This window comes from Algoriphagus sp. SE2 (assembly GCF_039563885.1).
Lineage (GTDB): Bacteria > Bacteroidota > Bacteroidia > Cytophagales > Cyclobacteriaceae > Algoriphagus.
In genome coordinates this window covers 57672-115342 of record NZ_JBCLWJ010000013.1, presented here as the reverse complement: position 1 = coordinate 115342, position 57671 = coordinate 57672, and the positions used below count along the sequence as shown (strand labels likewise).

The 57671-nt window shown below is 36.1% G+C and carries 53 protein-coding genes (2 of these 53 cut by a window edge); 35 read left to right on the top strand and 18 right to left on the bottom strand.

Annotated elements, in window-relative coordinates; all coding sequences use genetic code 11:
* Together xylA and AAGF08_RS15195 are read left to right on the top strand one after the other, a co-directional pair.
* Positions 1–260: the 3' portion of a xylose isomerase gene (xylA, locus tag AAGF08_RS15200; protein WP_343512130.1), read on the top strand. It extends 1054 nt beyond the left edge of the window; the window shows 260 of its 1314 coding nt (coding positions 1055–1314); its start codon lies beyond the left edge, outside the window; its stop codon occupies positions 258–260.
* Between the two features lie 110 nt (positions 261–370).
* Positions 371–2278, top strand: coding sequence for a sialate O-acetylesterase (locus tag AAGF08_RS15195; protein ID WP_343512129.1), 1908 nt, complete (start codon positions 371–373; stop codon positions 2276–2278).
* A gap of 37 nt (positions 2279–2315) precedes the next feature.
* Here the strand turns inward: AAGF08_RS15195 and AAGF08_RS15190 are convergent, their stop codons facing one another.
* Together AAGF08_RS15190 and AAGF08_RS15185 are read right to left on the bottom strand one after the other, a co-directional pair.
* Positions 2316–3389: an alpha/beta fold hydrolase gene (locus AAGF08_RS15190; protein ID WP_343512128.1), complete on the bottom strand. Its 1074-nt coding sequence runs from the start codon at positions 3387–3389 to the stop codon at positions 2316–2318.
* Between the two features lie 5 nt (positions 3390–3394).
* Entirely contained in the window at positions 3395–3958 is a 564-nt protein-coding gene (locus AAGF08_RS15185) for a hypothetical protein (protein ID WP_343512127.1), read from the bottom strand.
* A 176-nt stretch (positions 3959–4134) separates the two neighbouring features.
* Between AAGF08_RS15185 and AAGF08_RS15180 the strand changes: the two genes are divergently transcribed.
* Positions 4135–4665 carry a hypothetical protein gene (locus tag AAGF08_RS15180; RefSeq protein ID WP_343512126.1) on the top strand — a complete coding sequence of 177 codons (531 nt, stop codon included), beginning with the start codon at positions 4135–4137 and terminating at the stop codon, positions 4663–4665.
* A gap of 9 nt (positions 4666–4674) precedes the next feature.
* Here the strand turns inward: AAGF08_RS15180 and AAGF08_RS15175 are convergent, their stop codons facing one another.
* The gene (locus tag AAGF08_RS15175) at positions 4675–4992 is read right to left on the bottom strand and encodes an antibiotic biosynthesis monooxygenase (protein ID WP_343512125.1); all 318 of its coding nucleotides are present in this window, start codon (positions 4990–4992) and stop codon (positions 4675–4677) included.
* 303 nt (positions 4993–5295) lie between these two features.
* Here AAGF08_RS15175 and AAGF08_RS15170 point away from each other — a divergent pair, with 303 nt between their 5' ends.
* Positions 5296–6243, top strand: coding sequence for a DUF4097 family beta strand repeat-containing protein (locus tag AAGF08_RS15170; protein WP_343512124.1), 948 nt, complete (start codon positions 5296–5298; stop codon positions 6241–6243).
* 169 nt (positions 6244–6412) lie between these two features.
* Here AAGF08_RS15170 and AAGF08_RS15165 read toward each other — a convergent pair whose 3' ends face one another.
* The 9 genes from AAGF08_RS15165 to AAGF08_RS15125 all read right to left on the bottom strand — a co-directional run bounded on the left by AAGF08_RS15165 (position 6413) and on the right by AAGF08_RS15125 (position 15556).
* Positions 6413–7255, bottom strand: coding sequence for an alpha/beta hydrolase (locus tag AAGF08_RS15165; protein WP_343512123.1), 843 nt, complete (start codon positions 7253–7255; stop codon positions 6413–6415).
* 9 nt (positions 7256–7264) lie between these two features.
* A complete protein-coding gene (locus AAGF08_RS15160; protein WP_343512122.1) occupies positions 7265–7633 on the bottom strand; it encodes a TIGR04086 family membrane protein in 369 nt (122 codons plus the stop codon).
* Between the two features lie 32 nt (positions 7634–7665).
* The gene (locus tag AAGF08_RS15155; protein ID WP_343512121.1) at positions 7666–8679 is read right to left on the bottom strand and encodes a DUF3500 domain-containing protein; all 1014 of its coding nucleotides are present in this window, start codon (positions 8677–8679) and stop codon (positions 7666–7668) included.
* A 180-nt stretch (positions 8680–8859) separates the two neighbouring features.
* Entirely contained in the window at positions 8860–10089 is a 1230-nt protein-coding gene (locus AAGF08_RS15150; RefSeq protein ID WP_343512120.1) for a C45 family peptidase, read from the bottom strand.
* A gap of 36 nt (positions 10090–10125) precedes the next feature.
* Positions 10126–11250 (bottom strand): VCBS repeat-containing protein, encoded by a 1125-nt coding sequence (locus AAGF08_RS15145; protein ID WP_343512119.1) that lies wholly within the window; start codon positions 11248–11250, stop codon positions 10126–10128.
* Positions 11251–11808: 558 nt separating this feature from the next.
* On the bottom strand, positions 11809–12408 hold the full coding sequence (locus AAGF08_RS15140) for an SGNH/GDSL hydrolase family protein (RefSeq protein WP_343512118.1): 600 nt from the start codon (positions 12406–12408) through the stop codon (positions 11809–11811).
* A 153-nt stretch (positions 12409–12561) separates the two neighbouring features.
* Entirely contained in the window at positions 12562–12858 is a 297-nt protein-coding gene (locus AAGF08_RS15135; protein WP_343512117.1) for a chaperone modulator CbpM, read from the bottom strand.
* Complete coding sequence (locus tag AAGF08_RS15130) at positions 12851–13765, bottom strand: J domain-containing protein (protein ID WP_343512116.1); 915 nt, start codon at positions 13763–13765, stop codon at positions 12851–12853. Before AAGF08_RS15130 ends, AAGF08_RS15135 begins: the two co-directional genes overlap by 8 nt.
* A 324-nt stretch (positions 13766–14089) precedes the next feature.
* Positions 14090–15556 (bottom strand): sulfatase, encoded by a 1467-nt coding sequence (locus AAGF08_RS15125; protein WP_343512115.1) that lies wholly within the window; start codon positions 15554–15556, stop codon positions 14090–14092.
* Positions 15557–15816: 260 nt separating this feature from the next.
* On the opposite strand from AAGF08_RS15125, the gene AAGF08_RS15120 reads away from it, so the two are divergent.
* Positions 15817–16203, top strand: a complete 387-nt coding sequence (locus AAGF08_RS15120) for a cupin domain-containing protein (RefSeq protein ID WP_343512114.1) — start codon at positions 15817–15819, stop codon at positions 16201–16203.
* A 152-nt stretch (positions 16204–16355) separates the two neighbouring features.
* Here the strand turns inward: AAGF08_RS15120 and AAGF08_RS15115 are convergent, their stop codons facing one another.
* Positions 16356–17573 carry a serine hydrolase gene (locus tag AAGF08_RS15115; protein ID WP_343512113.1) on the bottom strand — a complete coding sequence of 406 codons (1218 nt, stop codon included), beginning with the start codon at positions 17571–17573 and terminating at the stop codon, positions 16356–16358.
* Between the two features lie 172 nt (positions 17574–17745).
* Here AAGF08_RS15115 and AAGF08_RS15110 point away from each other — a divergent pair, with 172 nt between their 5' ends.
* The gene (locus tag AAGF08_RS15110; protein ID WP_343512112.1) at positions 17746–18996 is read left to right on the top strand and encodes an NAD(P)/FAD-dependent oxidoreductase; all 1251 of its coding nucleotides are present in this window, start codon (positions 17746–17748) and stop codon (positions 18994–18996) included.
* A gap of 107 nt (positions 18997–19103) precedes the next feature.
* Entirely contained in the window at positions 19104–19439 is a 336-nt protein-coding gene (locus AAGF08_RS15105; protein WP_343512111.1) for a zinc ribbon domain-containing protein YjdM, read from the top strand.
* A gap of 66 nt (positions 19440–19505) precedes the next feature.
* On the opposite strand, the gene AAGF08_RS15100 is transcribed toward AAGF08_RS15105, so the two are convergent.
* Positions 19506–20432, bottom strand: a complete 927-nt coding sequence (locus tag AAGF08_RS15100; protein WP_343512109.1) for a ThuA domain-containing protein — start codon at positions 20430–20432, stop codon at positions 19506–19508.
* 81 nt (positions 20433–20513) lie between these two features.
* On the opposite strand from AAGF08_RS15100, the gene AAGF08_RS15095 reads away from it, so the two are divergent.
* From AAGF08_RS15095 to AAGF08_RS15080, 4 genes are all read left to right on the top strand, one after another.
* Positions 20514–21482 (top strand): PmoA family protein, encoded by a 969-nt coding sequence (locus tag AAGF08_RS15095; RefSeq protein WP_343512108.1) that lies wholly within the window; start codon positions 20514–20516, stop codon positions 21480–21482.
* A gap of 43 nt (positions 21483–21525) precedes the next feature.
* Positions 21526–22896, top strand: coding sequence for a Gfo/Idh/MocA family oxidoreductase (locus AAGF08_RS15090; RefSeq protein ID WP_343512107.1), 1371 nt, complete (start codon positions 21526–21528; stop codon positions 22894–22896).
* Between the two features lie 4 nt (positions 22897–22900).
* The gene (locus tag AAGF08_RS15085; RefSeq protein ID WP_343512106.1) at positions 22901–24253 is read left to right on the top strand and encodes a putative oxidoreductase C-terminal domain-containing protein; all 1353 of its coding nucleotides are present in this window, start codon (positions 22901–22903) and stop codon (positions 24251–24253) included.
* A 219-nt stretch (positions 24254–24472) separates the two neighbouring features.
* The gene (locus tag AAGF08_RS15080; RefSeq protein ID WP_343512105.1) at positions 24473–25420 is read left to right on the top strand and encodes an aldo/keto reductase; all 948 of its coding nucleotides are present in this window, start codon (positions 24473–24475) and stop codon (positions 25418–25420) included.
* Positions 25421–25494: 74 nt separating this feature from the next.
* Here the strand turns inward: AAGF08_RS15080 and AAGF08_RS15075 are convergent, their stop codons facing one another.
* Positions 25495–26115: a phosphoribosylanthranilate isomerase gene (locus AAGF08_RS15075; RefSeq protein ID WP_343512104.1), complete on the bottom strand. Its 621-nt coding sequence runs from the start codon at positions 26113–26115 to the stop codon at positions 25495–25497.
* A gap of 128 nt (positions 26116–26243) precedes the next feature.
* Between AAGF08_RS15075 and AAGF08_RS15070 the strand changes: the two genes are divergently transcribed.
* The 10 genes from AAGF08_RS15070 (at position 26244) to AAGF08_RS15025 (ending at position 40547) form a co-directional block, all read left to right on the top strand.
* Positions 26244–26909: a hypothetical protein gene (locus tag AAGF08_RS15070; protein ID WP_343512103.1), complete on the top strand. Its 666-nt coding sequence runs from the start codon at positions 26244–26246 to the stop codon at positions 26907–26909.
* Complete coding sequence (locus AAGF08_RS15065) at positions 26899–28551, top strand: S8 family serine peptidase (protein ID WP_343512102.1); 1653 nt, start codon at positions 26899–26901, stop codon at positions 28549–28551. The genes AAGF08_RS15070 and AAGF08_RS15065 overlap by 11 nt, the downstream gene beginning before the upstream one ends.
* 29 nt (positions 28552–28580) lie before the next feature.
* The gene (gene rpe / locus AAGF08_RS15060; RefSeq protein WP_343512101.1) at positions 28581–29240 is read left to right on the top strand and encodes a ribulose-phosphate 3-epimerase; all 660 of its coding nucleotides are present in this window, start codon (positions 28581–28583) and stop codon (positions 29238–29240) included.
* Positions 29241–29353: 113 nt separating this feature from the next.
* On the top strand, positions 29354–29863 hold the full coding sequence (locus AAGF08_RS15055) for a hypothetical protein (protein WP_343512100.1): 510 nt from the start codon (positions 29354–29356) through the stop codon (positions 29861–29863).
* An 89-nt stretch (positions 29864–29952) separates the two neighbouring features.
* Positions 29953–30969: a hypothetical protein gene (locus AAGF08_RS15050; protein ID WP_343512099.1), complete on the top strand. Its 1017-nt coding sequence runs from the start codon at positions 29953–29955 to the stop codon at positions 30967–30969.
* A gap of 96 nt (positions 30970–31065) precedes the next feature.
* Positions 31066–33618 (top strand): DNA gyrase subunit A, encoded by a 2553-nt coding sequence (gene gyrA, locus AAGF08_RS15045; RefSeq protein ID WP_343512098.1) that lies wholly within the window; start codon positions 31066–31068, stop codon positions 33616–33618.
* Between the two features lie 26 nt (positions 33619–33644).
* A complete protein-coding gene (locus AAGF08_RS15040; protein ID WP_343512097.1) occupies positions 33645–34859 on the top strand; it encodes a tetratricopeptide repeat protein in 1215 nt (404 codons plus the stop codon).
* A 200-nt stretch (positions 34860–35059) separates the two neighbouring features.
* Positions 35060–36202, top strand: a complete 1143-nt coding sequence (locus tag AAGF08_RS15035) for an acyloxyacyl hydrolase (protein WP_343512096.1) — start codon at positions 35060–35062, stop codon at positions 36200–36202.
* A 75-nt stretch (positions 36203–36277) separates the two neighbouring features.
* Positions 36278–38740, top strand: a complete 2463-nt coding sequence (locus AAGF08_RS15030) for a PIG-L family deacetylase (RefSeq protein ID WP_343512095.1) — start codon at positions 36278–36280, stop codon at positions 38738–38740.
* 103 nt (positions 38741–38843) lie between these two features.
* Complete coding sequence (locus AAGF08_RS15025; protein WP_343512094.1) at positions 38844–40547, top strand: sodium:solute symporter; 1704 nt, start codon at positions 38844–38846, stop codon at positions 40545–40547.
* Between the two features lie 54 nt (positions 40548–40601).
* On the opposite strand, the gene AAGF08_RS15020 is transcribed toward AAGF08_RS15025, so the two are convergent.
* The gene (locus AAGF08_RS15020; RefSeq protein WP_343512093.1) at positions 40602–41456 is read right to left on the bottom strand and encodes a DUF2911 domain-containing protein; all 855 of its coding nucleotides are present in this window, start codon (positions 41454–41456) and stop codon (positions 40602–40604) included.
* Positions 41457–41629: 173 nt separating this feature from the next.
* On the opposite strand from AAGF08_RS15020, the gene AAGF08_RS15015 reads away from it, so the two are divergent.
* On the top strand, positions 41630–42550 hold the full coding sequence (locus AAGF08_RS15015) for a glyoxylate/hydroxypyruvate reductase A (protein WP_343512092.1): 921 nt from the start codon (positions 41630–41632) through the stop codon (positions 42548–42550).
* 11 nt (positions 42551–42561) lie between these two features.
* Positions 42562–43404 (top strand): universal stress protein, encoded by an 843-nt coding sequence (locus AAGF08_RS15010; protein WP_343512091.1) that lies wholly within the window; start codon positions 42562–42564, stop codon positions 43402–43404.
* On the opposite strand, the gene AAGF08_RS15005 is transcribed toward AAGF08_RS15010, so the two are convergent.
* The gene (locus AAGF08_RS15005; RefSeq protein ID WP_343512090.1) at positions 43405–44094 is read right to left on the bottom strand and encodes a tetratricopeptide repeat protein; all 690 of its coding nucleotides are present in this window, start codon (positions 44092–44094) and stop codon (positions 43405–43407) included.
* Between the two features lie 123 nt (positions 44095–44217).
* Between AAGF08_RS15005 and holA the strand changes: the two genes are divergently transcribed.
* The 9 genes from holA to trmB all read left to right on the top strand — a co-directional run bounded on the left by holA (position 44218) and on the right by trmB (position 54972).
* Positions 44218–45240: a DNA polymerase III subunit delta gene (gene holA / locus AAGF08_RS15000; RefSeq protein ID WP_343512089.1), complete on the top strand. Its 1023-nt coding sequence runs from the start codon at positions 44218–44220 to the stop codon at positions 45238–45240.
* Between the two features lie 103 nt (positions 45241–45343).
* Positions 45344–48331: a tetratricopeptide repeat protein gene (locus tag AAGF08_RS14995; RefSeq protein WP_343512088.1), complete on the top strand. Its 2988-nt coding sequence runs from the start codon at positions 45344–45346 to the stop codon at positions 48329–48331.
* A 3-nt stretch (positions 48332–48334) separates the two neighbouring features.
* Complete coding sequence (locus tag AAGF08_RS14990; RefSeq protein ID WP_343512087.1) at positions 48335–50041, top strand: TonB-dependent receptor; 1707 nt, start codon at positions 48335–48337, stop codon at positions 50039–50041.
* Positions 50042–50105: 64 nt separating this feature from the next.
* Entirely contained in the window at positions 50106–50969 is an 864-nt protein-coding gene (locus AAGF08_RS14985; RefSeq protein WP_343512086.1) for a hypothetical protein, read from the top strand.
* 1 nt (position 50970) lies between these two features.
* On the top strand, positions 50971–51663 hold the full coding sequence (locus tag AAGF08_RS14980) for a MotA/TolQ/ExbB proton channel family protein (RefSeq protein ID WP_343512085.1): 693 nt from the start codon (positions 50971–50973) through the stop codon (positions 51661–51663).
* A 1-nt stretch (position 51664) separates the two neighbouring features.
* Complete coding sequence (locus tag AAGF08_RS14975; protein WP_184494214.1) at positions 51665–52054, top strand: biopolymer transporter ExbD; 390 nt, start codon at positions 51665–51667, stop codon at positions 52052–52054.
* Between the two features lie 2 nt (positions 52055–52056).
* Positions 52057–53016: an energy transducer TonB gene (locus tag AAGF08_RS14970; protein WP_343512083.1), complete on the top strand. Its 960-nt coding sequence runs from the start codon at positions 52057–52059 to the stop codon at positions 53014–53016.
* A gap of 3 nt (positions 53017–53019) precedes the next feature.
* Positions 53020–54306 carry a folylpolyglutamate synthase/dihydrofolate synthase family protein gene (locus AAGF08_RS14965; RefSeq protein WP_343512082.1) on the top strand — a complete coding sequence of 429 codons (1287 nt, stop codon included), beginning with the start codon at positions 53020–53022 and terminating at the stop codon, positions 54304–54306.
* Entirely contained in the window at positions 54307–54972 is a 666-nt protein-coding gene (gene trmB, locus AAGF08_RS14960) for a tRNA (guanosine(46)-N7)-methyltransferase TrmB (RefSeq protein WP_343512081.1), read from the top strand. It begins immediately after the preceding gene.
* An 8-nt stretch (positions 54973–54980) separates the two neighbouring features.
* Here the strand turns inward: trmB and AAGF08_RS14955 are convergent, their stop codons facing one another.
* Positions 54981–55748: a glucose 1-dehydrogenase gene (locus AAGF08_RS14955; RefSeq protein WP_343512079.1), complete on the bottom strand. Its 768-nt coding sequence runs from the start codon at positions 55746–55748 to the stop codon at positions 54981–54983.
* Between the two features lie 127 nt (positions 55749–55875).
* On the opposite strand from AAGF08_RS14955, the gene AAGF08_RS14950 reads away from it, so the two are divergent.
* The 3 genes from AAGF08_RS14950 to fabF all read left to right on the top strand — a co-directional run.
* Entirely contained in the window at positions 55876–56838 is a 963-nt protein-coding gene (locus tag AAGF08_RS14950) for a zinc-dependent alcohol dehydrogenase family protein (RefSeq protein ID WP_343512077.1), read from the top strand.
* 77 nt (positions 56839–56915) lie between these two features.
* The gene (locus tag AAGF08_RS14945; RefSeq protein WP_343512076.1) at positions 56916–57338 is read left to right on the top strand and encodes a hypothetical protein; all 423 of its coding nucleotides are present in this window, start codon (positions 56916–56918) and stop codon (positions 57336–57338) included.
* 87 nt (positions 57339–57425) lie between these two features.
* On the top strand, positions 57426–57671 hold the 5' end (the start) of the coding sequence (gene fabF, locus AAGF08_RS14940) for a beta-ketoacyl-ACP synthase II (protein WP_343512075.1). It continues 1008 nt past the right edge of the window; the window shows 246 of its 1254 coding nt (coding positions 1–246); the start codon lies at positions 57426–57428; the stop codon falls past the right edge of the window.

Here is a 57671-nt window from a genome sequence, read left to right as displayed (position 1 = left end):
ATTTGTTCTTGGCACATATCGGAAGTATGGATGCATTTGCAAGAGGTATGCTGATCGCTCAGGATATTTTAGACAAATCCGATTATCTGGAAAGAAGAAAGAATAGATATGCAAGCTATGATTCCGGAAAAGGAAAAGCCTTTGAGGAAGGTTCTTTGACCTTGGAAGACCTACGTAATTATGCTGCCGATAATGGCGAGCCTGCAAAAACCAGCGGAAAGCAAGAATATTTTGAAAATCTATTGAATAGATTTATCTAAAGCTGGTTTAAATAATTTAAAGTCCTGATAAAGTTTTCTTTGTCAGGGCTTTTTTGTTATTGTCCTTTTAATATTTTTCCTCAATTTTCAATTGTATTTTTACAAATACTATGAAACGATACGTTATCCTTTTAATCATCCTGGCAACTTTTGCCTGTGACTCAGATAAGTTTGAATCAGAAGTTACTCTTCCAAAAATTTTTCAAGATGGAATGGTTTTGCAAAGAGATCAGAAAATCCATGTTTGGGGAAAAGGAATTCCCAATAAAAAAGTAAGAGTTTCTGTAGCAGGAATATTAGGAAGTACGGAAGTGGAGCGCGACAGCACTTGGTCCATTATGCTTCCGGAATCGATAGCTGGAGGGCCTTATATTTTAACTGTCAATAATACCCAGATCAATGATGTTTATTTAGGCGATGTTTGGATAGCTGGTGGACAATCCAATATGGAATGGGCAATGAAATCTCAAGTAATAGGTGCGGAAGAGGAGTTTTCTGAAGGTGGATTTCCAGAAATCAGATTTTTTAAGGTTCCTCATTCATACAGTGCAAAACCAAGAGAGGATGTAGTAGGAGGAGAGTGGAAAATTGCAAATAATGAGAATATGCCTGACTTTTCGGCTGTAGCTTGGTTTTTTGCAAAAAGAAATCATTTGGAGAAAGATGTTCCTGTTGGAATCATTGAGTCAAATTGGGGAGGGACCCCAGCGGAGGGATGGACTAAAGCTACTGTCCTAGCAGGAATTAATGCATCCTATTCTAAGGAGGCGAAAGATATCTTGGAAAATTCCGATAAATGGCAAAAGGAGGTTGAGGAGAATGAGAAGCGACAGGAATTAAGAAATAAACTAGTGACAGGCCCGGACTCTTTAACAGCAATTCAAGTTGCTGATTTAGGATATAATGATTCAAAATGGAAAAAAATCAAACTCCCTGAATCTAATCCTTTGGAACATATTGCTTGGTTAAGAAAAGACTTTAAAGCCTCAAACTCTCAAGAAGCAGTTCTTCACCTGACAAACATAAATCAAATGGCTTACCTGTATTTAAATGGAAAGCCAATATATTATAAAGATTGGGGTAAACCCATGATCGATCTAGATATACCTGCTTCTTCATTGATGAGTGGGGATAATGTTTTGACGATTCGAGTTATAAATACCTGGAATAATCAACCAAGCGTAGGGACAAAAGGAGAGATGTATTTAACCCAGGGAAATCAAAAAATCTCTTTAGAAGGCACTTGGAACTACTCTAATGATTTGGTGGAGCCATTGTTGCCTAAAGTAGAAAGGGTCAATTGGAAACCAGGAATGATGTTTAATGCCATGATAAATCCTCTGACCTCTTATCCAATAAAAGGAGCGATTTGGTATCAGGGTGAAAGCAATGCCGGAAGAGCTGAGGAATACCAAGAGCTCTTTTCAGCTATGATCAAAAACTGGAGACAACATTGGGGTATAGGGGATTTTCCTTTTCTTTTTGTTCAGTTGGCTAATTTTATGGAAAGAAAATCTCCTCAGCCAGATAGTGACTGGGCATTTTTAAGAGATGCTCAAACCCAAACCCTTTCAGTCCCGAATACCGGAATGGCTGTAATAATAGATATTGGAGAAGAAGGGGATATTCACCCTAAAAATAAAAAAGATGTAGGAGAGAGACTTTGGCTACAAGCTAGAAAAGTAGCTTTCCAGGAAGATATTTTGGCCTCAGGTCCTGTTTTTGAAAGTGCATTTGCAGAGGATGGAAAAATAACAGTTAAGTTTAAGGCTGTTGGAGAAGGGCTTCAGCTTTCAGATACTGCAAATTCAGTAAAGGGTTTTATTATAGCTGATTCCAACGGCAATTTTCAAGAAATTGAAGGTGAGATTTCCAATAGCAATGAGGTTATTCTTGAAACCTCAATTAAGAACCCCAGTGAAATCAGATATGCTTGGGCTGATAATCCAGAAGTTAATTTGATCAATAGTATAAATCTTCCTGCTGAACCTTTTAAGTATTCTTTAGATAGCGAATAAAAAAAAATAGCCTCTAAATCTCAGAGGCTATTTTGATTTAATTCTCATTTATTCTATCAAGTTCCCTGTCCAATTCATTCAATTCATTCACTTTTTGCTGAAAGTCAGCTCGAGAAGGTACTTTTGCAACATTCTCCAAAAAATCTATCGTCTTAAAAAGAACTCCTTCCCAATCTTTGGAAGTTACAGAACTTCCAATGACGTGGTCACCCGCTTCTGGGAATGCTTCCTTTCTTTTTAGGATTTCAGGTGTACCTAATTCTTCATACATTTTCAACATCTCCGGGACAGAAACTACAAAATCTTGTTCTTGTTCGTCTTTATAATAGTAACCGAGGAATAAAGGTTGCTTGATTTTGGAGAAAGTTTCATTATTCATCATGCTATACATAAGAACAGCAAGACTTTTATATGAATTGAAATGATAGTCTTCAGACCAATATTTTGCTTTATCTCCGGTCCGCTCTTGGTGGATTACTTTGTTTTCCATGGCAGTCCATTGAAAAATTTTCCCCATCCAAGGAATAAATAAAGCAGATAACTTTTCATTATAGTCCCTAATGGCAGGCGAGTAAACTACCACTGCTTTAATTTCAGGTTGTTGACTTGCTAGTAATAAAGTCAATGCCCCACCCATAGAAGTTCCAACAACAATAACTGAATCTCCTAGGCTTTTACCGATTTGATAAGCTTCACCAGCTGCGTCCGCAAGTGCCTGAGCAGATAAATATTCCATACCATTGGCTCTTTTGATTCCATGATCTGGAAGCCTAGTAACGAATAAGTTGGCACCAAAATGTGCTGCAAGAAACCTATGAACGGGATCACCTTCCATAGGACTGGCTCCAAACCCATGAATATATACGATAGAATAGGGGGTTTTTCGCTTATTAGTACTGTCTGCCCATACTATATAAGCTTCATTTCCTGGTTTTAATCCTAACACAGTATCCTCTCTCTCAGCAAGGTAATTCTCTATTTCCTGCATCCTTGTTGGGATATCAGGGAATTCTATTACTAAGTTTTCTTTTTCTACTTTTGGACCTAGCATATAAACGATTACCGAAACAATCGCAATAGCGAAAATCCAAAGGAATAATTTTCGTAACATTTGGTTTAATTAATTTTAAGATGTGGAGAGGTAGAATCTACTGTGATTTTACTGCCATCTTTTAAGAATAAAAATGTTCTTGTTTTAAGTTGTTCGTAATTATCTGGTACAATAGTAAGATTTGCTCCCAAATAAATGGATATGTTATCAAACTCTCTATATCTGTTTAAGGTTGTCTCAGGATTGACTTGAAGCAGATATGAGATATCAGTTCCAACAGGCAAACCATGAAATGGAGCGAGCAGCGTAACGGCTATGTTTGAAATATTTTTAAAGCTGTAAGCTTCTATGCAGGATAGGGCATATAGTTGACCAGGTAGATCACCCACATAGCTTTCTGAATTTAACTCAGGAACAATTTCAAAATTCACAGAAAAATCTTTTATAGCGACAGTATCTTGATCTGTAGAATACCCAGTACCCTGAAAAGGACTATAAGTCACTTTTAAATCGATAGCATTTGATTTTTTAGGATTAGGGCATGATCCAAATGGATCAGAATCTAGTTGATCCACACAAGACCCTAGAACTAATAGAATTAAATAGGAATTAAACGCCAGAATGGTCAACAATAACCTATTTGGAAAACTGAAGTATTTTAATCTGCCCTTTTTCACAACATAAAAATAACAATCTTCGATGAAGTTTTAATTATAACTCCAACACATAAATAATTGAAAGACTTTGTGCAGCATTGTATGAATTCTATTCGTTAAGATATAAATCGTTTACCAACAGACCGACTATGAAAAAATATCTATTTGGATTCCTACTAATGTTTATTGCCGGTAATTTATTCGCACAGGAAAAAGTACCGACAAAGTCAGTTTATTTGGAATTAGGTGGGCCTGGACTTCCTTACAGTTTCAATTATGATTTCAGATTTGATAAGGAAAAAGTTGATTCTTGGGGGATGAGAGTCGGATTTGGAGGATTTGCGGTGGATGGAGAATCTTTTTTTTCTATCCCTTTGATGGCAAATAGATTGATGGGAAAGGGGCCACACTACTTTGAAATAGGAATAGGAGCTACTTTTTTTACTTTTTCTCAACAGGAATATGACTATAGTGGATGTGTCAATTGTGTGACAAGTTCAGATTATAGTTTTATTTTAGATGTTGATGGTTCTCCTAGTATTATGGGCACTATGAATTTTGGCTATAGAAAGGTGCCTATTGATGGAGGCTTTATGTGGAAAATCAATATCAATCCAATTTTTAATAATAATGGCTTCTGGCCTCTATATGCAGGAGTAGGTTTTGGTTACGCATTTTAAGGGTTTGTTTTATAACCGAAAGCCATAATCACGCTCTACTAGACATATTCTCGTTTTGTAAGCTGAATACCACTTTTCTTTACCCATTTTTTGAGCTATCAGGTGATCGGTTTGTTTTTTCCAGTTTTTGATGGAATCAAGATCTTTCCAGTAACTAACTGTAATCCCTATATCCTCACGAGCACTTTCATGGCCTAAATACCCAGGTTGATGACTGGCAAGCTCTTCCATTTCAGAAGCAGTTTTTAAATAATTTTCGTCGATATCAGTCCTTAAGCTACTGAAAATGACTGCATAGTAAGGAGGGTTAGGAGTTTGTGCTATCATTTTTTCAAATTTTGACTAGGGGTAAATTCAATTTGAATTGTCTATAAGGATATAAGGTAAAACTAAACCAAAATCTATTCTATATGACTACAAACCTTGATTTTACTTACTTAATCACTCACTCAAACAGGTCTGGAGACTTACCTCCTCCAATTTTAAAATAATGACATAAAGCAAATTTGATTTGACATAAATCAATAAATCAAACCCTTGATAACCAGCACTGTAAAAAGGTCGTACATTTGTATGCATGCAGTGCTTTAATAAATAAATAACAGATTATAATTTTAAATCCTGCACAAAATGAAATTCAAAAGGAATTTATTAAAAGTATTTACTGTAATCACAGTATTATCTTCGCAAGTCTTATTTAGCTCATGCGAATCAGAATTAGAAATAGTTCAATCCATAAATGAGGAATTTGATGGAATAAATAAAGTTGAAATAGAATCTGGTTTTCTAGATGTAATCTATCAAGGAGATCCTTCTATGACCACTATCCAACTCGATGCTTTATTGGAATCAAACAAATCTGGAAGGTATCAAATTGAATACAAGGAAGACCAAGATAAATTGGTAATTGAACTGGATCAAAAAAATATTGGAGGTTCGGGAAGGAGCAGAGGCCATATTTATTTGAGAGGACCTGTTAAAATGGAATTAGAAGTTGAAGTTGGGTCAGGGAAAGCCACCATTTCTAATGTAGTAGGGAATGTAATGGATTTGACAGCTGGTTCTGGAATACTAATTGCTCAAGATTTAAAAGCCAATTCCATTGATGTTAGTGCTGGATCAGGTGATTTAAGGCTTATTAATTTGGAAGGTAATACAAAAATAGAAATAGGATCTGGACGAGTTGATGTTAAAAACCTCATTGGAAACCTTTCATTGAGTGGTTCTTCTGGTAATTATCACGTAGATAATGTGGAAGGAATTCTTCATGCTAAATTAAACTCAGGAACAATGGATTTGAATAGCATAGAGTTCCTTGGAAAGCTTGAAGTTTCCTCTGGGAGAATAAATGCAATTAATTCCGGTCTAAGTTCTGAATCAAAGTTTAATGCTTCCTCAGGTAATATTAGAATTCAAACATTTTCAATGCTTAATGTATTTAATTACAACCTAAGTGCCGGAAGTGGAAAAGTAATCGTTGGAGATAGTTCTTCGAGTGGAAATTTAACAATAGATAATGGTTCTCCTTATACCGTTTATGGTGTTGTCTCAAGTGGCAATATTGAAATAAGGAATTAGTGAAAAGTTGTTCACAATCACCCAAAGCCCCGAGAATTATCGGGGCTTTTTTCATTTTATGTATTTGTTTAATCTTTTGGAAGTTGAGCTTTCAACCAAGAATTTAAGAAATCATTTAGCTTCCATTAAAAAATAGATATGCTTACCAAAGTCAGATTTTATTTTGGGACTACTCAATATCCACTTCCGGTAGTTCGCTTAAATATCCCAAAGATTGAAGGAATTTATCACTTGCCTCCAGCGTCTTTTTATAGTATTCAAAATTCCGGTAATTGAAAAATCCATGGGGTTGATCTTCATACAGTTCCAGATCACATCTACTACCTACTTTTTCCATTACCATTTTATAATATTCAGCAGTTACTACTGGGATAAGACTATCTTTAGTACCTAACATAAACAGAGTAGGAGGTGCGCCTTCCCTAATATTGTGTAAGGGAGAAAAGCGTGTATAAGCTTCACCAATCCTTTCATACCCATATCCTCCAGGTCCATTGTCTATTACCGGATTAAAGAGAATTAATGCATTTGGAATAGGACTAATATCCATTGGGTCTGTTCCTTCGTCAAATCCTTGACTTAAAGCTGTTGCGGCTGCTAAATGACCTCCAGCAGATCCTCCGGAAGCAATTATTTTATGGGGATCAATATGAAAGTCTTCCGCATTTTTTCTCAGAAATCGAATCGTGGACTTTGCATCTTTCAAAGATTCGAAAGGTGTGGTTCCGTGAATGTTTCTGGTTCTATAATCAACCAAAAAACAGACTAGCCCTCGTTTGGTAAAATAAGCCGCTTGATGCTCAAAATGTGCTCGAGATCCTCCAACCCATCCGCCTCCAAAAAAGAATACCAATGCTGGATATCCTTTGGATTCATCTATATTATCTGGGTAATGTACTTCCAAATAAAGTTTGGTTGTATCGACCTCTTTGTAGAGGATTAATTCTTGCCCAGAAGTAAGTTGGATTGAAAAGACAAACAGTAGAATACTGAAAAGCGATTTAATATTCATTGTTTTTATTTATGGATTCGATTTAGGAACTACTTTTCTTTGGGACAAAAAACCTCCTAGAGCACCACCACCTATTTTGGCAAGATGTTCCACCCAAAATTGGAGACCAGTTGAAATCTCCTCGGAAGGTGCCAAAAGGTTGGAAACGATCAAGTAAAAAACAACTCCTGTAACTCCAACCAAGGCTCCGTGGAGTATTTTATTAGAAAGGGCCTGACTAGCGACCCAATATCCTCCCAATAGCATTAGTAAAGCCAAAGCTATAAAACTGGTAATTAGGCTTTCCTCATACCAACGAATAAAACTAATAAAAATACCATAGGTAATTTCTACACCTAAACCAGTAAGTATAATTCTAAGCCAAAGAATTCTATTCATAAAAGTATATTTGATGAAAAAATATATAAGTATTATTTCTTGTGATGCTCTGAATTCATGTAGTGCTCTTTGATTAAGTCTTTACCAAAATCTCCATCAAAATCTCGCCAAACCGTATGTATATGATTTGCGTTGGTTTGGGTATTATCAAATTCTATCAAAAATGACTTACCCTGAATCCTGTAATAATGCCCTTCTCCGATTATAGTAGCTCCAGCCCATCCAAATCTTATTTCTCCCAACTCTTCTTTTTGGATGTTTGTCATTCTTTCTTTTGCTAAATCCTCTGGTATCGTTTTTATATATTCATCTATTAGCTTTAAGAATGTCTTTTGTTGGTCATTGTTTAATTCATTGAATTTGATGCCTACCGGTGATAAAGGATTCACTTCAATTGAGTTTGCAGTAGCGATTTCAAAAGGAGAAGATTCCCGAAAAATAGCTTTTGACTTTTGATCTTGATTGAGGGAATTGATCAACTGCAAACCTAATTCTTCTTCATTTTCTAACGTTTTTTCTCCTTTCCTGGGACCGGAAGGAATGATAGCTGGATTTGCTCCAAAGAATCTTGGGGCAATAGCTACGGTATCGTTTAGCACAGTAAAATTCAACGATATATGATGTCCTTCGAAAGACCAGGCCCAGAGACTATCCTTTACCGGATTTCCATAAAATGCTATATAATATTTTCCTGGATCCCGCATGATGGTATCTCCTGACAAAGCACGAAGAACATTTTCGAGATCAATAATTCTATTGGCTTTTTGATACCCAGTTTCTGAAAGTGAAGATTGTAGGAGCTCTTGAAAGAGTTCCGTCTGCGAATCATTAAGTTCCGCTAAAGAGATACCTGCTCTTTGGAACATGGTACTTGGCAAATAATGCCATTTTGTTTTTGTCAAATCATCAAAAGGATACATTGCCTTTTCTTTCTGATTCTGACTCAAAGAATCCAAAAAGTTGGTAGCAGAATTATCCTTTAGGAAAGTAAAGGATAGAAAAATAACCGTAAAAATAACTAGCCCAGATAAAATTGATTTTTTCATAGTGACCCATTTGAAGTTGAAAATTGACTTTAATTACTACAAATTAGGATTTATTCTGAAAATAATACGTCAGTTTGCTTTGTAAAAGGATAAAGAAAAATTAGAATCTTAAAATGAGACCTTAAATCAAATTTGAGTTTTCCGTTATAACAATTATACCCGTTTATAGAATCAAACTTTTCACCATTCTAATTCAATATATTCTGTCTCGTGTGGTTTTCCCGGAGCAATGATGAACCTCGGTTTAGCGGATAGTTCATAAATCACACTTGAATAGGTAGTTTTGTTGCTGACTACATCAGAACCTTCATTATCTCTTGAACTCAGTACATCTTTTATATTAGTAATACTGATGCTTTTTGTGTTTTCAGTGAATCTCCTCTGGAAGGATTTAATACGTTGGCATTCATAAAGTCCCTCTTCTGGAGATTTATTATTTGCATTTAAAGCATCTAAGTAATTGGCACTATAATCATTATTGCTCATCGGATGATTTGTATGATAAGTAAAAAGCGAATTCTCAAATGGCCTGAATTCAACCACTTTAGTAGATGAGCATTCCAAGCTGAAGACTTTTTCCGGACCTCCAATGATATAGTTTTGGCCTGATGCATGATTTATTTCTTCTAGGAATGCCAAAGCTTCCTCTTGGGTCTCTTTACTTAAAACCCCTCTAACAATAAATGTGACAGGTAGTCCTGTTTTGGCATAATCCAACTGCATCAAGGTGTTGCAATTGATAGAAAGCGATCTATTGTTCATACCTGTAATACCCAAATGACCAGGAATTGTCAAATACATCAGTTTTTTGTCTGAACCGGGAACTGAAGATTCGATAACTGTTTGAAATCCATGGTAAAATTCAGGAATATCCATATTCTGGGCTGTTATACTGGGCTCTGAATTAGTTTTATTTACTCCAAACGAACTACAACTATGAGCCAGAATATCCTTAGAATTAAACCAGTATTCATCCCCAAGCTGATGCATGAAAATAGTTTCAAAATCAACACCTGAACCTTCTGAAATCCCCTTTAATTCATCCATTAATTCCGGAGTCCATTTTTCAACCGAATTTTTATAATCTGTTTGTGCCAAAAAACTTTTTATAAATTCATCCGGTTCTTGACCTGTACTAGATTTGATGTCTTCCTTAAATAATTTTATAACTTCCTGAATTTCATTTTTTAATAGCTCTCCATGAGCAAATCCTCTCTCATAGGAGGAGCCACTAAGTTTCAGAAATCGTAATTGCCCATTAGCCAGTAATTCTAATTCAGCACTTTTCTCTGCTTTTTTGTTTACTTCTTTGTCATTTTTTGATGAGCAAGAAATAAGAAATGTAAAAAGTATTAAAGTTAAGAAAGGGATACGTTTCATATTCATCCAAATGAACTTTACTGTAATCATAAAATAATTTAACGGTTTGCGGTAAATCTTTTAAAATCAATTGTTTTTTTTCAATTCTCTATTGAAATAAAAGTAATTAATTTCATCTGAGTTACTTTCTATTATATCTAATCTGTTATCATTATTCAAGTCAGAAAGGATAATGTCATATGTTAAAAATTCACCATTTTCAAGACTGATATCCTTCCAGGTTTTACCTTTGTCAAAGTTTAAAAAAACCATGTTCTGCTCGCCAGAATTTGCAACGACGATATCAATCATTCCATTTCCGTCCAAATCGCCTGTATCAAGGGAAAATGAATTAGCTTTTTTGGTATCAAATATGACCTTTCGGTCGAAAGTCAATTTACTATTCCCAAAATAAATGACATTTGGTTCTCCAATATTAGCTGTAATAATATCCAAAAACCCATCTTGATCGATATCTTTCACACTTAAGGATCTTGTTTCATCAGTACCTGTTCCAAAAGGAATTCTTTCTTTGAAATTTAAATTCCCATCATTTAAGTAAACATAATTTTGTTGGCCATCTCTATTTGCCAAAATCAAATCTAAATCTCCGTCTTGATCCATATCAGCAACATCGATATCAATTGTTGAATCATCCGAAGAACCAAAGTTTACAATATTTTCAAATTTCCCATACCCATCATTTAAACAGATCTCATTTACATAACCTCTATTTGTAATTAGAATATCAATATCACCATCCAAATCAATATCTACTGTTTTTAAATTCCGGGTAGGGGAGTTATTATTTCCAAATGACCCTGATTTCTGAAAATTTCCTTTCCCATCATTGATATAAATTTTATTTGGCGCCATATCATTACCTACAGCAACATCCAAATATCCATCGCCATCTAAATCTGCCAACTCAGCAGCATAACTGGTCTCAGAAACATTCTCAAGAAATTTTGAAACAGTGAATATTCCGGATCCATTATTAAAAAATATTTTATTGGTTTGTGGCCAATGCCGACCATCAGCAACTAGAACATCTAAATCACCATCCCCGTCTATATCTCCGGGACTTATTGATGCGGATTTATCTTTGGCCGGACCTAAAATAAGTCTGGAGTTTGTCACAAATTCAATCTCTTGTGCATTCGCCCAAAGTTGAAAGAATAGGGTTAGAGATAAAAAAAATAGCCTTTTCATGAATTTTAGCCTTTAAGAGCAATATAATTTTACGATAAATTAGTATTAAAAAGGTTAATAATGGGTAGTTAGATCAGTCTTTTATTAGGTATTCAAGTTATTAAGACAAAGGATGTGTCTCTTAAGACTCAGTAGGAAAGGTTAGAAAGACAGAAATTAGTTTATTAATGCAAAGTCTTGATTGAGAAAGTATCAGCTTAAGAAGCTTTAATTGCTATTGAACTAAGTTCTATCATTAATCCCCCTCAGAGTAAAAATCATGGATACTTCCTGCAATTCTTGGGCTGGTTTCTGCTGTAATAGTGATAGGATATACAGAGGCTTATTTTTCAGTGAGTCGAACTACTCTTTTTCTTTCTTTTGAAAGATAATCAGTTTTTTTTCCTGCTATTTGATCTTGCAAGAAGGAGAGAAGAATAAAAAACTGAATAAGAAGATTTTGGGTCATTGCTTTGTCGAAAGTGTCAGTTTGGAAAAGAAATTTGATTATTAAATATCAGAAATGAATCGTCTTTTCCAGTTAAGAAATTAGTGTCATGGAAGAATTGAAATTTTAACTCAAAAAAAATCCATAATCGCCGTAGAGATTACTGAATGCCCTTTTTCATTTGGGTGATTGCCCTGAGACATATAATCAGCGACGCAATCACAATTTTTTTGAATTTCTTTAAAAAGACTATAGCTGTCCACAAGTCCTACCTCATATTCTTGAGATAATTTTATTATTTGGTTGCTATGCTGCTCCAACTCGTTGTCTGCTTTTGTCAGATCAATTTTTAGATCAGGTGATGGGGTCAAGAGGATAACTTTAACTCCATCTTTCAAAGCTTGATTTATCATCTTTTTCCAAGCTTTCTTCGATTTTTCAAGACCAATTCTTCTATCATTTAGGGCGTAGTCAATAAATAATACATCGGGTTTATGCGTCAGTACATGACTTTTGAATCGCTCTTCACCGCTAATTGAGTTTTCGCCACCAATTGAGGTGTTAATAATATTGATTACTGCAAAAGGATATTTCTTTTTGAGTTCATTTAATACCTGAAATGGGTAGGATTTTAAGGTGTTTACAATTGGAGTTTTGAAATAACCTGCAGGAACACTATGGCCGTGAAAAACCAAATTTATTGTCCGATTATTGGGCCACTTTTTAGTCATTTCAAACTTTATATCCTTTAGGTACTCAGAAGTTATTGGAGTAGAATGAGGGCGATAAAAATAATTTGAGCTTGATACCAGTAGAAATACAAAAGACAGCAGAAATTTCATAGGAATAATTCAAGTTTTAGAGTTTGTTGAAAAAGCCTTGCCTTAATCACTTTCATAAAGCTTCAATCTATTTTTCAGTATTGAAACTTCCTTTCGCAATTCTCTTTCTTTTTCTAGCAAATTGAAGATGACATCTATCGCCTCTAAATTCAAATCTAAATCATGGTGAAGTCGAATAATCTTTTCTAAATCACTTATTTGATCTTGGTGGATAAACTGGTCTTGCTCTATTTCCTCAATTTGGATCAGCCCCATTTTGCTCAGCTCATTTACAAATGAAATTTCGATCTCGTAATGAGTGCAGATGGTTTTTGTTGATATGAAATGTGCCTCAATCATTTTTTCTCAATTTTTGTAGTTCCTTGAATAATTCCTTTTCCTTTTCTGATAATCCAGTTGGAGTTTTTAGATGGTAGGTAAGAATCAAATCACCAAATTTCCCTTCTTTTTTATACACCGGGAATCCTTTTCCTTTTAACCTGACTTTAGTTTCATTTTTTGTTTCTGGCTGGATTTTAAGCTTGACTTTGCTGTCAAATGTGTCTACGACGATTTCTCCACCTAATATTGCGGTGTATAAATCCAATTCAACATCCTTATATAGGTTATCGCCATCGCGTTTGAAATCGGTATTATTGGCAATAATAAATTTGATATATAGATCTCCATTTGGTCCTCCATTGAGACCAGGGCCACCATTCCCTTTGATTTTTATAAGTTGCTCGTTTTCAACTCCAGCGGGTATTGTCAATCTGATTTTTTTATCGTTGACAGTTAAAACCTGTTTTTGCGTGGTGTAAACATCCCTCAGATTTAAATGCAATTCCGCATTATAGTCTTGTCCTTTGTATTTTGGAGCTTGTCGATTTCTAGATGAAGTTCTGCCACCTCCAAACATTGATTCAAAAAAATCAGAATAATCCTGTCCAGAAAATCCCTCTTGCCCTCCAAAACCACCTTGCCCGCCGCTATATTGGTAGTTTTGTTGTCGTTGACGTTGGGCTTTTTCAAATTCCTCTCCATGTTTCCAATCCTTTCCATACTTATCGTATTTCTTACGATTTTCCGGATTGCTCAATACTTCATTGGCTTCATTGATTTCTTTGAATTTCAATTCAGCTTCTTTGTTGTCTGGGTTTAAATCTGGGTGATATTTTCGGGCTAGCTTTCTATAGGCTGTTTTGATATCCTTTTCTGTAGCAGTTTTTGGTATACCCAAGACTTGATAATAATCGATAAATGCCATTTGTTTGATTTACTTTTTGATAGCCTTAAAATTTCGTCATTTTGATTTGCTTGTATTTGATGTTTTAAATTAATTATTTTTAATCAGTCAATAATTCCATTAAAGGATTTTTCCCTTGTGTCTTCCATCACCAAAATACTAGATAAGTTTTATAATTCCTCAAATGGATATGCTCCATCAATTGGAATGTAAAGTTGATTTGATGTAAGTTTCCATTCGGTTTCAGGTTTAGATATGTGGTTTTACCAGTTAATGATTATTCAGAACATTTTGAGTGGATCCATATTGCTCCAAAATGAATGGTTTCATAAAAATTCATTTTAATTAATTGGAATATGGGTTTTTCCCCCACTCATATCTTCTTTCTTGATCAAATGCGGGGTTTGGAATTGGGAATTTTGCATTTGTGTTTTTTTGCCATTCTTTCAGTTTTTCTTTCATCTCTAAAAACTTTTCAGGAAAACTGTATTTGAGATCAGTCATTTCACTGATATCATAAGTAAGATTGTACAAATCATATTCCCCGGAAACTAAATTTTCTATGATTTTCCAATCCCCTTTTCTCAATGCTGACATAGGTTCCTCATGGTGGTATACAGGATAATGGGTGAAAATCTCCCGCTCCAAATCAAATTCGTTTTTTGTCAAAGCAGGTAACATTGAAAAACCATCAAGGGTCTGACCTTTTGGTCTATTTCCATTTGATAATTCCAGAAAAGTTGGATAGAAATCCACGCTTGAAACAATAGCATCTGATGTAACACCGGCTTTTATTTTGCCAGGCCATTTAATGATCAATGGTACCCGAATGCCACCTTCATAAAGCGTTCCTTTTCCAGCCCTCAAAGGATTGTTTTCTGTTGCGATGAATCTAAGTGGATTTCCTTCTGGATAGATGTCTTTACTTTCCCCACCGAGTAAGGGAATATTATCAAAGCGGTTGTCAACTCCTCCATTGTCCGAATAAAAAATAAATAAAGTATTATCCCCGATCCCGAGATCCTCAATCGTCTTCATAATCCTACCGACACTATTGTCCAAATGCTCAATCATAGCTGCATACACCGCATTGCTGGGATAATCAGGATCCTTTTCCTTGTTTAAGTATTTATTAATTAGATCTTTATCAGCGTCTAGCTGCACATGAACATCATAATGGGAAATAAAGAGAAAAAAAGGCTTCTTCTGATTTTCCTCGATAAAATTTACTCCCATATCGGTAAGTGCAACACTTAACCTTTTGTCTTTATCTCCCTCATATTCAGGTAAAAACTTTGGGTTGTAAAAACCTCCTCCCACATAAGTATGTGCCTTGTCGTATCCTCTATTATTTGGTAAATGCTCCTCCTGGTTTCCTAAATGCCATTTTCCAAAATATCCAGTCTTATATCCTGCAGATTGCATGGATTCTCCAATTGTGGTTATTTGATTGGGAAGGTGCTGAACGTCATGATGCGGTACAACCACCTTTTCATATGGTCTCCAATGTCCAGGAATAAAATCAAAAATTCCCACTCTGGCGGAGTATTGACCCGATTGAATACTGGCCCTAGTTGGAGAACAAACTGGTGCAGCATAGGCATTTCGAAATAGCATTCCCTGAGAGACCAATCGATCAATATTAGGTGTCTCATTGAATCGATTACCATAGGCAGGCAAATCCCTTCCACCCAAATCATCTGCCATAATTAAAACTATGTTAGGTTGATTTTGAGCATAACTAGTGATGGTAGTCCATGACAAAAAAATTGCAATGGGTAGAAGTAAGAATTTCTTTATTTGATGTTTCATGGTTTTGGGCTGGATGTTATCTTAAAAATTACAAGAATCTAATCACATAAACTTTATAAGTTCCATTATAAATTCCAAGGAGTCTAATCAAAAGATATCATCTATTCCTCGTTAAAATGTTGATTATTAGAATATATAGACTACCTTAAAGAGAGTTGGACATTTTTTATATCCTTGAATTTTTCATTTTAGGATTCCTCAAAGCCTTACCTAGTTTTTAACCAGTATATTTTATATCTAATCTATTTAAAGAATTCATTATGAAAATTGCAAAAGAAGATATTCAAGTAAAAATGGAGATCCCGGGAGCCGTCATCCGTCAACAAACTGGTTTTGGAGATGCAACAGGCTATGGGAAAATCAGTGGAGAGTATTTTAGTCTTTCAGCAGGAGTGGACACTACTCCTTTATTCATGGGGTTGGAAGGTAATTTATGTCAATGCCCTCATTGGGGATATGTCCTAAGTGGTCAAATCACCACGACTGATGCCGAAGGAATTGAAGAAGTAGTGAATGCCAAAGATCTTTTTTATTGGCCGTCTGGTCATAACGTAAAAGTTAATGCAGACGCAGAAATAGTCATGTTTAGTCCTCAAAATGAGCATTCACATGTTATCAATCATATGATTGAAATGGTTAAAGGTTAAGCTTTAAGTAATTTTTATTATAAAAATTTCCTCAAAGACTTTTAGAAAACTTTCGTCTTTGAGGGAATCATTTTATTAAGGTTGCTTTGATCCATTCATTTGAATTAAAAAAAGCACTTTTCACCGCCTAATCTCACTTTGATACATTTCCATTACTTATTTAAACTTTCCAGTACTAGTCTTACCAGTTCGTTTTTATCAGCATTAGGAATCCATCTCGCTACGATCACCAAATCATTTTCCTGATCCACATAAATCATATTCGTACCTGCTCCAATGTGGGCAAAGGCAGATGAGGGGGCGGCAGGAATAAACTTTTGGCCATTATTAAGGAAATAATTCATAAAACCATAGCCAGGATTGGCTGGGGTAGGGGTCTTGGATTTTTCTATCCATGAGATTGGGATTAATTGCTTATCATTCCATTTCCCATCATTTAGTGTTAAGTAACCAAATCTTGCCTGATCCCAAGCTGAAAGCATCATTCCTCCGCCCCAATGTGATCCTCCTGAAACGGATTGCATGATTTGACCGTCTATGATTACAAATGAATTCTCATAACCAGTCCATCTCCAGGTGTCACTTGCCCCGATAGGGTCCATAATTTTTGATTTTAAAACAACAGGAAGAGGTTTTCTCCAAACGTTCATCAATGCCAGTGCAAGGACATTCACTCGCGTATCGTTGTACTCATAGACTGATCCAGGAACTGTTTGTGGTCTTATCCTTTTCTCTTGGACACCTTCTCTAGGTCTATCTGCCCAATCAGGCTTCCCCCAAAGGCTTCCTTCCCAATCGGAAGTTTGTCTTAACAAATGATCCCAAGTGATGGTGCGGTTATGCTCTGTATTGAAAAGTTCAAATGTGTCTTCATCTTCAAAATGATCTGCTTTATTTATCATCAATTTGGCCGGTTCGTAAGGGTAGATTGGAGCCATGTATGGATAAACCAAATCCTTTTCAGATTTGATCAATCCTTCTTCAACTGCTAATCCGGCGGTAGTAGATAGAAAACTTTTTGCTACAGAAAAAGTCAAATCTACTCGATTGGGATCTCCCCACTGGCCGACTACATATCCTTTGTAAATTATCAATCCTGTGGCAGCACCTCTAATTTTCATAGGTCCGATAGGGAATCCAAAAGGCTCTCTTCCAAAAGCACTTTCGTAATGGGCTATTTTTAGATTCGGGTTCGCATCGCTTTCATGTTCGATTGCAAAATTTATGGCCTCTTGAATTTTATCTGGATTGAGTCCAAGTTCAGCCGGTGACTTTACTTCCCAATTGCCTTTATCTGGGAAATATTTTTGTGCATATAGGATTGAAAATAGCCCAAAGAAAATAGTAAGGGTGAGAGTTGATTTTTTCATCATTAAACGGTTTTATGCGAGTTTACGCAAATTTTATTTCGCTATATAAACCGTTTGTCAATTCTAATTCTTTAATTTTTTAAAACTCTTTTACTCAAGCTATGTTAAATTCAAAAGCTTTGAGTTTTTTTGCAAAAGGGGAATTTTAAAGCTTTATCAACCCCAACCAAGAATGAAAGATCAGAAAATATATATAATCGGAGCTGGCTTGTCCGGTCTTGTTGCAGCTATAGAATTAGAGAAAGCGGGATTTTCTCCTGTTATTTTAGAAAGTTCAGATAAAGTCGGAGGCAGGATGAAAACTGATAAAGTAGATGGCTATTTACTAGATCATGGTTTTCAAGTGATTTTAACTGCCTACCCAGAAGTTAAACGTTATTTGAATTTGCCTGCTTTAAATCTTAAAACCTTCGATCCTGGAGCAGTAATTTTTGATAAAAATGATTCTTACATCATTTCTGACCCTCTTCGAAATCCTCTTAAGGTAGTAGGCATGGCCTTTTCTCGAGTGGGGACATTTTTGGATAAAGTGAAAATGTTTACCCTGACCCAAGAATTAAAAAAGAAATCCATAGAGGATATTTTTAATGAACCCTCTGTACCTACGCTTCAATATTTGAAAAATTATGGCTTTTCGGAGTTAATCATTTCAAACTTTTTTAAACCTTTTTTCAGAGGCATTTTCCTGGAAAAACATTTGAATACTTCTGCGAGAATGTTCGAATTTGTTTTTAAAATGTTTTCATTAGGACATGCAGCTGTACCTGAGAAAGGGATGCAGGAAATTCCAAATATGCTAAAGCAACAGTTGAGCACAACGCAGATTTACTATAATTCACCTGTTGAAAAAATCGAAGGTCAATCAATAACTTTGAAAAATGGGGAAGTTCTTGAAGCAGATAGAATTTTGGTTTGTACTCAACCAGATCATGTAATGCCACAGATGCAGGGACAGTTTGGGAAACCAAAACAAGTAATCAATTTGTACTTTTCTCTCCAAAAGTCTTTTATGGCCAGACCAATGATTGGTTTATTGCCAGGTGACAACCATATCGTGAATAATATTGTCTTTATGGATGATGTTTCTGAAGCCTATTCAAGTAATGACAGATCGCTGTTATCTGTGTCGGTTTTGGAGAGTGATTTGGAAGAAAAACAATTGGTTAAAGCCGTTCAAGAGGAATTGGAAAAAATTTCTGGAGTTAAAGCTGAATATTTTAAATTTATTAGGGCCTATTACATTAAACATGCATTACCCTTCTTAGATGATATGAAGGCCACGATTCCTATTACTGAATGCAAAATTACTGATCATATTTTTTTAGGAGGGGATTATCTTCTTAATGGTTCTTCCAATGCAGCGATGACTTCAGGAAGGTTAGTGGCAGAGGCTGTTCTGTTGAGTTATACACCAACTCATTAATTGAGATAAAATTTTAGATTCAGGAGATCGAGTTCTATGAAACTGGTAGAAGATGGTTTTTAAGGATTATAGAACTTGAGCCTAAAGAAAACCCCTATTTTTGCAGCATGGAAAATATACCGCCTTGCCCATCCTGCAAATCCCCTTATGCTTATGAGATGGGTGCCAAATTCGTTTGTCCAGAATGTGGATTTGAATGGATTCCTGAAGCCGAAGCGGAGGAAGAAGGATTGATCGTAAAGGATGCAAACGGAAATTTATTGGCAGATGGCGATGCTGTAGTAATCGTTAAAGATCTTCCCGTCAAAGGTGCGCCTAAACCTATTAAGGCTGGGACAAAAGTAAAAAGTATTCGATTAGTGGAAGGAGATCACAATATTGATTGCAAAATCGAGGGCTTTGGTTCCATGGCCTTAAAAAGCGAGTTTGTGAAAAAAGCCTGATTAAATGTGAAATGAGAAATAAGAAGTACGATATTTTATAAATTCGTACTTCTTATTCCAAACTTCTCAATTTCCAATAGGAGTCTCATCTACCTTTACATCTCCTACTAGGTATTGCATTCCGTCCAGATAGAACTGTAACAAGTCTGGATTTTCGAAGCTTTGAGCATTATGAGAAGGGGCACTGTATAGCACGCGTCCTTTTCCATCTTTTCTGATCCAAGCCACATAAGTTACTCCTTCAGTCAATTCCTGACCTTTTTTTTGGCCTTCAATTTCCGAATTATTGAAATATAATAGTGGTTTGAAATCTAATTCATCATAAGCATTTTTATAAAAATAGGGCTCATCTTTATGTACAAAGCCTTCATTAGGAAATGCCTGTACTAAAGGATGATCCGGATCAGCTAGACGAACGTTGATTGGCTGTTGCTTTGGATGATAATCGAATGAGCCCCCGAGGAGTCTGGAAAATTCCATGGAATTGTTTAGTGTTGTATTGCCTCCGTGAATAACGAAAAGTCCACCGCCTTTTTTCACATAGTTTATTACGTTTTTTTCTAGTTCTGCAGCTTTTTTCCAAACAGAAATACTATCCATCTCCCCATTCTCATTAAGTTTGTCGACAAATAAATTTCTATAAGTTGGTTTTGAATTCGTGTTGTTGAAGACAATCATATCGAAATCTTTTAATTTATCTTTTTCCATCATCGCTAAGTCCGTACTTGAGCTTACTTCAAATGCTCCACTTTTCTCACCAAGGATTTTAAACATAGCCTCTGTATGAGGATTAACCCAATGCCAAAAGCCTGTATGAAGAGAAAATACAAGTACTTTCTTTTTGTTTTTAAAAGGGAATGTGGCCTTTTCAGGCGCCAGACTTTCAATCTTAGCTTTCCACTCTGAAGTTAATTCCTCTTCTGGCATGCTTTGGGCCCCCGCCGAACTGATCATGAAAATGAAAACGATTGCGTAGAAAATACTCTTCTTCATATGTAATTGGGATAAATGCAATTAGTCATTAGTTTAGATTTCAATATCTTTAAAAAACTGACCCAATAACCAGATTTTTCTATGATTATCAAAAGAATATTATACGGATTGATTGTGCTATTAATACTGCCTATGGCAGCTTTTGCGCAAAAAGTCACTCTAAAGGAGACAGTGACAGGAATTGATTTTATACTTGGAAATCAACGGGTTTTGACTTATCAAACTGCTATAGAACCTGTGCCGGAAGGGGTTAAATCTGACTATGCAAAATCTGGCTTTATTCATCCATTGACTTCTCCATCCGGACAGGTTTTGACTAGGATTCAACCAAAAGACCATTATCACCATTATGGAATTTGGGGACCTTGGACCAGAGCGACTATTGGTGGAAGAGAGGTTGACTTTTGGAATTTGGCCGATCAAAAAGGAAGGGTTGATTTTGATAAGATTGTTGCGGAAAAGGAAGCTGGAGGAGTTGCTGAATTGACGGTTAGACAAAAACACATCGACTTAAAAGCTCCAGATGATGAAAAACTGGCGATTTCAGAAGATTTGACTATTAAAGTGATGCCAGTAGATAAAGGGCGTTTTTTGGTAGATTATACTTCTAATTTTTCTACCAAATTGAAAGATGGGATTTTGTTGGATGCGTACCGATATGGGGGTGGATTAGGATTTAGAGCAACAGAAGTTTGGGGTTCTGATAACAGCACAGTTCTAACGTCAGAAGGAAAGGATAGAAAAGCTGCAGATGGAACGGAAGCCAAATGGGTTATTGTAAAAGGAGAATCAGATTCTCCCAAAGGTCAAAGTGGTCTGCTGATTATGAGTCACAACACCAACAAAGCTTTCCCTGAACCTCTAAGGGTTTGGCCGGAAGAAAATTACGATAGAAAAGGAAATGTATTTGTGGAATTTACCCCGATTAGGCATGAATCCTGGGAAATTCTTCCAAATAAGCGATATACATTGAAATATAGAATGATCGTATTTGATGGTGATCTTACTGCTGAAGAAGCTGAAAGTTATTGGAGATCATTCGTCAAATAAATTTTAAAAAAATAAATAGACCCAAACGTTAACTCATACAACCGTGAAAAGAAGAACCTTTATAAAAAATGCAGGAATGGCAACTGCAGCATTTGGAATTCCCACTATTGTGCCTGCCTCAGTTTTTGGTAAAAATGCTCCTAGCAATAGGATACAAATAGGGCAAATAGGATGTGGGAGGATTGCAAGAGACCATGATATTCCTGGTACCTGGAGACATGCAAATGCAAGATATATTGCTGTTTCAGATTTGGATTCCAATCGAATGCTAGATGGGAAAAACCTGATTGAAAACTATTACGCTAAAAATGAAAATGAGGCGGCTGGAGAAATAAACCACTATGGTGATTTCAGGGAGATGCTTCTGAATAAGGAAATCGATGCGGTAGTGATCAGTACACCAGATCACTGGCATTCCCAACCTGCAATGATGGCAGCCTTAGCCGGCAAGCACGTTTACCTTCAAAAACCTACTTCTTTGACGATTAGAGAAGGCAGACAATTAGCTGACGTAGTAAAGAAAACTGGAGTAAAACTTCAATTAGGAACCCAGCAGCGTTCTAGTGAACAGTTCAGAATTGCTGCTGAACTGGTAAGAAATGGTCGAATAGGAAAGTTGCATACAGTGAGAATTGGCCTTCCTGGGGATCCTTCAGGACCAGAGGCACCAACTATGCCGGTCCCGAAAAATTTGAATTATGACATGTGGCTTGGGTCAACTCCTGAAGTACCTTACACTGAAATTGGTGTACACCCACAAAAAGGATATGGAAGACCAGGTTGGTTAAGAATCAATCAATTTGGAGCTGGGATGATTACTGGATGGGGGCAGCATCATTTTGATTCTGCAGCATGGGGAATGGATACAGAATTGACCGGCCCTAGATATATTGAGGCAGTTGCTGAATTCCCTCGCTCAGGTCTTTGGAATGTGCACGGTGATTTTATGGTAAAAGCAGAATATGATAATGGCATTCATATGTTTACAAGTGGAGGGTATCCCAATGGAATCCGATATGAAGGCACGGATGGTTGGATTTGGGTTTCAAGAGGTAATTATGTGGCATCATCCAGTGATCCTGTTGCTCAAGGTGAGAGTGCAAAAGCCCTAGATGCCTCAGACCCTGCAATTCTAAAATCTGTAATTGGACCGAATGAAATTCATTTACAAAAAAGTTCTGAACATCATGGTAACTGGCTAGGTGCTATTCAGGGTGAAAATGAATTGCTTTCACCGGTAGAAATTGGCCATCGGGCCTGCTCGGTTTGTTTGGTGAGCCATATCGCAATGCAGCTGGGAAGAAAACTGGAATGGGATCCTATTTCAGAGCGTTTCGTAAATGATGACGAAGCGAATACCTACTTAAGTAGAGAGCAAAGAGCACCTTACGGTACAAATTATGTTAAAATATAAATTCATGTCTAAGCTTAAGTTAATTGCAGTTGTTGTCATTCTCTTACTTTTTCAAAACTGTGACTCTGCTCAGGAAAAAATGGATGAACCGAAAGCAAGAGCACCTTTACAAATAGTAAGTCTTGATCCCGGACATTTTCATGCTGGATTAATTCATAAGAGCATGTATCCAGAAGTTGATTCAACAATTCATGTTTATGCTCCCGAAGGAGAGGAACTTCAGGATTATTTAAAAAGAATTGCTGGGTATAATGAACGAGCAGAGAATCCAACAACTTGGAGTTTAGAAGTTTATACTGGAGATGATTTCTTGCAGGAAATGATCAAAGAAAAAGCAGGGAATGTGATGGTGGTAGCCGGAAAGAACGATAGAAAGATCGACTATATTATTGCGGCTTTAGAAAATGGAATGAACGTTTATGCAGATAAACCATTAGTTATCAATCCTGCCGGTTTTGAAAAATTGAAGAAAGCATTTGACTTGGCAGATGAGAAAGGTTTACTCTTTTATGATATCATGACAGAGCGGTTTGAAATCTCTACGATCCTTCAGAAAGAACTTTCCATGATGCCTGAAGTATTTGGAGTTTTAGAAAAGGGAACCTTGGAAAATCCAGCAATTACAAAAGAATCGGTGCATCATTTTTTCAAATATGTATCGGGAGTTCCTTTAGTTCGTCCCGAGTGGTTTTTTGATACAGAAATTGAAGGTTCTGGTTTGGTTGATGTTACAACTCACCTGGTAGATTTAGTACAGTGGGAGTCCTTTCCAAATGAGGTGCTTGATACAAGTGATGTAGAGATGTTACAAGCAGAATTACTTCCTACTTCCTTAAATTATGATCAGTATCAATTAGTTACAGGAAAAACACCTCCATTTGGGAAAGGAGAGACTTTAGATGTCTTAGCCAATGGTGAAATGAATTATACTTTGAAAGGTATTCATGCTAAGGTCTCTGTGAAATGGGCCTACCAAGCTCCTGAAGGTACTGCAGATACGCATTATAGCATCATGCGGGGCACTAAAGCCAATTTAATAATTCGTCAGGGAGAAGAAGAGAATTATAAACCAGTTTTATATGTAAAACTTCTGGACGGACAAGATGATGAATTAAAAAATGCAATTGATTCAGTTCTTCAAGGTAAATACCCTGGTATAAGTCTTAGCGAATCGAGCAATGGAGAATATAAAATAGAAGTTCCTGACTCATATTCAGTGGGACATGAGGCTCATTTTGCTCAAGTGACTGAGAACTATTTGCAGTTCTTTAAAGACGGGAAAATGCCAGTTTGGGAAGTGCCAAATATGATTGTGAAATATTATACAACAACAAAAGCTTTCGAAAAAGCTCAATAAAAATTAAGACCTCACAAACAGTGAGGTTTTTTTTATGTTAAATAAGTGTGGAAAAAGTCAAGTTATAGGACTTATTTAGCTATTTATTTAGTTTTAAAGAACTTGAGTTTCAAACTAATAAATACTTGCTTAGATGAATAAGCATATTTTCTACCTAAATTTAAGTTTCAACTTATTATTTTAAACTAGAACAGGGAGTTTGTCACTCCCCAAAAAACCATGAAAAATTTAACTTTTGAGAATGGAGATAAATTGCCAATTATAGGTCTGGGAACTTGGAAAAGCGAGCCAGGTATAGTAAAACAGGCAGTTTATTGGGCAATAGAAGTCGGATATCGGCATATTGACTGCGCCGCAATTTATGGAAACGAAAAGGAAGTTGGCGAAGGAATAAGAGAAGCGATTAAGAATGGACTTGTCAAAAGGGAAGAGTTATTTGTGACTTCAAAACTTTGGAATAGCTCCCATAAATATGAAGATGTTAAACCGGCTTTGGAGAAAACACTTTCGGATTTAGGATTAGATTATGTGGATTTGTATTTAGTCCATTGGCCAATTGCCTTTAAACGAGGGATCGGATTTGCCAAAACCCGGGATGAGTTCTACACCTATTTAGATGCTCCTTTGACGCAAACTTGGGAAGGAATGCAAGCCATAAAGAATGAAGGTTTGGCTAAGCATATTGGAGTTTCAAATTTCAATCAAGATAAACTTCGGGAAATAATGGGGATTGGAGGTCAAAAACCTGAAATGAACCAGGTTGAAATGCACCCTTTTTTACCTCAAAAAGGTCTTGTCCAATTCTGTAGGGAAAATGGAATCCTTATGACAGCTTACTCGCCATTAGGTTCACCGGACTCAAGAAATGATTCCCATAAGAATGACCCTGTGCTGCTAAAAAACCCTCTAATTAAGTTGATTGCCAAAAAACATGGAATCAGTCCAGGACAAGTTTTAATAGCTTGGTCTGTAGCTAGAGATATTGCAGTAATACCTAAGTCTGTGAATAGAGAACGGATAAAAGAAAATCTTGAATCAATAAATGTAAATCTAGATCAAAAAGACTTAATTGAATTAAAGGACATAGGAGTTGACTTCAGATTCATTAATGGATCATTTTTCACAGGACCTGAAAGTCCTTACAATCTTTCAGATTTATTTGAATAAAAAAAGCCCGATTAATGGCCTTGCTACCAATTAGAGTAAAACTTTTTGATGCAAATCATGATCGGGCTTTTCTTTTATTCTTCGATTTCTAAAACTTCCAATATATCTGCCAGCTCGTCAAAATCTTTTAAGCCTGGTTTAATCTCTTTTCCCCCTTCAAGAACAATTCCTTTTAACTTTAAAGTATCTATCAGGCCGATCACATTGTCAGCTGACAATCCTGCCCCCAAAATCACTTCACATTTTTCAGTTAACTTTGAAATAACTTCTTTATCACTCTTGGTTAGGGGATCATCATTTGAAGTAATATGAAAAAGTATGCCTTCCTTTTTTAGAATGGTGGCTATATCTGATTCCATGTGCCTAACTTCTGAAAGATCTTTTTTATAAATAGGTTTAAATCCGGCTTCTTTAAGCATTACGAGATCATCAATTCTAGTATGTTCAACCCAATTTATTGATGGGTAACTTTTTAATATTCCCAAAGCGTCTTTAGCTGGTAATGAACTAAATTCGCCAACAAATTCAAGTCCTGAAACCCATCCTGTGATTTCCTGAAATTGAGCGGGTGTTACATATTTTTCGGAATTTTCTTCAACTGCAAACCCAATTAAATCTACATACATGCCAGCACAATATCTGGCATCACTTAGATTTGTAACACCACTTATTTTTACAAATGTTCTTAAAGCCATTTCTTATTTTTTACTGCTGTAAAGGTAAACAGGATGATTGGGCTAGGAAAAGAAAAAGTAATATTGTTAACCAAATAGAAAAATGTAAAATAGGATATAAAGTGTAATTTTAGACTTTACCCCGCACCATGAATCGATTTGTGTTTTTTATTCTTTTGATAATAATTTTCTCTCAGGTGGGTTGTAGCCGAGAAATTGAGGAAGGGTCTAAAGACTTTGGCTTTGATTTTCAGCCTTTGGAAGTGGGAGATTATTGGATTTATTCAGTAGATCAGACCATTTATTTTGGAGAAAATGATTCGGAAGATGATAGCTTTTTTTACAGAGATCGTATTTTCTCTTTTTATATCAACGATGCAGGTGAGCAGGTTTTTATTATTGAAAGAAGTAAGTCTTATGATAAATCAGATTGGTCCCCGGTTGAGAATTACACCATGCTTATTCGAGGTAATTCTCTTATCAGGACTATTCAAAATCAGCCTTCGGTAGTTTTGGTTTTCCCACCAAATGAAGGAGTCAGATGGGATTCAAATATCTATTTTGAATCTCCTGAGGATGAATTTGAAATTAAATATTTTTCAGGTAGTCCAAATTTGATTCAGATAAATCAGGAGGAAGCAGATGATTTGGTTACTTACAGAGATAATCGCTACGAGATTTTCGAACGGGGTGTTGGTTTGATAGAGGATTATGAAGAAGTATTAACTTATTGTGCACGAAACGATTGTTTGGGAAATCAGTTAATAGATGGTGGAACTAAAACACATATGAAAATTACCGATTATGGTAAATAATAAAATTCTGTTTTTGGCAATCATCTTTTTGGGCTCATTCGGGTTTTCAATTGCTCAAGATCGATATGCGGTTTTTTTTAAATATAAACCACAAGAGACTTTCTCTTTCACCCAACCTGATCAATTTCTGACTCAAAAGGCATTAGCGAGAAGAGATAGGGAGGGAGTTTCCATTGACTCCTTGGATTTGCCTGTTTCTCAGAAATATATCGATGGGCTTGCAGATAAGGCAGACTTAATTCTGTATTCAAGTAAATGGATGAACGCATTGTTACTTGTGACGGATGAAGAAGGAGCAAAAGAAATGGAATCATTGTCATATGTGGATAGAGTAGAACTGGTGGCTTTTGATTTCATTCCAAATTCAAATTCCCGATTTGTAAGGAAAATTTTCAAATCAGTAGGAATTAATATTTCAATACCTTCAAATAATAGAAAACTTCAGGCTAATGAAAATCCATATGATTTTCAAAATAATTTATTGAGAATTCCCGAAATGCATGAGGCAGGTTTTACTGGAAAAGGGGTGACAATAGCTGTTTTCGATATTGGATTTCCTGGAACTGATAAAGTAGCTTCATTATCCCATTTATTTATAAATGACAAGATTTTAGCAACCAAAAACTTTGTAAACCCTTGGTCTGAAACCATTTATTCTTTTCACCAGCATGGCACAAATGTTTTATCTCTCATTGCTGCGAATGAAGAAGGGGTTTTGGTTTCCGGTGCACCTGATGCCAATTTTATATTAGCTATAACTGAAGAAGATCCTACAGAATATAAGATTGAGGAATACAATTGGGTAAAAGCTGCAGAGTTTGCAGATAGTTTGGGGGTAGATATTATAAATAGTTCAGTGGGATACTATGATTTTGATGACCCTGCAATGAATTATACTTTGGAGGATCTAGATGGGAAAACTACAGTAATAGCCCGTGGGGCCAATATTGCAGCGCAAAGGGGAATCCTTATAGTTAATAGTATAGGCAATTATGGATCAAAGGAATCTAGTTTAACTTCACCTGCTGACTCAGACTTAGTTTTGGCTGTGGGATCAGTAGATAAAGATTTAGATGTCTCTGATTTCAGTTCAAGGGGGCCTACAGGGGATGGAAGGATTAAACCTGACTTAGCTACCTTTGGAAATGGAGTTGCATTGATCAGATCAAATGGCAATCTTAGTTTTGCAAATGGAACATCTTTTACTGCTCCTCAAATTACTGCATTAGCTGCAGGTTTATGGGAGGCAAAGCCTGAATGGACGCGAGCCGAATTGGTGGAAAATTTAATTCGAAGTGCAAGTCAGAGTGATGAGAAAGATAATTTGATAGGATACGGAATTCCTAATTTCTATGATGCTTATTATGGAGAAATCTTAGCCGTTTCAGAAAATGAGGAAATTATTTGGAAAGTATTTCCTAATCCGATGGTGAAAGATGATTTGAAAATTTATTTTGGCACAGAAATTAAGGCTGAGTTTACATTATTGGATATGAATGGAAAACAAATATATTCCTCAGTCTTGTATAGAAATAGCCCCAAGGATTCTTACCGAACTTCTTTACAAGGATTGAAATCAGGTTTTTACATTGTTCAAATGCAAGATCAAAAGGATCTAAAGCGAACCAAATTATTTAGATAGAAATTAGAATAACGGATTAAACAAATACTATGTCTCCTTTGATTGCCCCCTCTATTTTAGCCGCGGATTTTGCGAATCTTCAGAAAGAGGTTGAAATGTTAAATTCTTCACAGGCAGATTTTATCCATATTGATATTATGGACGGTGTGTTTGTCCCTAACATTTCTTTTGGAATTCCTGTCACTCAAGCGATAAAAAGGCATGCTAAGAAGCCACTTGATGTTCATTTGATGATTGTAGAACCAGATCGCTATTTGGAGGCATTTAGAGATTCAGGTGCAGATATCATATCTGTTCATCATGAAGCTTGCCCTCATTTGCACCGGACATTACAGGTCATTAAATCACTTGGTGCAAAAGCTGGCGTTGCAATTAACCCTCACACAAACGTTGAATTACTAAGAGATGTGATCCAAGATATTGATATGGTTTGTTTGATGTCAGTAAACCCGGGTTTTGGTGGGCAAAAATTCATAGAAAACACGTATGGAAAGATCTCAAGATTAAAAGACCTGATTTTGGCTTATGGAGCAAGTACCAAAATAGAAATTGATGGCGGAGTAAATATCCAAAATGCCTCAAAATTAATTGCGGCTGGTGCAGATGTATTAGTGGCAGGTAGCTTTGTTTTCAATTCTCCCAATCCTATTAATACGATCAATGAATTGAAGTCAATCCGGTTGATATAGGATTTTTGGCAACCGTTTATCCAAAAATATCTTAATTAACCTGAAATGTCTTGATTTTTTGGCTTATGCTTTATTTATTGAGCACATTACGAAAACTAAAATCAGAGAAGATTATGAAAAAAGTATTGTTGTTTGGAGCGTTTTTCGCGTGTTTGGGAATGACAGGTTTTGCGCAGGAAGCAGCGGAAGAAGTTACAGATGAGGAGTTGACAAAATTTGCTCACGTAGAGGTGATGACTTCCGAGTATGTAGACTCAAAAACTGAAGAGTTGAGAGCTATGATCCTCGAAAATGAAATTTTCCAAGGAGGTGCTAGATATAATGAAATCAAAGCAGCTTGGGGAGATGAAGCAAAAATGGCGGAAGCAGAAGTAACTGAGGAGGAAAAAGCAGCTTATCAAGCAGTACAAGATTTTCAGAATTCTCTTCAAGACGTGGTGAAAGATTATAAAACGGAATTAATTATGAATGATTCTATTTTGGGAGCTTCTACCTATAACAAAGTAAATGGAGCCCAGAAATCTGATCCAGCTGTGAAAGAAAGATTAGACGCTTTGATTTCCGAATTGAAAGCAAAGAATGAAAGCGAGAAGGAAGACGGAAATGAAGGGGACGGAAAATAAGATTTTACAAACATTTTAAATTAAGCCTCCTTTGTGGAGGCTTTTTTTTTAATTTCACACCAAGACAGCCAATTATTCGTTAGTTTTCTATGATGTTAAAAAAGTCGTTTCTATCTCTATTATTTACCTGTTTATCTTTTTTTGCTATAGCTCAAGAGGAGGATATTTTTGGAATTTCAGAAAAAGCCAAAAATCCTAAAAGTGAAAGTGGGCTTGGGAATATTACCAGAAATGTTTTAGAGATGTTCAGTTTAGAACTTTCTACAGGAGCGGCTTATAGTCAGTTTTCAAATAGTTTTTACACTCCAAATCCAGAATTATATCCATTGACCCAATTCCAGAATTTTGATAATCCTCTCGATATTTCAGAAGAAAATCCACTGGAATTGAAAAGTAATGATTGGGTTTTTCCGGTTTTTAATGCAGGCCTTAGAATTAATTTATTCAACCTATTGACAATTGGAGGTGGTTACGGTCAAGAATGGGGTGATATGTCTACCATGAGAGGTGGGGATTTTGAATTTCCATTTGAAGGAGGATCCTACCAGGCCAGTAAATTATATGGAACAGTTGGATTGGTACTTTATGATGCAAAGAGAAGACAGTCTTTTCTAAAGTGGAAATACAGAAAATATGCTTCTGCAAATTATTACATGCAATCTGAACTTACACAAAGAGCAAGACAGGTTTATCCTTGGAGATTTATTTTAGAAGGAGAATTTGGGCAATTGAAAATGAAGAATTTTGTTGATGAAAGCCTAAATTCTGATGGTATGTACGAGCCAAAGCTTGCGGTAGGAGATAAACCCTATATGGGGATAGCTTTAAGGATTGAGAGAGATTTTTCAGAATACACAAAAATGTTTGTCAAAGGCGGAGCTGAATTTAGAGATTTTACCTATTCCGCAAATGACTTTTCTGAGGTTCAAAACTTAAAACAAACCCTTTATGGAATGCAGTTGGGATTTGCAATTCGATTCCCAGGTACAAAAAGATGTAAGATTGCAGGCTGTGGAGTAGTGATGAAACATATGCATAATGGCATAGAATATAGAGGAAGTGGTATTTTTAATTATCAGAACAGAAAAGTAGGTCAATGGTATTAACTTTTTAAAGACTTTTTTTCAGTTTATTTTCTCTTTTCAAAACCATTGGGTTTTTACTATCTTGCAGCCTAATAATCGACCCCAGAAAAGCACTATATGGCTCAAGGAGAAAACGAGAACATCATACCAATTAACATTGAAGAGGAAATGCGAGGAGCTTACATCGATTATTCGATGTCAGTTATTGTTTCCAGAGCACTTCCAGACGTCAGAGACGGAATGAAACCAGTTCATAGAAGAATCCTTTACGGGATGCAAGAACTTGGCGTATTACATAACAAACCTTATAAGAAATCTGCGAGAATCGTAGGTGAAGTACTCGGTAAATATCACCCTCATGGTGATTCTGCTGTTTATGACACCATGGTTCGTATGGCTCAGCCTTGGTCTCTTCGCTATCCTTTAGTGGATGGACAAGGAAACTTCGGTTCGATAGATGGAGATAATCCAGCTGCGATGCGTTATACAGAGGCACGTTTGAAGCGCATAGCTGAAGAACTGCTAATTGATATCAATAAGGAGACTGTAGATTATCAATTCAACTTTGACGATTCGTTAAAAGAGCCAGTTGTATTACCGGCTAAAGTGCCAGCATTACTATTGAACGGTGCCTCAGGAATAGCAGTAGGTATGGCGACGAATATGGCGCCCCATAATTTGGGAGAAGTTATTTCCGGGATTATCGCCTATATCGACAATAGAGAAATTACAATTTCTGAATTGATGGAGCATATAATAGCTCCTGACTTCCCGACTGGTGGAATTATCTATGGCTATAATGGAGTTAAAGCTGCTTTCGAAACTGGCCGAGGAAGGATAGTCATGAGAGGTAAGGCTAATGTGGAGACTAAAGATGGAGGAAACAAGGAGATGATTGTCATCACTGAGATTCCTTATATGGTCAACAAAGCCAACATGGTTGAGAAAACAGCTCAGCTGATCAATGAAAAGAAAATAGATGGAATTTCTGCAATCCGAGATGAATCGGATCGATCAGGGATGCGAATCGTTTATGAATTAAAGCGTGATGCAATTCCTTCAGTAATTCTCAACAATTTATATAAGCATACGCAATTACAGACATCTTTCTCAGTGAATAATGTTGCCCTTGTAAAAGGAAGACCTTATACACTAAACCTAAAAGATCTGATTACCCATTATGTCGATCATAGACATGAGGTTATTGTAAGAAGAACAGAGTATGAGTTAAGAGAAGCTGAGAAAAGAGCACATATCCTTCAAGGTTATTTAATCGCTTTAGATCATTTGGATGAAGTGATTGCTTTAATCAGAAATTCTGCTGATCCAGAAACTGCCAGAAATGGATTAATTGAAAGGTTTGAATTAAGTGAAATTCAGGCAAGAGCGATTCTCGATATGAGATTGCAGCGTTTGACCGGAATGGAGCGAGATAAAATTATCCAAGAATACAAGGAGATTATGGCTCTTATTGAGGAGCTTAAATTCATTCTTGAAAATGAGGATAAGAGAATGGAAATCATTAAAGAGGAACTGACGGAGATGAAAGATCGTTATTCTGATGATAGACGTACTGAAATAGAGCATAATGCAGAGGATTTCAGTTATGAGGATATGATTCCAAATGAGGAAGTTGTGATTACGGTTTCCCATCAAGGATATGTGAAGCGTACTGCTTTAACAGAATATAGAACGCAAGGTAGAGGAGGAGTTGGTTCCAGAGGGGTTAGCACCAAGGAGGATGACTTTACAGAATACTTGTTCACGGCCTCTACTCATAATTACTTATTGATCTTTACAGATAAAGGGAAATTATTCTGGTTAAAGACATATGCCATTCCTGAAGGATCCAAAACTTCTAAGGGAAGACCAATTCAAAACCTGATAAATATTGAGTCAGATGATAAAATCCGTTCAATTATTCAGGTGGATGATTTGAATGATCAAGATTATATTAATAACCATTTCTTGATCATGGTCACTAAACGTGGAATCATTAAGAAAACCACTTTAGAGCAATATAGCAGACCTAGGTCCAATGGTATTATTGCTTTAAATATTCGGGAGGATGATCAACTGGTCAGAGTAGATATGACTAATGGGTCTCAACATATTGTAATCGCTGCAAAATCTGGTAGAGCAATTCATTTCCCTGAAACTGCTGTAAGACCGATGGGAAGAACTGCTACAGGAGTGAAAGCAATAACTTTACAAGGCGATGATGATAATGTGATTGGCATGGTTTGTGCCTCAGAAGAATCAGCTACTCTGTTGGTCGTTTCAGAAAATGGTTACGGAAAACGTTCCTATTTGAATGAATACAGGATTACTAATAGAGGAGGTAAAGGAGTAAAAGCAATGAATGTGACCGATAAGACCGGAGCTTTAGTTGCGATAAAGGAAGTGACGGATTCTGATGATTTAATGATTATTAACAAATCCGGAATTATTATTCGAATTTCCATGGAAACTCTAAGAATAATGGGTAGAGCGACACAAGGAGTTAGATTGATAAAAGTAGGAGATGAGGATAGTATTTCATCAGTAGAAAAAATCACGAGAGAAGATGAAGAAGAAGATGTGATTGAAAACTCTGAAGAAAATTTGGAAGAGAATCCTGAAATAAATAATGAATCTCCAGAAACCGATGGAGATGATCCAAAAGAATAACCAAACAAAAAAAGTAAACGCTAATAATGAAGAAGCTAATTCTATCAATGGCCCTAATTGGTGCGACAACCTTGGCCTTTGGACAAAAAAAAGTAGTAAGGTCAGCAGAAAAAAACTTCAAATCAGGTGATCTTAAAGAAGCATTGACTGATATTGAAGCTGCAACAGCTGATCCGGAAACAGGTTCTGATCCTGAAACATATTTTATAAAAGCTCAGATAGAAACCAAGATGTTTGGGAGTGATTCCAGTAACACCAAACAAAATTATGAAATCGGTAAGGCAGCTCTTTCCACTTTCATGAAATCTTTTGAGATGGGAGGTTCTGATAAATCTTCAGGTATCGGTGAAGATATTTGGGAAGAAGATATAACAGGAGTTCCTGATAATTTAAGACCGTATTCTATCAATACTCTTAAGAATACCTCTTTCGATAAAGCGATTGAAAGATATAATGAGGGAGATCAAGAAATGGCTTATTATTTCTTTGACCTTGCAGGAGATATTGCACCTGAGGATACTACTATCCATTATAATGCAGGTTTTTTAGCAAATGATCTAGAAATGTATGAAGAAGCAAAGAAACACTTTAACTTACTTTTGAACGTAGATGAATATAATAAATTAAATACTTATTACTTCATGGTTCAAATCTTAAGTGGAGCTGAATCTAATCCAGAAGGTGCTTATGACATGGTCATGGCAGCTAGAGAAGATTATCCTGAAGATAAAATTCTCGCAGAATATGAAATTCAGTTATTACTGCAATTAAATAAAATGGATGAAGCGATGGCTTCAATTCAAGAAGCACTTAAAAACGATCCAAACAATGCAGCTATTCTACTGAGATCTGGCTATTTAAAAGAAAAGTCTGGCGATATGGAAGGTGCACTTGCAGATTATAAGAAATCTGTTGAAGCTGATCCTGAGTTCTATGACGGCAACTTCTATACAGGTGCTTTGATGCTGGATAGAGCAAGAGAAGTTCTTGCTGAATTAAACAGTTTATCAGACGAAGAGTGGGAGAAGAGATCTGAAGCAATGGGTAAAGAAGCTGATGGATATTACAGAGATGCAATTCCTTACTTCACAAAAGCATTGGAAATCCGACCAGATAATACAGATGTAATGGAAGTACTTTTCCAAGTACATACAAGACTTAAAAATGAAGCTGAAGCTGATAAATACAATAAAAAGCTGATCGAATTAAAAGGTCCAAACTGGATGGAAGGAGGAATGTAATCCTCAAAATTAAATCAAAGCCAACCTTCGGGTTGGTTTTTTTTTCTCATTGACCATTTTTCGATTTACTTAGGTTCATATTTTTCGAGTTTTAAATTAATTTTTAAATCCTGATCAAATTCAATCGAATTGAATTCCCTGTATTAAGGATATTCTTTTTTTATTCCTTTTATATTTGTGTTTCAATTGTGAGTTTTGCGATGCCAGTTAAAATCAAAGCAGTTTTCTTTACTGTTTTAGTTTCAGTGATTTCTTATCAAGCGATTGGACAATCTAAGTTTCAAAAGTCTTTTGTTATAAGCTATGAAAATGGTCCTCTTTTGGGGAATGGAAAAGACTGGGCAAACCAAATCAAAGAAACTGAATCATATAGTGGTGTAGATGTAAGGTTTGAGTGGAGAAAAGTGAAAAATACTTTTCACAATTATTTGTATAGATATCCAAGTATGGGGTTCGGATTTAGTTCTTTAGCTTTTCATTCTGAAAAGCTAGGTAGGCCCATGGGGATTTATGGGTTTGTAGAATTACCATTTACAAGAAGGGGAATATATAATAAGTTCTATCTAAGCTATTTTGGGCAAATAGGACTTGGTTTTCATATCAAGCCATATGATCCAGAAACAAACCCCATCAATAAATTTGTAGGTTCAAATCTAAATAGTTACATCCATTTAGGATTCAAAGCCAATTACGAGTTAAGCCAAAGGGTAAGTTTAGTGGGGACAATTGGATTAAAACACTTTTCAAATGGGGCCATTAAAAAACCAAATGCTGGGATAAACTATGCGCCAATTGGATTTGGGATAAAAACTAAGTTAGGAAAGGTTCAGTCTTTGCCAACTGAGCCAGTTTCTTACCCTGATCTTGAAAAGAGAGGTTTCTGGAATTTAGCTTTGTACTTAGGGACAAAAAATTATGAAATAGGAGACCCAACCTATTTTAGAGGAGGATTAGGAATAAATTATTTGTGGGAAGCATCTTATAAATACCGGATAGGTCTTGGGATTGACTGGTTTTATGGAGCTGGGATTAAGGATAGATGGCCCAACCAAAATACTGGCTTTTTTGATGCTAATTCTTTTGCATTAGTGGGCTCATGGGAATGGAAAATAAATGAACATCTATATGCTCCTGTAGCCTTTGGGGTATATTTTAATCAATCAGAGTTCAATCAGGAAGTATCTTGGTTTTATGAGCGGGTTGGCGTAAGATATAGGTTTGATAATAATGTTTTTATGGGAATTCAGATAAAAGCCCATAAAGCCAAAGCAGATTTTTTTGAATTCACTTTTGGTTATACGATTCCAGGAAAAATTAAATATACGAGACCAGGAAATAAATAAGATTCCCCATTAATCACAAAATATTTTTATTTGAGACTGGCTTAATTTAGCTTGTAGACTTTATTAAGCCCATTTATGATAAAATCAACTTTATTTAGTGCTTTAACACTAATTATCACACTTTACACCTTTAGTTTTTTAAATGCCCAGTCAATTCCTTCTTCTGAGTTATATCAGAAGTTAGAGCAAATAAAAGAAACCCGTAGAGTTCTATATGTTGCTGCCCATCCAGATGATGAGAATACAAGGCTGATTTCCTATCTGGCAAATGGAGAAAATGTTCAAGTTGCATATTTAAGTTTAACAAGAGGTGATGGAGGCCAGAATTTAATTGGAAAAGAATTAGGAGTTAAGTTAGGGCAAATTCGTACGCAGGAATTGCTTCAAGCTAGAAAAACAGATGGTGGACGACAATATTTTTCACGTGCAATCGATTTTGGATATACAAAGACTCCTGATGAAACTTTTCAAAATTGGGATAGGGAAAAAGTTTTATCGGATGTAGTTTGGGTTATTAGAAATTTTCAACCCGATATTATCATAACGAGGTTTAATACAATCCCAGGAGGTGGAAATCATGGGCAGCATACCACATCTGCCATCCTAGCTGGAGAAGCCTTAAAAATTTCAGGAGATCCAACTGTTTATCCAGAGCAATTGAAATATGTGAAACCCTGGAAACCTAAGAGGGTCTATTGGAATACTTATAATTTCAGAGGAGAATTCACAAAAGTCGAAGGTGAGCAATATTTTGAATTCCCAACTGGCAATTATAACCCTCTATTGGGAGAAACTTATAGCCAGATAGCAGCTGATAGTCGAACGATGCATAAATCACAGGGCTTTGGAAGTACTGCAACAAACGGAGAGGCTTTGGATCACATTCAGTATGTAAGTGGTGAAGATGCAGTAAATTCAGCTTTCGATGGTGTCAAAAATAGGTGGGAAACAATTTCTGGAGGAATGGAAATCGAAGCTTTAATCGATATGGCTTCAAGGGATTTTGATTTTAAGAAACCTCAAAATAATATACCTGCTCTTTTAGAGATAAAAACTAAATTGGAAACGCTGCAATCTGACGAGATATGGGTTAAGGAAAAGATTTCTTCTTTGAATTCTCTGATTTTAGCATCCTTAGGTGTTGAAGCTGAATGGAATATTCAAAAAGAGTTGGGATATCCCGGTGAAAGTATTTCAACTTATTTGGAAATAACTAATCCATCTGATGGAAATCTTAAAATCATTTCCTTTGAGACTCTTGGTGAAAAAAGAGATTTCAATAAAGAAATTTCAAAGAATATTTTATTTGGAAATAAAATTGATCTAAAAATACCCGAAGATGCCCCACTTTCACAACCTTATTGGTTGAAGGAACCTTCTGATGGAGCTTTATATCATGTCAGTGATCAGTTGGAAATTGGTCAGCCATTTGAAAATGACCAATTAGAAGGTAAGATGACTATTCAGTATGGTGGAAAAACCTTTGAAGTGGAATTGCCATTAATGTTTAAGTATAATAGTCGAGTTGATGGAGAAGTGAAACAACCGTTTACAATAGTTCCTGAAATTGATATTGTTATTTCTGACGAAAATGTATTTCTTTTGGAAGGTGAAAGCCAAAAATTAGTAGTTACTGTAAATTTTTCAAATGAGATAGTTGAAGGTGATTTAAAATTTGAAAACTTAAATTTAGATCAATACGAAATCGTCTCTGAAGCGAAAAATGATGCGAATAAGCAACTAATTTATGAAGTTGCTTTCATGCTGGATGGAAATCAAAAACGAACTGTTACTGCTCAATTTATTACCGCTTCTGGACAGACTTTTAATCAAACTACTAATAGAATTTCGTACCCACATATTCCAAACCTTACTTATTTCAGTCCTGCATCTGTAAATTTAATTAAAGCGGACTGGAAAATTTCAGGTGATAAAATTGGATATATTGAAGGGGCTGGGGATGATGTGCCAAGTGTTTTGACTTCTCTCGGGTATCAAGTTTCATATATAGGGCAAGACGATTATTCGCTTGATTATTTAAGCCAGTTTAAGGCTATAATAGTTGGAATTCGTTCCTATAACACCAATACAGATTTGATTGAAAACCAACAAGTTCTAATGGACTATGTTAAATCTGGTGGAAATCTAGTTGTTCAATATAATACTTCAGGTGGTCTTTTATCAAATGATATGGGGCCATATCCTTTTAGCCTTAGTCGTGATAGAGTAACCGTAGAAAATTCCCCTTTCCGAGCTGATTGGTCTCATCCGGTTCTATCCACACCAAATCAGGTGACTTCTGAAGATTTTGATGGATGGGTGCAGGAGAGAGGATTATACTTTGTTACTGATATTGCTAAAGAATACAGTACTCCATTGGAGTTTCAAGACCCGGATGAAGAGTTTAAAAATGGATCTTTGATTTATGCTGAATATGGATCAGGACATTATATTTATACTGGGATTTCATTTTTTAGAGAGTTGCCTGCAGGTGTTCCAGGTGCTATTAAATTATTTATCAACTTAATAGAACAATAGTTTTGGAAGAAAAACCTATTCGTTGGCAAAACCTATATATAGGACTAATTGCTGCCCTTATTTTGTTAATTGCTTTTTTCACTTGGCTTCAAAGTGCATTCGCATGAGCACTATAGATTGGATCGTGTTATTTGGTACCTTGGGAACGATTGCAGCCTATGGGGTATACAAAACTTACAAGCAAAACAGTTTAGATTCTTACCTCAGGGGAAAAAACTCCATGAATTGGTGGACGATAGGTTTGTCAATTATGGCAACACAAGCTTCCGCAATAACATTTTTGAGTACGCCAGGGCAAGCTTATGAAGATGGCATGCGTTTCATCCAATTTTATTTTGGTCTGCCTTTGGCCATGATCATAATCTCTGTAAGCTTTATTCCCATTTATTATAAGTTGAAAGTGTATACAGCCTATGAATATTTGGAAAATAGATTTGACCTTAAAACTAGAACCCTTGCGTCTCTTTTATTTATAATTCAACGAGGCTTGGGTGCAGGAATCACCATATACGCACCTGCTATTATTTTATCAACACTTTTAGGTTGGAATCTTACTTGGACAAATATTCTGATTGGCACCTTGGTAATAATATACACAGTTTCAGGAGGAACAGAAGCTGTTTCCATTACCCAAAAGCAACAGATGGCTGTAATGATGGGAGGGATGATCCTTGCGGGGATAATTGTCATTCAAATGCTCCCGATTTCTTTTCAGGAAGCCCTTCATGTGGCAGGTAGTATGGATAAATTGAATATTGTCAATTTTGAATTTGATCTCGCTGATCGATATAATATTTGGTCAGGAATGACAGCAGCCGTATTTCTGTTTTTAGGTTATTTTGGCACTGATCAAAGTCAGGTGCAACGGTACCTCTCTGGGCAAACTCTTTCCCAAAGTAGAATGGGACTTATCATGAATGGTTTTTTAAAAATTCCCATGCAGTTTGTTATTCTATTTATTGGGGTGATGGTATTTGTTTTTTATCAGTTTTTTCAACCTCCTGTGGTTTTTAATAAAGTACAGACTGAGAAGCTTCGAGAAAGCGAATATGCAGGTGATTTTGAAAAACTGGAGGATAATTACACAGCAAATTTTGAAGAAAGTAAGACATCTTACATGAAAATGTTGGATGCAATCAAGGAAAATGACAAAGAGTCGGAAAGAATAATAAAAAGTGAATTAAAATCTTTAAAGCAAGAACAAAAGGAAATTCGTGATGAAGTAAAAGAGCTAATAGTTGCAAACGATCCTGTGGCAGAAACTAGAGATACTGATTATGTTTTTATGAGGTTTGTTATGGATAATCTACCTACCGGTATAATCGGGTTGCTGTTTGCAGTAATTTTCTCTGCAGCTATGTCTTCAAGTGCTTCAGAATTGAATTCACTTGGATCTACAAGTACGATTGACTTATATAAGCGTTCAATAAAAAAGGAAGCTTCTGATATTCATTATCTGAGGTCTTCAAAGTTTTTTACTGCTTTTTGGGGCGTAGGTGCTATTCTATTTGCTACTTATGCCTCTTTGTTTGAGAACTTAATTCAGGCAGTTAATCTATTAGGCTCTTTATTTTATGGGACCATCCTTGGAATATTTATCGTGGGATTCTTTATGAAATGGGTAAATGGAAAAGCAGTATTTATTGGAGCTTTAGCCTCAGAAGCGCTAATTTTCATTATTCATTTTAGAAATGGGATTGGCTTCTTTGATTTTGTTTGGAATATTGGCTTTCTCTGGTACAATGCCATAGGCTGCCTAGCAGTGATGCTATTTGCAGCGATTGTGCAGTTTTTTATTAAAAAGTAAAACAAATAAGCCTTCAAATTAACTCTGATTTGAAGGCTTATTTGTGTTAAATATTTATTTCAATGATTTAATCAACCTTTCATTTAAACCTACATAATCAGGATTTTGGGCTTCTTGAGCAAGCTCAATCGATTCTTGGGCAGATTCTACTGCTTCAGTTTTCATTCCCAACCCGACTTCAATTTTTGCTTTTAAATGAAAGGTCCAGTATTTAGGGTCATTTTCTACTGATTCCTTAATCCACTCGTAAGCTTTGTTTAAATCTCGACCAGTATTTAAGTAATAACTGGAGGCTTGATATAACAAATTAGGGTCATTAGTTTCCTGTTCTAATACATATTCTTTTATTTGGGCCATCACTACGGGGTCTGGATCCATTGAAATATGGAAACCTACACTAGTTTGATCCCAAGCTAAAGTTAAGTCGGCACCAGAATCGGTCATATTATCAAAGCCAATTTCAAAAGTTTCGTATATCTTTTTCGTTTTTTCAGGAGTTGCTTGGACTCTTAAAACATCCTCTTCAGGATTGTAGCCTATCGCTCCCCAAAGTTTTGTGTTTTTGGAAAAGATAATAGTCCAAGAATTTTTGTCAGGGATAGTGTAAAGCGCATATTGACCTTTTGGAACAGTATTTCCTTGAATCATAACATCTGTAGAAAAACTAAGAACAGTAGCCCCATTAGCACCTGTCCTCCAAACTGAACCATAAGGGACTAATTCCCCAAAAATCTTCCTACCTTTCGTACTCGGCCTGCTATAAGAAACAGTTACGTCAGTCAATCCGATTTTTTGCGCTATTTTTGCAGAAGGTGATGCTTGAGGCATATCAATTTGTTGTGCACTAACTTCTATTCCTATTACCATGAGTAGAAGGGCGAATACATAAAATTTAGTTTTGTTTTTCATTAACTTTTTTGTGTTTTATGGCAATTAAATCGAATTTTAAATAAGATTGTTTCAAAAATTTCTGTAATTTGTTACAAATTCATGCATTTTTGTAATGTTTTTGTTAAAGTAACTGTTGTAAATCTATTAAGGTTTAGATGTCCTTTTTTAAGATTTAAAATTTTTCAAAAATTATGAGTTTAGCAATTATTTGTCCAGGAAAGAACGCAAATCCTTGGATAGAAGTATTAAAAAACCTAGATCCAGATTTAAAAATTCAGGTATATCCCGAAATAAACGATCCTGATTTAGTTGAATTTGTTATGCTTTGGAATCATCCTAAGAATATTCTGAATTCATTTCCAAATTTAAAATTAATTAGTTCAATGGGCGCAGGGGTTGATCATATTTTAACTGATAATTCTGTTCCCGATAATATACCAATAGTAAGAATCGTTGATGAAAAGCTTACTTTTTCAATGACAAATTTTGTGATCATGGGAGTCTTGAATTTTCATAGGCAACTTACTAGATATCAAGAAGACCAGAGAAATAGAATCTGGGATATGAGCAACCCTGAAATAGATATAAAAGTGGGTGTAATGGGAGTTGGAGCACTTGGAAGCGACGTATTAGAAAAATTATCTTTTATGGGATTTGATGTGGTGGGATTTGGTTTTTCAGAAAAAACCGATTTTCCATATCCCTATTTTTCAAAAGAGAAATTGGAGGATTTTTTAAATGAAGTGAATGTGCTTGTTTGTCTTCTCCCGTTAACTCCAGATACGGAGGACATTCTTAATTTGGATTTATTTTCAAAATGTCAGCCCGGGACTTATTTAATTAATGTTGCTAGGGGTAAGCATTTGGTAGAAGAAGACTTGGTTATCGCTCTAGGAAAAGGGTTTTTATCAGGTGCACTTTTGGATGTTTACAGAAAGGAACCGCTTCCCAAGGATCATCCTTTTTGGTCTGACAAAAGAATTCAAATGACTCCACATATAGCGAGTGTGACAAATCCTAAGGCCGCAGCGCCTCAAGTTGTAGATAATATTCACAGAATACGGTCCAACCAGCCTCTCCATAATCTCGTTAATCGGGAAAGAGGCTATTAAAATTTTTAAATATGTCTAGAGCTTTTACTATACTTTGCCCAACTGATTTTTCAGAATGTTCTTTGAATGCTATTGAATATGCATCTAGATTAGCAGAGTTATATAAAGCTGATTTATTCTTATTTCATGTCTTAAACAAAGAAGACTACGAGAAGCTTTCTCCACTTGATACAAAGGGTTATCATCAAGTTGAATTTATCAAAGAAAAATTAACGAATCTTCAACAGGCAGTTTTAAAAGAGAGCTTACCAAAGGGGCTTAATAATTGTTTCATAGGGCATGATAATGGAAAAATAGTTGCTACAACGTTGAAGGAAGTCGAGCGGATAAATGCCGATATGATTGTGATGGGTACTGAGGGGATCAACGATTTGAGAGAGCATATAATTGGTTCAAAGACCAGCAGGATAGTCGAAGATGCAGCAATAGATGTATTTGTAGTTCCCAGAAAAGTATTTTTCAAAAGGCCAAGAAAATGGGTTTATGCAAGCGATTATTTAGAGGAGGATAAACTTGCTATCCAGAAGATTATTGAATTAGCAAGTTTTTTTGACTCTGAAATAGATATTGTTCATGTAAGTAGCACTCATAAGGCAATTGATAAATCCCTTCATCTCGAAATGATTAATGAAATTTCGCCATTTGTGAAATATGAAAAAGTAAACTATGTTCTCAAATCCTATCGGGATGAGTTGGCACTAGGACTCGAAAATTACCTACAAACCTCCAAGGGTGATATTTTAGTTACCTTAAGTAAGAAAAAATCATTTTTTGATCAGATTTTCACTAAGAATCTATCAAAAAAAATGGCTTATTTTATTAACAAGCCATTATGGGTCATCAAATCGTTCTAGTTATTTTTTCTTGAATATCCCAAGGACAAATTCTTTGAATTCTCTTCTTGTTTTGGAATCTGAAAATAAAGATCCGATAATTCTCAGATAATATGAGGGAGTTAATTTTTCTTTCGTTTCTGATATTTCAGTTTTATCTACCACTTTCTCTTCAGGAGGAGAAGGGTTCAACTCTTGAGAACTTGGTTTGTATCCTACTAAATTATCTGCTTTATCAAAGCTCTTTTTAGACCGTTCTTTATAGCCAAGTTTCTCTTCAACAAGTCCTTTATTGTTAAAGGAAACAGCATCTTCTGGATCTAATTCAATCGCTTTCTCATAATCCTCAATGGCACCTTTTAAATCTCCGATTCTATCTTTAAAATAAGCTCTGCTACTATATCTATAAGGGTTTTTGGGATCTAAGTTAGCGGCTCTGTCGAATTCGATTAGGGCTTCTTCATCTCTTTTTAAGAGGTGAAGAACCACTGCGCGATCCGAAATGTAATTCGTATTGTAGGGGTCAATTTCTACTATTAAATCAAAATCCATCAGCGCTTCATCTGTTTTTCCTAGGCGAGACAAAATCCTTCCCCGAAAAAGATGTAACTCCGCTGATTTTTCCGAATTTGAAATTAATTGGTTAAAGACGGAAAGAGCATCTTCAAACTTACCTGCTTTATACAATTCTATGCCTTTCTCAAGATTCATTTTTCTTCTTTTAATAAGTAATACAAAGGTAAGGGCCGAATAGTTTAACAAATAATCTTTCTTGGCTTTTTGCACCCAAACCATTCCCGCTATTATCTTTAAGCTTTAGAGTAATAATTATCCATGGCCCAATCACCACTAGCTGTCCTTAAAGATCTTAAAGAAAAAAAGTTTGCTCCTATTTATTTTTTAGAAGGAGATGAGTCTTTTTACATAGATCAAATTTCTGAATTCATAGAAAAAAATGCTATCGCCGAGCATGAACGTAGTTTCAATCAGATTGTGCTATATGGTAAAGACAGCAACGTAGGGCAAATAATCAATAATGCCAGGAAATTTCCGATGATGGCTGAGCGACAGGTGGTAATTGTGAAAGAAGCTCAAAGTTTGCCGGATTTGGGCAAAGAAGATTCCCAAAATTTATTAATTGGGTATGCACAAAATCCTTTGCCAAGTACGATTTTGGTTTTTGCCCACAAGTATAAGAAACTCGATAAAAGAACTCAACTCTCCAAAATACTTCAAAAAAACACGGTTTACGTCACTTCTGATAAAATTCCTGATTATAAATTAACTGAATGGGTACTTCAATATTTTAAAGATATTGGTCATGATATAGAACCCAAGGCAGCCCAATTCTTAGCGGAGGCGATTGGAAATAACCTGGAGGTGATGACTAATGAGGTGGGTAAAATGTTGATCAATTTTCAAAAACCTACCAAATTTGGAATAGCTGAGATTTCAAAATATATCGGGATCAATAAGGACTATAATAATTTTGAATTACTAAAAGCTCTTGGTGTAAGAGATGCAGTTAAATCCAATCAGATAATAAATTATTTTATCCAAAACCCTAAATCTCACCCGCTTATCCCACTTTTTGCACTGATGTATAACTATTTTTCGAAACTGGCACTAATTCATCAGGCAGGTCAGGCATCCGATGATCAAATAGCATCTTTGATTGGAGTACCTAGATTTGTTGCCAGGGAGTACCTACAATCCGCCCGAAACTACAAATTGGGCAAGGTAATTGATGTGTTTACATACATCAAAGAGGCAGATCTTCGTTCTAAAGGGGTTGACTCCGGAAGTATGACAGATGCTGAAATCCTCCGAGAGCTTGTTTACAAAATACTACATTGATTGCCAAAGCAGATTTCTAAGTAGCCCGAAGAAATAGTCTGTTTTCAGTTCATTTAAGGATTGATTTCAGTTGTTTTTTTGTAGCTAAAACCAACTATAATCTATGAAATATTTCCTGGTGCTATTAGCCGGATTAGGGTTGAGTTTGGATGCTTTTTCTCAGTCCACACTCTTTCAGACCAGTCCTCAGTATCCTCTCGATCATCAACTTGAGCTTTTTGACAAACAACTTTTCTCAGCTGCTTTGTATGATAATACCCATCTTCTGGCCAAGGATTTAACTGAGGAACAAATAAAATCTACAGAATTGCATAGGGCGATGTCTGCTTTGCAACTGGAGAGTCCAGATGGGCCAGGATTAATGAAATCCTATATCTATGAGAATGGAAACCACCCAACAGTTACATCAGCTGGATTATATCTTGGAGATCATTTTTTCTATAAAAGAAATTACAAGGATGCTATTGATAGTTATACATTAGTAAATCCAGCAAGTTTGGCTGATGAGAACAGAGCTGATTTGTATTTTAAACTAGGGTTCTCTCATTTCCAGATGAAAAATTTTGGACAAGCGGCTCCTTATTTTGACCAAGCAAAAGTTTTGAATACATCCGTCGCACCAGATGCCTATTATTACAGTGGTTATATAGCGTTACAAAATAAGGATAATGATAAAGCCATTTCTGATTTACAGGCGGCTTCTAGAGATGTATTTTATTCCGGGAAGGTTCCCTACTTAATAGCATCCTTATACTACAACCAGGGTAATTACGATGAACTCATAAAATACGCTGAACCAAAATTAGGTACTGGTCAAAAGCTTGAAAAACCAGAAGTGATCAATTTGTATCTGGCAGAGGCTTATTATGCCAAAAATGATTATGTAAATGCTTCTAAAAATTATGAAGCATATATCAATTCAAGAAAAGGCACACTTTCCAGAGAAGAGATTTATAAAGCTGGAATATCACTTTTTGAAATTCAAAACTATGAAAGAGCGGCAGAATACCTTAAAAATTCAGCCTCAGCTACCGATGAATTAGGTCAAGCCTCTAGCTATTATTTGGGGCATTCTTATTTAAAACAAGAAAACTTCCAGTTTGCATCTACTAGTTTTTCGGCAGCATCCAAAGCAGAATTCAATAAGAAAATTCAGGAAGATGCACTCGTTAACTATGCTAAAGTAAATCTTCAAAAAGGCAGTTTTCAAGCGGCAATTCTTGCTTTAGATGAATATCTGGAAAAATATCCGAACGGTACCCAAAAAACTGAAATGGAAACGTTGCTTTCAGAAGCATTGGTCAATACCAACGATTACTTGAGGGCGATTGAGCAGATGGATCGGATCACAAATAAATCTCCCCGAATACAAGCTGCTTATCAAAAAGTGGCATTTTATCAGGCAATGGTCTATTTCAGAGACCAAAGATGGGATGGAGCGATCGCTTATTTGGATAAATCATTAGCTTTTCCAGTAGATAGGACAATTGTTTTAGAATCACATTTTTGGAAAGGAGAAGCTTATTCAGCAGATGGAAATTTACCAGCAGCAATTAAATCCTACGAGCAGGCAATTTCTTTGGGGCGGACGACTTCAAGTGCTTATTTGACCAAGAGTTTATATGGTTTGGGTTATGCTTATTTTAATTCCCAACAATACCCTAGGGCTGAATCACAATTCAAGACTTATACAGACCGACTAAGGGGGAGAAATAATAAGGAGAATTATGATGATGCGATGCTTCGATTGGGGGATTGCTATTATGTACAAAAACGATTTTCTGAGGCAGCCTCAATTTTCCAGCAAGCTATAAATGAGTCAAATTCAGGAATAGACTATGCCTATTATAGGTTAGCTGTAGTTCAGAATTTTCAGACTAGAAATAAAGAAGCTCTGGATCAACTAAATACCTTAATATCAAGATATCCAAATAGCCTTTATTACGAGGATGCGGTTTACCAAAAAGGTCAAATAAACATGGAGGAAACTAATTATTCAGAGGCCTCCAGAGCATATTCTGATTTAATAAATAGTAAGCCAAACTCTCCTTTTGTCCCTTATGCATTAGAAGGAAGGGCTGTTGCCAACTTTTCAATGCAAAATTATGATCAGACTATTCAGGATTATAAAACAATATTAGATCGACATCCGAATGCTCAAAACTCTGAAACAGCGCTAAAAGGATTGCAGGAAACATTGGCTCTGCAAGGAAGGTCAGCCGAATTTTCAGATTATCTGGCGCGGTACAAAGGATCAAATCCTGATAATTCCAGTGTTCAATCTCTTGAATTTGAAGCTGCAAAGAGTATTTATTTTGATAAGAATTATGCCCAAGCTTCAAAAGCGTTGGAAAATTACCTCAGAAATTATCCTCAGACAGCGCAAAAATTAGATGCACTTTATTTTCTGGGCGATTCCTATTTCCAATTGGGTGATAAAGACAAAGCGCTGGAGCAGTTCAAAGCACTGGAAAGAGAACCGGCATCCCCACAAAGGCTTAGAGCCATGCAACGGATTGGTGGGATAGAGCTTGAAAAAGGAAATTTTGAAGAAGCTATTCCATATTTGCAAACCGCAGGTGAAAATGCAAGAAATAAAATAGAAGAAGCAGAAGCTGTGGAAGGACTGATGATAGCCAGCTATCAGACCAGAAAATATAATCAAGCCATCTCAAATGCAGATCGACTCTTGACTTTGGATGGGATTATCCCTGAATCAACTCCCAAAGCGCTTCTAACAAAAGCTAAATCCCAGAATGAGACCAATGCAAAGGCAGAAGCTGAAACAACTCTGATGACTTTGGTGAATGAATACAAAACCGTCCAAGGTGCTGAAGGTCTTTATTTGCTCGCATATTCATTTCAGGAAAAAGGAGATGTAGAACAATCCAATGAGACAATTTTTGATTTCTCAGGTCCCTTTGTGGATTTTGGTTATTGGTATGGAAGGATGTTTCTTCTGTTAGCTGATAATTATATCAAAATGGGAGAGGACTTTCAAGCAAAAGCAACTTTGGAGTCTATCATAGAGAAATCTACAAATGAAGAAATAAAGACAATGGCTCAAACTAAAATTCAAACCCTTAATTAAACCATGAAAAAGCTAGCTAAATCTATTCTTTTCTGCGGAGTATTCGGTTTGACCATAGGTATGAGTTATTCTCAGACTCAATCTAGGGGGGAAGTGACTGACCAGGAATTTATCATTCGAAAAGATCGGGTGTTGACTGTTCCAATTCAACCGCGTTTATTTGAAAAATTACCAGTTCTTCCACAACCCAAAGGTTTGAATGATTTTAATTATACAGTTAATCGCTATCCGCTTACCTTACAGCCATTGGTGTTGGAAACAACTCCAATTCAAAAGCCATTTAGAGCACCTCAACTAGACTTATATCCTGGATTTTTAAGAATAGGATATGGTAATTTTGCATCTCCTTTACTTGAAGCCAGATACATGGCTACGGAAGTAGATCAAGTTAATTACGCATTAAATCTTGGTCATCAAAGTTTTGGAAAAGGACCAGTGCAAGGAGAAGAATCAGGAGAATCGCATACTACATTTGGTGGTGATATCAGTTATTTTTCTGATTTGTTTGAAGTTTTTGGAGGAATTGACTGGCATCAGGATCGTTATTCATTCTATGGGGTGGATCCAATAAATTTTGAAAATCCTGAATTTGAAGCGCCGGATAATGTTTTGAGTTCAGTTTTTGTAAAAGCTGGAATCCGAGACATTGAAAAAGTAGGACCATTCTCTTATGAAGGACAGTTAAGCTTCCGGAATTTTAAGGATAGCTACATGGTAAAGGAAAATGAAATTGGAATCTCCGCAACAGGGAAATTCCGTCCGAATGAAGATTGGAAAGGACAGCTTGGAATCTCATACTTTACAACAAATCCCGAGGACTTCAGCTATTCTCAGACAAGGGTCTATTTCGCAATCCGACCTGAAGTGTCTTATAGATTAGGTGAATTCAGATTATCTGCTGGATTAAACTTAGTTTCAGAGAATGATTCGATTGCTGATAAATCGAATGATTTTAGGATTTTCCCAAATTTGAAGGCGTCTTATCAGTTTGCTGATGAATTTGGTTTTTTTGGAGAATTTTCAGGAGATGTTCAAAGAAATACTTATTTCAGTTTTGTTAATGAAAATCCATTTTTAGGACCTAGTGAGCAGCTGTTAAATACCATTCAAAATTATAAAGTCGAAGTTGGGATTGAAGGTCAGTTTCAGGAAGCATTTCATTACCGTGCTGCTGTAAATGTTAGCAGGTATAATAATCTAAGCTTTTTTGTAAATAATTATTTTGTTTATCCAAGCGTATCTGATTCATCTAAGTTTACTTTAGTTTATGACGATAAAAGCACGGTTTTTAACATAAATGGAGAGCTAGGTTTTAAGTTTTCTGATTTCTATACTCTAGGAACCCGTCTGGATCTTTACCAATATGACTTGAATACGCAAGAAGAAGCTTGGCATAGGCCAACTTGGGAGTTTAGGGCAAATAATCAATTTACTCCCGTTGAAGGTCTTTTAGTTCAGGCAAACCTGAATTTCATGGGAGGATTAAAAGCCAGAAAGGCAAACCTAAACGAGGGAGGAACCTTTGAAAATTACATGGTAGAAAAGCTAAAAACCATTGCAGATCTACAATTAAAAGCAGATTATCAGATCACAAATCGATTTGCTGTTTTTGCAGAAGGTAACAATATATTGAATACGAAAAATACAAGATGGCTAAATTATCCAGTTAGAGGAATTCAACTAATAGGTGGAGTTTCGATGAAATTCTAAGATTGTTTATTTCTAGGTTGGGGATTATCTTCTTTTCTTTTAGTTTCGTAGCACTCAATTTATTATGCCTGACAATTCTTTTGAAAATAAACAATGGTCCGACCCTAAGGATTATGGACTTCCATATGTGGAAATTGTCCCATTAGATTCTGTGAATCCCAAAGAGCCTGCTTCTGAAAAAGAACTTCAAAAGGAAGAATCAATTGTATCCAAGCCAGTTGAACAAAAAAAAGAAGTTGACTCAACTTTAGAAAGTAAAACTGATAATCCATCTCCTAAAGAAAAGGGATTCGGATCTACCAAAGCTTTAGAAAAAGAGGAAAAGCAAATTTCATCCACCTCCCTAAAAGAATCGATAGATACACCTGAAAAAAATAAAAGTACTTGGATTCCTATAGTTTTGATTTCGGCGATTGTTGTCATTTCTGTTATAGTTTGGCAATTGTTAAGCCAAGGAAATGAGTCCCCTCCTATAGAAAATCAACTTGTGCAGCAGGAAGAGCCTGTAGGTGAAGAGACTTCAGTTCCACCGACAGTGGAAAATATCGAAACAGAAGAAACACAATCCGCTGAAAATCAAGACTCTATTTCAAATTCAAATTCTTCTTTAGAAGAACCTGTAGAAACATCTCAAACTGGTACAACTATTGATCGTACAGGTATTGAGACATTGATCCGGGTAGAAGGTAAATCAGATCGTCCGCAATATTTTATTGTTGTGGGAAGTTTGCCAAATGAACGTATGGCAATCGATGAATCTGAGCAGTACCTAGATCGCGTCAGTTCAATTTATATGATTTTGCCATACGAAGACGTTAGAAATTATCGTTTGGCTATTGGATCATTCACAAGCTTTAGAAAGGCAAGTGAGGAACTTGAAGCGATCAAAGATCAATACACAGAAGCTTTATGGATTTTGAAATATTAATATGATTCTTCTTCAAACACTTTCTGTTGCCGATTCCTTGGCAGCAGCAAACAGCCTTGCTGAAGGCGCCACAAAAGAAAATATTGGCTTATTAGATCTTTTGATCAAAGGTGGATACATGATGGTCCCCTTATATCTGCTTTTTATTTTAGCAATCTTTATTTTCTTCGAAAGATTAATTACGCTGAAAAAAGCGTCAAAAACCTCATCTTCTTTAATGGATCAGATTCGTGTTTTGGTTCAGGGTGGAAAAATTGAGAAAGCAAAAATGCTTTGTGCAGGAGAGAAGACACCAGTGGCAAATATGATAGCAAAGGGGATTGAAAGAATTGGAAGCCCACTGAAAAACATTGAGGTATCCATCGAAAACGTTGGTAAAATTGAAATCTATAAACTTGAAAAAAATCTAAATCTTCTTGCTACCGTATCAGGGGCTGCACCGATGATCGGTTTCCTTGGAACAGTTGCAGGTATGATTCAAGCTTTTATAGCAATAGCTCAGGAAGAGGGAATGGTTTCTCCAAAACTGCTTTCTGAAGGGATTTACGAGGCAATGATTACAACCGCAGCAGGACTCGTAGTTGGGATTTTGGCGTATTTAGGGTACAACTATTTGGTATCTCAGGTATCTAAATTGGTGCATAACATGGAATATACCACCGTAGAATTCATCGATTTACTTCAAGATAAATAAGATGGGATTACAAGCTAAAAATAAGGTAGATCCAGCATTCAGTATGTCATCTATGACAGATATAATATTTCTGTTATTGATCTTCTTTATGCTTACTTCTTCTTTTATTACCCCCTCAGGATTACCGGTAAATTTGCCCTCTAGCGAAACTTCAGACATCGTAATGCAGGAAGTTTCCGTTACAATAACCAAGGACTTTAAATACTCGGTTAATGATAAAATCGTACCCAGAGAGAATATCAAAGCTGAGTTGACAACATTATTGGCAGATAAAAAAGGCCAAGTAGTTTTACATATTGATAAGGAAGTTCCTGTAGAATATTTAGTCGAAATTGGAGGCATAGCTGCCGGATTGGAAGCGAACGTCTCCATTGCCACGAAGCCATATTAATTATGCAATATTGGGACGCAGATAAAGAAGAATCTCAAAGCAAAAAAAGGGCATGGATTATTACAATCGTATTCAATGCCCTTCTACTCCTTGCTTTTTACTTTATCGTGGTCTGGAAACAACCAGTTCCACCGCTTCCAACATTTGGTTTGGAGTTAAATTTAGGTTTTACCCCAACTGGGTCTGGTGAAAGAAATAGTCCCAATTCACCATCAGAAATTCAAACACCTGTTACTGAAGCAGCTGCTCCAGGAGAGATTGTAGAAAAAGCAGTAACAAAGCCTGCTACTCCCACACCAAGTACAAAAACTGAAGTAGCTAAACCTAAAGCTCAATCACAGCCAGCGGTAAATAAGGCGGTAACCACAAAGCCTTCTCCCATCAAAGGTGAAGAAAAAGCATCTGAATCATCAAAAAAGCCTGAGCCAGCTAAAACAGAGCCATCTAAGACTGTAACGACTCCTGCAAAAGCAGAGGCTGAGGAAACCACACAAAAAGCTCCCGAACAACCTAAAGTAGATCAAAGAGCCATTTTTGGAGCTGGAGGTACATCCGGAAAAGGAACGACTCCTGCATCAGGTGGTGCTCAAGGAACTTCCAATGAAAAAGGTGATGAAGGGGATCCAAAAGGTACAGTAGATGGTAGAGCTATCATGGGAACAGGTAGTGGAAAAGGAACTAATCCGGGAAACGGAGTAAGTTTAGATCTTGCTGGATGGGATTTTGCAAACAGACCAAATATCAATGATTGGGTATCTACTAGAAATGGTAAGATTGTATTTAAAATAACTGTAGATGACGCAGGTAGGGTAGTTCAAGCTGTTCCTTTAGAATACAATGTATCGAATGAAGTATTGGCGTATTATCGAAAAGTAGTAACTGATATTTCTTTCAAGAAACAGGGGGGTGCTGCTGCTGATTTTTCTTCTGGTAAAATAACATTCATTATTAAAGTGGATTAATCCATGAATTATCAGGAGACGCTGGACTATCTGTTCAATGCTTTACCCATGTTCCAAAGGGTAGGAGCTTCCGCTTTCAAAACTGACCTTAGTAATACAATTGCTCTTAGTGCCCACTTGGGCCATCCGGAAAGGAAATTCAAGTCAATACATGTTGCTGGAACGAATGGTAAAGGAAGTACTTCCCATGCTCTAGCATCCATTCTCCAATCCTCTGGATATAAGACAGGGCTTTATACTTCTCCGCACCTAAAATCATTCACAGAAAGAATTCGAGTCAATGGAAATGAAATTCCAGAAGACAAAGTGATTCAATTTGTAGCTGAGAATAAATCATTTTTAGAAGAGCTAAAACCAAGTTTCTTTGAAATGACGGTTGGAATGGCTTTTTGGTACTTTGCTGAAGCGAAAGTAGATATTGCCGTGATTGAGGTGGGAATGGGAGGTAAGTTTGATAGTACAAACGTAATTTTACCTGAGATATCGATCGTAACCAATATTGGATATGATCACATGCAATTTTTAGGAAATACGCTACCCCTAATTGCAGGAGAAAAGGCAGGGATTATCAAGCAGGGTGTACCTGTAGTTATTTCTCAGACTCAGGAGGAAACTAAGCAGGTTTTTTTGGCGAAAGTCGAAAACACTTCTTCACCAATCGTTTTCGCAGATCAAAAATGGAAAGTAAAAAAGATCCAAGAATCAAAGGGGGCTGCGACTTATCAAGTAAACTCGAAAGGAAAAGAATTTCGGGTTAATATTGATCTTTTAGGAAATTATCAAAGATTTAATCTTCCTGGGATATTAGAAGCTGTGGATCAATTGAGATTAGGAGGCTGGGAAATTTCGGATTCCCAAATAGTAGAAGGTTTGTCAAAAATTTCCAAGCAGACAGGTCTAAAGGGAAGATGGCAGATTTTGGGAGAGTCTCCAACAGTGATTTGTGATACAGGCCATAACGAATCAGGCATTTCTCAAATTCTGGATCAACTCAAAACGTACAAATATTCAGATCTCTGGTTCATTATTGGAATGGTTCAGGATAAGGATATTTCTAAAGTGCTTTCTATGCTTCCAAATAGTGCTAAGTACATTTTTTGTGAGGCTACTATACCAAGGGCTTTGAAAGCATCCCAATTAGCGATTCAGGCAAAAACATTTGGTCTTATTGGAGAAATTATTCCTGATGTCAATCTGGCTTTGACTTTTGCTAGAAAAAATGCGGGAAAAGATGACCTGATATTTATCGGAGGGAGTACTTTTGTGGTCGCGGAAATCGAGGACTTATAAATGAGCAGAAAAAAACTTGTTCGATTCAAAGAAAACGAAGAGAACCCAAATGTAATTCAAGACGGAAAAGAAATATTTGGATCGATTAAAGGAAATTGGAACGAATTTCAATTTAAAAATCATAATCCAATTGTAGTGGAACTTGCCTGTGGAAGAGGAGAATTTACTGTAGGTTTAGGGAGAGTTTTTAAAGAACAAAATTTCATTGGAGTAGATATAAAAGGGAGTAGAATTTGGAAAGGAAGCTCCACAGCAACTGCAGAAGGCATAAATAATGTTGCTTTTCTAAGGACTCAAATCGAGCTATTAGAAAGATTTTTTGCAGAAAAAGAGATTTCTGAACTTTGGATTACTTTTCCAGATCCTTTCCCAAGAGATGGAGATGAAAAAAGACGGTTAACATCTCCGAGATTTTTGGACATGTACAAGCCGCTGATTAAAAAAGATGGGATCATTCACTTCAAGACAGATAATACAGGCTTATTCAATTATTCTTTAGAGCTTTTTCAAAACCGGGAAGATATTGATCTCTTAGGTTTTACCCATGATTTTTACCTATCAGAGTGGAAAGATGATCACTTGGGAATCCAAACTCGATATGAAAAGATGTTTTCTGAAAAAGGTGAAAAAATTAAATATCTCAGATTCAAGTTTAAAGAAGGATAAAAAGGGCTTTAAATCGTAAAGCCTCCATCAGCAGTCATAATCGAGCCAGTGGTATAAGAGGATCCTGGAGCAGCTAGAAACAGTGCCAAAGCAGCGATTTCCTCCGTTGTCCCGATGCGTTTAATAGCTAATTGTTTTAGCATGTATTCAAGGATTTTTTCATTGCTCCATAATGCTTCAGAGAATTTAGTTTTGACTATACCTGGACAAATTGCATTTACTCTGATTTTTGAGTCACCCCATTCTTTGGCAAACACTTTGGTCATAGAGACCAAAGCAGCTTTACTCACGCTGTAAATACCAAGTCCAGGTTCTGGTGAAATAGCTCCAATAGAACTGATGTTGATTACCGAACCTGAAGACGATTTCCTTAAATGTGGAAAACATAAATTGCATAAAGCAAATGGAGCTTTCACATTGACGTCCATTATTTTATCGAAAGCTTCTAAACTGGTTTCGTGGATTGGTCCAAATACCGGATTGGTCCCTGCATTATTAACCAAAATGTCCAACTGACCATAGGTTTCTACTGTTTTCTCTACTAAATCGGGCAGCTCCTCCATATTTCCGACGTTGCATGCAATACCAATCGCTTCGTAGCCCATACCTTTCAGTCTAGCAGCCTCCTCATCTAGTTTATCTTGTTTTCTGCTACTTAAGACTACCTTAGCACCTGCTGCAGCAAAAAACTCAGCAATGGTAAGTCCGATTCCTTTACTTGCTCCAGTAATTAATGCAACTTTTCCGTCGAGGGAAAAAACCTTAGATAAATCCATAGTTTGAGATATTTAAGTATAAACCTTAAGATATAAAAAATTGAGGCTTGACCGCTAAGGTGAAGGAATATATCAATAGTTTTATTTAAAATAATTAGTAGATATTGAGAATTTATCAAATCATAACATGAAAGACGTAATTTTTGAACAAGTTGGTAGTCCTTTGGAAGTGCTACAATTAGTGGAATCATCTGATCCAATTCCAAAAAAAAATGAAGTTTTGATACGTGTAACTGCTAGAAATATTAATCCCTCGGATATCATGTTTATTCAGGGTCTGTATGGCATACAACCGAAATTACCAAGTAGTGCAGGCTTTGAAGCCTCCGGGGTAACCGAGTCTGCGGGAACAAGATTTCCAAAAGGGACCCGAGTTATATTTTCCACAACCGGAACTTGGAGAGAATTAATATCGCTTCCGGAATCAACTTTAATTCCTATACCAGAAGGAATGCCTGATGAGGTAGCTTGTCAAGCTGTGGTGAATCCAATGACAGCCTACCTAATGATTGAAAAATCAGGACTTAAGAAAGGCGATTGGTTGTTGATTACTGCAGGCGCTTCTGCGTTTGGCAAATTTGCTATTCAAATGGCAAAAGAAAAAGGAATTAAAGTTGCATGTACAGTGCGTCATGATTCTCAAAAAGAAATTTTGGAAAAGTTGGGAGCAGACTTAGTCGTTAATTCCGAAAAGGAAAAATTACAAAAAGTTATACCTGTAAAAACAGAAGGGGGAGTTCATGTAGCATTTGATGCAGTTGGAGGGATTTTAGGAGCTAAAGCGCTAGCCTCTTTGAGAAAAGATGGACTCATGATGGTTTTCGGAAGCTTAAGTTTAGAAAATATACCCGTAAACAGCGGGCTAATGATATTTAAATCCCTAAAAATTGAGGGGTTTTGGTTGTCAAGTCATATGCAGGAAATGGATCAAAATGAAAGAAAAGAGGCTTTTAAGAAAGTATTTCAATTCTTGACCGATAAAGATTCTCAGATAGATGTAGCCGAAAAATATCCTCTCGAGGAGTTTGCAGAAGCGATAAAAGCTTATGAAAAAGCTGGACGAAATGGAAAAATTATTCTTATCAGTTAATTTCTTTCAAAAATATTCTGCTTAAAAAGCGGGAATGTCCATCTTTGTGCTTTCTTAAACAAAAAAATCAAGAAGGAATGAATTGGGATAAGCTGGATTTAGAGCTCACCGAAATTGTAGAAAAAAGAAATCAATTGGCAGAAATGGACTACAGTGACGCCAAATACGATGATTTGGAAGAGGAACTTCATGATTTGGAGGATGATTTCAATGCGGATTATGAAGAAATTTTGGAAAAAGAGTTAGAGAAAATTTATGCTGTATTAAAATCTGATACAGATATTCTTTTACCAACTGCTTATTTAGCAAATAAATACAAACCTTTACTTCCCGATGCAAAAGGTATTGTCAGTTATGAAGTGGAAGGAAGAGAAGGAGTTCCAATTGAGTCAGATCAATTTGATAGACAGGATGTAAGGTTGGTATTAGTTCCCAATCCAGCTAGATTTCTAATGATTATCAATGGAAATCCACTTAAAGTTTTATGGAGAAGTAGGTAATTTCAGAATTCTTATCAATATAAAAGCCCGGCATTTGTCGGGTTTTTCATTTTTCTTCGAAATAACAAAGAATCTTAACTTTGTATTATGGATCAGACAAGGGTAGTAATTACTGGATTGGGAGCACTTTCCGCATTAGGCCATGATGTGAAAGCCAATTGGGAAGGTGCGAAAAATGGTAAAAGTGGAGCTAAACTCATTTCCTATTTTAATGCAGAAAAGTTTAAAACTCATTTTGCCTCAGAGATTGAAGATTTTGACCCAAGTTTAAAGCTTGATCGGAATGAAATCAAAAGATCTGATTTATATACCCAATACGCATTGTATACAGCA

Bases quoted from the DNA above. Each gene is read 5' to 3' on its own strand.
- holA (WP_343512089.1), top strand. From the start codon at position 44,218: ATGGCCCAATCACCACTAGCTGTCCTTAAAGATCTTAAAGAAAAAAAG.
- AAGF08_RS15145 (WP_343512119.1), bottom strand. From the start codon at position 11,250: ATGAAAAGGCTATTTTTTTTATCTCTAACCCTATTCTTTCAACTTTGG.
- AAGF08_RS15095 (WP_343512108.1), top strand. From the start codon at position 20,514: ATGATTATCAAAAGAATATTATACGGATTGATTGTGCTATTAATACTG.
- AAGF08_RS15065 (WP_343512102.1), top strand. From the start codon at position 26,899: ATGGTAAATAATAAAATTCTGTTTTTGGCAATCATCTTTTTGGGCTCA.
- AAGF08_RS15070 (WP_343512103.1), top strand. From the start codon at position 26,244: ATGAATCGATTTGTGTTTTTTATTCTTTTGATAATAATTTTCTCTCAG.
- trmB (WP_343512081.1), top strand. From the start codon at position 54,307: ATGAGCAGAAAAAAACTTGTTCGATTCAAAGAAAACGAAGAGAACCCA.
- AAGF08_RS14965 (WP_343512082.1), top strand. From the start codon at position 53,020: ATGAATTATCAGGAGACGCTGGACTATCTGTTCAATGCTTTACCCATG.
- AAGF08_RS15170 (WP_343512124.1), top strand. From the start codon at position 5,296: ATGAAATTCAAAAGGAATTTATTAAAAGTATTTACTGTAATCACAGTA.
- gyrA (WP_343512098.1), top strand. From the start codon at position 31,066: ATGGCTCAAGGAGAAAACGAGAACATCATACCAATTAACATTGAAGAG.
- AAGF08_RS15110 (WP_343512112.1), top strand. From the start codon at position 17,746: ATGAAAGATCAGAAAATATATATAATCGGAGCTGGCTTGTCCGGTCTT.
- AAGF08_RS15150 (WP_343512120.1), bottom strand. From the start codon at position 10,089: ATGATTACAGTAAAGTTCATTTGGATGAATATGAAACGTATCCCTTTC.
- AAGF08_RS14945 (WP_343512076.1), top strand. From the start codon at position 56,916: ATGAATTGGGATAAGCTGGATTTAGAGCTCACCGAAATTGTAGAAAAA.
- AAGF08_RS14990 (WP_343512087.1), top strand. From the start codon at position 48,335: ATGAAAAAGCTAGCTAAATCTATTCTTTTCTGCGGAGTATTCGGTTTG.
- AAGF08_RS14995 (WP_343512088.1), top strand. From the start codon at position 45,344: ATGAAATATTTCCTGGTGCTATTAGCCGGATTAGGGTTGAGTTTGGAT.
- AAGF08_RS15115 (WP_343512113.1), bottom strand. From the start codon at position 17,573: ATGAAAAAATCAACTCTCACCCTTACTATTTTCTTTGGGCTATTTTCA.
- AAGF08_RS14950 (WP_343512077.1), top strand. From the start codon at position 55,876: ATGAAAGACGTAATTTTTGAACAAGTTGGTAGTCCTTTGGAAGTGCTA.
- AAGF08_RS15035 (WP_343512096.1), top strand. From the start codon at position 35,060: ATGCCAGTTAAAATCAAAGCAGTTTTCTTTACTGTTTTAGTTTCAGTG.
- AAGF08_RS15165 (WP_343512123.1), bottom strand. From the start codon at position 7,255: ATGAATATTAAATCGCTTTTCAGTATTCTACTGTTTGTCTTTTCAATC.
- AAGF08_RS15105 (WP_343512111.1), top strand. From the start codon at position 19,104: ATGGAAAATATACCGCCTTGCCCATCCTGCAAATCCCCTTATGCTTAT.
- AAGF08_RS15180 (WP_343512126.1), top strand. From the start codon at position 4,135: ATGAAAAAATATCTATTTGGATTCCTACTAATGTTTATTGCCGGTAAT.
- AAGF08_RS15030 (WP_343512095.1), top strand. From the start codon at position 36,278: ATGATAAAATCAACTTTATTTAGTGCTTTAACACTAATTATCACACTT.
- AAGF08_RS15130 (WP_343512116.1), bottom strand. From the start codon at position 13,765: ATGGCATTTATCGATTATTATCAAGTCTTGGGTATACCAAAAACTGCT.
- AAGF08_RS15140 (WP_343512118.1), bottom strand. From the start codon at position 12,408: ATGACTAAAAAGTGGCCCAATAATCGGACAATAAATTTGGTTTTTCAC.
- AAGF08_RS15085 (WP_343512106.1), top strand. From the start codon at position 22,901: ATGTCTAAGCTTAAGTTAATTGCAGTTGTTGTCATTCTCTTACTTTTT.
- AAGF08_RS15080 (WP_343512105.1), top strand. From the start codon at position 24,473: ATGAAAAATTTAACTTTTGAGAATGGAGATAAATTGCCAATTATAGGT.
- AAGF08_RS15005 (WP_343512090.1), bottom strand. From the start codon at position 44,094: ATGAATCTTGAGAAAGGCATAGAATTGTATAAAGCAGGTAAGTTTGAA.
- AAGF08_RS14985 (WP_343512086.1), top strand. From the start codon at position 50,106: ATGCCTGACAATTCTTTTGAAAATAAACAATGGTCCGACCCTAAGGAT.
- AAGF08_RS15155 (WP_343512121.1), bottom strand. From the start codon at position 8,679: ATGAAAAAATCAATTTTATCTGGGCTAGTTATTTTTACGGTTATTTTT.
- AAGF08_RS15175 (WP_343512125.1), bottom strand. From the start codon at position 4,992: ATGATAGCACAAACTCCTAACCCTCCTTACTATGCAGTCATTTTCAGT.
- AAGF08_RS15015 (WP_343512092.1), top strand. From the start codon at position 41,630: ATGAGTTTAGCAATTATTTGTCCAGGAAAGAACGCAAATCCTTGGATA.
- AAGF08_RS15055 (WP_343512100.1), top strand. From the start codon at position 29,354: ATGAAAAAAGTATTGTTGTTTGGAGCGTTTTTCGCGTGTTTGGGAATG.
- AAGF08_RS14970 (WP_343512083.1), top strand. From the start codon at position 52,057: ATGCAATATTGGGACGCAGATAAAGAAGAATCTCAAAGCAAAAAAAGG.
- AAGF08_RS15025 (WP_343512094.1), top strand. From the start codon at position 38,844: ATGAGCACTATAGATTGGATCGTGTTATTTGGTACCTTGGGAACGATT.
- AAGF08_RS14955 (WP_343512079.1), bottom strand. From the start codon at position 55,748: ATGGATTTATCTAAGGTTTTTTCCCTCGACGGAAAAGTTGCATTAATT.
- AAGF08_RS15125 (WP_343512115.1), bottom strand. From the start codon at position 15,556: ATGAAACATCAAATAAAGAAATTCTTACTTCTACCCATTGCAATTTTT.
- AAGF08_RS15120 (WP_343512114.1), top strand. From the start codon at position 15,817: ATGAAAATTGCAAAAGAAGATATTCAAGTAAAAATGGAGATCCCGGGA.
- AAGF08_RS15195 (WP_343512129.1), top strand. From the start codon at position 371: ATGAAACGATACGTTATCCTTTTAATCATCCTGGCAACTTTTGCCTGT.
- AAGF08_RS15100 (WP_343512109.1), bottom strand. From the start codon at position 20,432: ATGAAGAAGAGTATTTTCTACGCAATCGTTTTCATTTTCATGATCAGT.
- AAGF08_RS14980 (WP_343512085.1), top strand. From the start codon at position 50,971: ATGATTCTTCTTCAAACACTTTCTGTTGCCGATTCCTTGGCAGCAGCA.
- AAGF08_RS15050 (WP_343512099.1), top strand. From the start codon at position 29,953: ATGATGTTAAAAAAGTCGTTTCTATCTCTATTATTTACCTGTTTATCT.
- AAGF08_RS14975 (WP_184494214.1), top strand. From the start codon at position 51,665: ATGGGATTACAAGCTAAAAATAAGGTAGATCCAGCATTCAGTATGTCA.
- AAGF08_RS15190 (WP_343512128.1), bottom strand. From the start codon at position 3,389: ATGTTACGAAAATTATTCCTTTGGATTTTCGCTATTGCGATTGTTTCG.
- AAGF08_RS15040 (WP_343512097.1), top strand. From the start codon at position 33,645: ATGAAGAAGCTAATTCTATCAATGGCCCTAATTGGTGCGACAACCTTG.
- AAGF08_RS15160 (WP_343512122.1), bottom strand. From the start codon at position 7,633: ATGAATAGAATTCTTTGGCTTAGAATTATACTTACTGGTTTAGGTGTA.
- AAGF08_RS15135 (WP_343512117.1), bottom strand. From the start codon at position 12,858: ATGATTGAGGCACATTTCATATCAACAAAAACCATCTGCACTCATTAC.
- rpe (WP_343512101.1), top strand. From the start codon at position 28,581: ATGTCTCCTTTGATTGCCCCCTCTATTTTAGCCGCGGATTTTGCGAAT.
- AAGF08_RS15020 (WP_343512093.1), bottom strand. From the start codon at position 41,456: ATGAAAAACAAAACTAAATTTTATGTATTCGCCCTTCTACTCATGGTA.
- AAGF08_RS15010 (WP_343512091.1), top strand. From the start codon at position 42,562: ATGTCTAGAGCTTTTACTATACTTTGCCCAACTGATTTTTCAGAATGT.
- AAGF08_RS15075 (WP_343512104.1), bottom strand. From the start codon at position 26,115: ATGGCTTTAAGAACATTTGTAAAAATAAGTGGTGTTACAAATCTAAGT.